General features: G+C 70.3%; 60 protein-coding genes (1 of these 60 cut by a window edge). 5 read left to right on the forward strand and 55 right to left on the reverse strand.

Features of this window, described 5'->3' with window-relative positions; all coding sequences use genetic code 11:
- Together C4U44_RS18150 and C4U44_RS18155 are read right to left on the reverse strand one after the other, a co-directional pair.
- Window positions 1-467, reverse strand: partial view of an NAD(P)H-hydrate dehydratase gene (locus tag C4U44_RS18150; protein WP_103886881.1) — the 5' portion only. It extends 976 nt beyond the left edge of the window; only the first 467 of its 1,443 coding nucleotides appear in the window; it begins with the start codon at window positions 465-467; the stop codon falls past the left edge of the window.
- 156 nt (window positions 468-623) lie between these two features.
- Window positions 624-992: a holo-ACP synthase gene (locus C4U44_RS18155; RefSeq protein WP_103886882.1), complete on the reverse strand. Its 369-nt coding sequence runs from the start codon at window positions 990-992 to the stop codon at window positions 624-626.
- 228 nt (window positions 993-1,220) lie between these two features.
- On the opposite strand from C4U44_RS18155, the gene coaA reads away from it, so the two are divergent.
- Window positions 1,221-2,198 (forward strand): type I pantothenate kinase, encoded by a 978-nt coding sequence (gene coaA / locus C4U44_RS18160; RefSeq protein ID WP_103886883.1) that lies wholly within the window; start codon window positions 1,221-1,223, stop codon window positions 2,196-2,198.
- A gap of 98 nt (window positions 2,199-2,296) precedes the next feature.
- On the opposite strand, the gene glmM is transcribed toward coaA, so the two are convergent.
- The 10 genes from glmM to C4U44_RS18210 form a co-directional block, all read right to left on the reverse strand.
- Window positions 2,297-3,655: a phosphoglucosamine mutase gene (gene glmM, locus C4U44_RS18165; protein ID WP_103886884.1), complete on the reverse strand. Its 1,359-nt coding sequence runs from the start codon at window positions 3,653-3,655 to the stop codon at window positions 2,297-2,299.
- Window positions 3,656-3,861: 206 nt separating this feature from the next.
- A complete protein-coding gene (rpsI, locus tag C4U44_RS18170) occupies window positions 3,862-4,377 on the reverse strand; it encodes a 30S ribosomal protein S9 (protein WP_103886885.1) in 516 nt (171 codons plus the stop codon).
- A gap of 39 nt (window positions 4,378-4,416) precedes the next feature.
- Complete coding sequence (gene rplM, locus C4U44_RS18175; RefSeq protein WP_103886886.1) at window positions 4,417-4,860, reverse strand: 50S ribosomal protein L13; 444 nt, start codon at window positions 4,858-4,860, stop codon at window positions 4,417-4,419.
- A 15-nt stretch (window positions 4,861-4,875) separates the two neighbouring features.
- Window positions 4,876-6,315, reverse strand: coding sequence for a vWA domain-containing protein (locus C4U44_RS18180; RefSeq protein ID WP_200823304.1), 1,440 nt, complete (start codon window positions 6,313-6,315; stop codon window positions 4,876-4,878).
- Entirely contained in the window at window positions 6,312-7,247 is a 936-nt protein-coding gene (locus tag C4U44_RS18185; RefSeq protein WP_103886887.1) for an SRPBCC family protein, read from the reverse strand. Before C4U44_RS18185 ends, C4U44_RS18180 begins: the two co-directional genes overlap by 4 nt.
- A gap of 76 nt (window positions 7,248-7,323) precedes the next feature.
- Window positions 7,324-8,217, reverse strand: coding sequence for an AAA family ATPase (locus C4U44_RS18190; protein ID WP_103886888.1), 894 nt, complete (start codon window positions 8,215-8,217; stop codon window positions 7,324-7,326).
- Window positions 8,218-8,234: 17 nt separating this feature from the next.
- On the reverse strand, window positions 8,235-9,125 hold the full coding sequence (locus tag C4U44_RS18195; protein WP_103886889.1) for an XdhC family protein: 891 nt from the start codon (window positions 9,123-9,125) through the stop codon (window positions 8,235-8,237).
- An 81-nt stretch (window positions 9,126-9,206) separates the two neighbouring features.
- Entirely contained in the window at window positions 9,207-11,594 is a 2,388-nt protein-coding gene (locus tag C4U44_RS18200) for an aerobic carbon-monoxide dehydrogenase large subunit (RefSeq protein ID WP_103886890.1), read from the reverse strand.
- Window positions 11,591-12,133 (reverse strand): (2Fe-2S)-binding protein, encoded by a 543-nt coding sequence (locus C4U44_RS18205; protein ID WP_103886891.1) that lies wholly within the window; start codon window positions 12,131-12,133, stop codon window positions 11,591-11,593. The genes C4U44_RS18200 and C4U44_RS18205 overlap by 4 nt, the downstream gene beginning before the upstream one ends.
- A gap of 3 nt (window positions 12,134-12,136) precedes the next feature.
- Window positions 12,137-13,192 carry an FAD binding domain-containing protein gene (locus C4U44_RS18210; protein ID WP_235032169.1) on the reverse strand — a complete coding sequence of 352 codons (1,056 nt, stop codon included), beginning with the start codon at window positions 13,190-13,192 and terminating at the stop codon, window positions 12,137-12,139.
- Between the two features lie 379 nt (window positions 13,193-13,571).
- Here C4U44_RS18210 and C4U44_RS18215 point away from each other — a divergent pair, with 379 nt between their 5' ends.
- Window positions 13,572-14,708: an XdhC family protein gene (locus C4U44_RS18215; protein WP_103886893.1), complete on the forward strand. Its 1,137-nt coding sequence runs from the start codon at window positions 13,572-13,574 to the stop codon at window positions 14,706-14,708.
- Between the two features lie 48 nt (window positions 14,709-14,756).
- Here the strand turns inward: C4U44_RS18215 and C4U44_RS18220 are convergent, their stop codons facing one another.
- Window positions 14,757-16,379 carry an ABC-F family ATP-binding cassette domain-containing protein gene (locus C4U44_RS18220; protein ID WP_103886894.1) on the reverse strand — a complete coding sequence of 541 codons (1,623 nt, stop codon included), beginning with the start codon at window positions 16,377-16,379 and terminating at the stop codon, window positions 14,757-14,759.
- Window positions 16,380-16,455: 76 nt separating this feature from the next.
- On the opposite strand from C4U44_RS18220, the gene C4U44_RS18225 reads away from it, so the two are divergent.
- Window positions 16,456-17,904: a hypothetical protein gene (locus tag C4U44_RS18225; protein WP_103886895.1), complete on the forward strand. Its 1,449-nt coding sequence runs from the start codon at window positions 16,456-16,458 to the stop codon at window positions 17,902-17,904.
- Between the two features lie 37 nt (window positions 17,905-17,941).
- Here the strand turns inward: C4U44_RS18225 and truA are convergent, their stop codons facing one another.
- The 32 genes from truA to rpsJ all read right to left on the reverse strand — a co-directional run bounded on the left by truA (window position 17,942) and on the right by rpsJ (window position 35,898).
- Entirely contained in the window at window positions 17,942-18,787 is an 846-nt protein-coding gene (gene truA / locus C4U44_RS18230) for a tRNA pseudouridine(38-40) synthase TruA (protein ID WP_103886896.1), read from the reverse strand.
- 79 nt (window positions 18,788-18,866) lie between these two features.
- Window positions 18,867-19,400: a 50S ribosomal protein L17 gene (rplQ, locus tag C4U44_RS18235; protein WP_103886897.1), complete on the reverse strand. Its 534-nt coding sequence runs from the start codon at window positions 19,398-19,400 to the stop codon at window positions 18,867-18,869.
- A 291-nt stretch (window positions 19,401-19,691) separates the two neighbouring features.
- A complete protein-coding gene (locus tag C4U44_RS18240; RefSeq protein WP_103886898.1) occupies window positions 19,692-20,714 on the reverse strand; it encodes a DNA-directed RNA polymerase subunit alpha in 1,023 nt (340 codons plus the stop codon).
- 130 nt (window positions 20,715-20,844) lie between these two features.
- On the reverse strand, window positions 20,845-21,471 hold the full coding sequence (gene rpsD, locus C4U44_RS18245; RefSeq protein ID WP_103886899.1) for a 30S ribosomal protein S4: 627 nt from the start codon (window positions 21,469-21,471) through the stop codon (window positions 20,845-20,847).
- 26 nt (window positions 21,472-21,497) lie between these two features.
- The gene (gene rpsK, locus C4U44_RS18250) at window positions 21,498-21,902 is read right to left on the reverse strand and encodes a 30S ribosomal protein S11 (RefSeq protein ID WP_006376016.1); all 405 of its coding nucleotides are present in this window, start codon (window positions 21,900-21,902) and stop codon (window positions 21,498-21,500) included.
- 68 nt (window positions 21,903-21,970) lie between these two features.
- Window positions 21,971-22,351 carry a 30S ribosomal protein S13 gene (rpsM, locus tag C4U44_RS18255; protein ID WP_103886900.1) on the reverse strand — a complete coding sequence of 127 codons (381 nt, stop codon included), beginning with the start codon at window positions 22,349-22,351 and terminating at the stop codon, window positions 21,971-21,973.
- A 185-nt stretch (window positions 22,352-22,536) separates the two neighbouring features.
- Window positions 22,537-22,650, reverse strand: a complete 114-nt coding sequence (gene rpmJ / locus C4U44_RS18260; protein WP_003956441.1) for a 50S ribosomal protein L36 — start codon at window positions 22,648-22,650, stop codon at window positions 22,537-22,539.
- 43 nt (window positions 22,651-22,693) lie between these two features.
- Window positions 22,694-22,915 carry a translation initiation factor IF-1 gene (infA, locus tag C4U44_RS18265; protein WP_003956442.1) on the reverse strand — a complete coding sequence of 74 codons (222 nt, stop codon included), beginning with the start codon at window positions 22,913-22,915 and terminating at the stop codon, window positions 22,694-22,696.
- A gap of 162 nt (window positions 22,916-23,077) precedes the next feature.
- Complete coding sequence (gene map, locus C4U44_RS18270; RefSeq protein WP_103886901.1) at window positions 23,078-23,914, reverse strand: type I methionyl aminopeptidase; 837 nt, start codon at window positions 23,912-23,914, stop codon at window positions 23,078-23,080.
- A gap of 115 nt (window positions 23,915-24,029) precedes the next feature.
- Complete coding sequence (locus tag C4U44_RS18275; RefSeq protein WP_103886902.1) at window positions 24,030-24,701, reverse strand: adenylate kinase; 672 nt, start codon at window positions 24,699-24,701, stop codon at window positions 24,030-24,032.
- Complete coding sequence (gene secY / locus C4U44_RS18280; protein ID WP_103886903.1) at window positions 24,701-26,017, reverse strand: preprotein translocase subunit SecY; 1,317 nt, start codon at window positions 26,015-26,017, stop codon at window positions 24,701-24,703. The genes C4U44_RS18275 and secY overlap by 1 nt, the downstream gene beginning before the upstream one ends.
- A 195-nt stretch (window positions 26,018-26,212) precedes the next feature.
- The gene (rplO, locus tag C4U44_RS18285) at window positions 26,213-26,665 is read right to left on the reverse strand and encodes a 50S ribosomal protein L15 (protein WP_407642859.1); all 453 of its coding nucleotides are present in this window, start codon (window positions 26,663-26,665) and stop codon (window positions 26,213-26,215) included.
- Between the two features lie 2 nt (window positions 26,666-26,667).
- A complete protein-coding gene (rpmD, locus tag C4U44_RS18290; protein WP_103886905.1) occupies window positions 26,668-26,850 on the reverse strand; it encodes a 50S ribosomal protein L30 in 183 nt (60 codons plus the stop codon).
- Complete coding sequence (rpsE, locus tag C4U44_RS18295) at window positions 26,850-27,455, reverse strand: 30S ribosomal protein S5 (RefSeq protein ID WP_031524774.1); 606 nt, start codon at window positions 27,453-27,455, stop codon at window positions 26,850-26,852. The genes rpmD and rpsE overlap by 1 nt, the downstream gene beginning before the upstream one ends.
- A 53-nt stretch (window positions 27,456-27,508) precedes the next feature.
- Window positions 27,509-27,892, reverse strand: coding sequence for a 50S ribosomal protein L18 (rplR, locus tag C4U44_RS18300; RefSeq protein ID WP_103886906.1), 384 nt, complete (start codon window positions 27,890-27,892; stop codon window positions 27,509-27,511).
- 2 nt (window positions 27,893-27,894) lie between these two features.
- A complete protein-coding gene (rplF, locus tag C4U44_RS18305) occupies window positions 27,895-28,434 on the reverse strand; it encodes a 50S ribosomal protein L6 (RefSeq protein WP_103886907.1) in 540 nt (179 codons plus the stop codon).
- A 21-nt stretch (window positions 28,435-28,455) separates the two neighbouring features.
- Window positions 28,456-28,854: a 30S ribosomal protein S8 gene (gene rpsH, locus C4U44_RS18310; protein ID WP_103886908.1), complete on the reverse strand. Its 399-nt coding sequence runs from the start codon at window positions 28,852-28,854 to the stop codon at window positions 28,456-28,458.
- Window positions 28,855-28,984: 130 nt separating this feature from the next.
- Window positions 28,985-29,170 (reverse strand): type Z 30S ribosomal protein S14, encoded by a 186-nt coding sequence (locus C4U44_RS18320; protein WP_093713218.1) that lies wholly within the window; start codon window positions 29,168-29,170, stop codon window positions 28,985-28,987.
- 2 nt (window positions 29,171-29,172) lie between these two features.
- Window positions 29,173-29,754 (reverse strand): 50S ribosomal protein L5, encoded by a 582-nt coding sequence (gene rplE, locus C4U44_RS18325; protein WP_103886909.1) that lies wholly within the window; start codon window positions 29,752-29,754, stop codon window positions 29,173-29,175.
- Window position 29,755: 1 nt separating this feature from the next.
- Window positions 29,756-30,079: a 50S ribosomal protein L24 gene (gene rplX, locus C4U44_RS18330; RefSeq protein ID WP_103886910.1), complete on the reverse strand. Its 324-nt coding sequence runs from the start codon at window positions 30,077-30,079 to the stop codon at window positions 29,756-29,758.
- A 3-nt stretch (window positions 30,080-30,082) separates the two neighbouring features.
- Window positions 30,083-30,451: a 50S ribosomal protein L14 gene (rplN, locus tag C4U44_RS18335; RefSeq protein WP_103886911.1), complete on the reverse strand. Its 369-nt coding sequence runs from the start codon at window positions 30,449-30,451 to the stop codon at window positions 30,083-30,085.
- Between the two features lie 107 nt (window positions 30,452-30,558).
- A complete protein-coding gene (rpsQ, locus tag C4U44_RS18340) occupies window positions 30,559-30,843 on the reverse strand; it encodes a 30S ribosomal protein S17 (RefSeq protein WP_103886912.1) in 285 nt (94 codons plus the stop codon).
- Entirely contained in the window at window positions 30,843-31,067 is a 225-nt protein-coding gene (gene rpmC, locus C4U44_RS18345; protein WP_103886913.1) for a 50S ribosomal protein L29, read from the reverse strand. Before rpmC ends, rpsQ begins: the two co-directional genes overlap by 1 nt.
- The gene (gene rplP / locus C4U44_RS18350; RefSeq protein ID WP_103886914.1) at window positions 31,067-31,486 is read right to left on the reverse strand and encodes a 50S ribosomal protein L16; all 420 of its coding nucleotides are present in this window, start codon (window positions 31,484-31,486) and stop codon (window positions 31,067-31,069) included. Before rplP ends, rpmC begins: the two co-directional genes overlap by 1 nt.
- A 5-nt stretch (window positions 31,487-31,491) precedes the next feature.
- Entirely contained in the window at window positions 31,492-32,328 is an 837-nt protein-coding gene (rpsC, locus tag C4U44_RS18355; RefSeq protein ID WP_103886915.1) for a 30S ribosomal protein S3, read from the reverse strand.
- Complete coding sequence (rplV, locus tag C4U44_RS18360; protein ID WP_073492408.1) at window positions 32,328-32,675, reverse strand: 50S ribosomal protein L22; 348 nt, start codon at window positions 32,673-32,675, stop codon at window positions 32,328-32,330. The genes rpsC and rplV overlap by 1 nt, the downstream gene beginning before the upstream one ends.
- A gap of 47 nt (window positions 32,676-32,722) precedes the next feature.
- Complete coding sequence (gene rpsS / locus C4U44_RS18365) at window positions 32,723-33,004, reverse strand: 30S ribosomal protein S19 (protein WP_103886916.1); 282 nt, start codon at window positions 33,002-33,004, stop codon at window positions 32,723-32,725.
- Window positions 33,005-33,016: 12 nt separating this feature from the next.
- Window positions 33,017-33,853 carry a 50S ribosomal protein L2 gene (gene rplB, locus C4U44_RS18370; protein ID WP_103886917.1) on the reverse strand — a complete coding sequence of 279 codons (837 nt, stop codon included), beginning with the start codon at window positions 33,851-33,853 and terminating at the stop codon, window positions 33,017-33,019.
- Window positions 33,854-33,900: 47 nt separating this feature from the next.
- Window positions 33,901-34,263, reverse strand: a complete 363-nt coding sequence (rplW, locus tag C4U44_RS18375) for a 50S ribosomal protein L23 (protein WP_407642860.1) — start codon at window positions 34,261-34,263, stop codon at window positions 33,901-33,903.
- A complete protein-coding gene (rplD, locus tag C4U44_RS18380) occupies window positions 34,263-34,925 on the reverse strand; it encodes a 50S ribosomal protein L4 (RefSeq protein ID WP_103886918.1) in 663 nt (220 codons plus the stop codon). Before rplD ends, rplW begins: the two co-directional genes overlap by 1 nt.
- A 5-nt stretch (window positions 34,926-34,930) precedes the next feature.
- A complete protein-coding gene (rplC, locus tag C4U44_RS18385) occupies window positions 34,931-35,575 on the reverse strand; it encodes a 50S ribosomal protein L3 (RefSeq protein WP_103886919.1) in 645 nt (214 codons plus the stop codon).
- A gap of 14 nt (window positions 35,576-35,589) precedes the next feature.
- Complete coding sequence (gene rpsJ, locus C4U44_RS18390) at window positions 35,590-35,898, reverse strand: 30S ribosomal protein S10 (RefSeq protein ID WP_014144312.1); 309 nt, start codon at window positions 35,896-35,898, stop codon at window positions 35,590-35,592.
- A gap of 885 nt (window positions 35,899-36,783) precedes the next feature.
- Between rpsJ and C4U44_RS18395 the strand changes: the two genes are divergently transcribed.
- Both C4U44_RS18395 and C4U44_RS18400 read left to right on the forward strand, forming a co-directional pair.
- Complete coding sequence (locus C4U44_RS18395) at window positions 36,784-37,488, forward strand: ABC transporter ATP-binding protein (protein ID WP_103886920.1); 705 nt, start codon at window positions 36,784-36,786, stop codon at window positions 37,486-37,488.
- On the forward strand, window positions 37,485-39,200 hold the full coding sequence (locus C4U44_RS18400; protein ID WP_103886921.1) for a DUF6297 family protein: 1,716 nt from the start codon (window positions 37,485-37,487) through the stop codon (window positions 39,198-39,200). Before C4U44_RS18395 ends, C4U44_RS18400 begins: the two co-directional genes overlap by 4 nt.
- A gap of 108 nt (window positions 39,201-39,308) precedes the next feature.
- Here the strand turns inward: C4U44_RS18400 and tuf are convergent, their stop codons facing one another.
- The 10 genes from tuf to rplL all read right to left on the reverse strand — a co-directional run bounded on the left by tuf (window position 39,309) and on the right by rplL (window position 55,514).
- Window positions 39,309-40,502, reverse strand: coding sequence for an elongation factor Tu (tuf, locus tag C4U44_RS18405; RefSeq protein ID WP_103886922.1), 1,194 nt, complete (start codon window positions 40,500-40,502; stop codon window positions 39,309-39,311).
- A gap of 150 nt (window positions 40,503-40,652) precedes the next feature.
- Window positions 40,653-42,782 (reverse strand): elongation factor G, encoded by a 2,130-nt coding sequence (gene fusA, locus C4U44_RS18410; RefSeq protein WP_103886923.1) that lies wholly within the window; start codon window positions 42,780-42,782, stop codon window positions 40,653-40,655.
- Between the two features lie 37 nt (window positions 42,783-42,819).
- Window positions 42,820-43,290 (reverse strand): 30S ribosomal protein S7, encoded by a 471-nt coding sequence (gene rpsG / locus C4U44_RS18415; RefSeq protein ID WP_103886924.1) that lies wholly within the window; start codon window positions 43,288-43,290, stop codon window positions 42,820-42,822.
- A gap of 2 nt (window positions 43,291-43,292) precedes the next feature.
- On the reverse strand, window positions 43,293-43,664 hold the full coding sequence (gene rpsL / locus C4U44_RS18420; RefSeq protein WP_014144289.1) for a 30S ribosomal protein S12: 372 nt from the start codon (window positions 43,662-43,664) through the stop codon (window positions 43,293-43,295).
- 361 nt (window positions 43,665-44,025) lie between these two features.
- Complete coding sequence (locus tag C4U44_RS18425; protein WP_103886925.1) at window positions 44,026-44,502, reverse strand: DUF1707 and DUF4190 domain-containing protein; 477 nt, start codon at window positions 44,500-44,502, stop codon at window positions 44,026-44,028.
- A gap of 100 nt (window positions 44,503-44,602) precedes the next feature.
- On the reverse strand, window positions 44,603-45,289 hold the full coding sequence (locus tag C4U44_RS18430; RefSeq protein ID WP_103886926.1) for a TetR family transcriptional regulator: 687 nt from the start codon (window positions 45,287-45,289) through the stop codon (window positions 44,603-44,605).
- A 10-nt stretch (window positions 45,290-45,299) separates the two neighbouring features.
- Window positions 45,300-46,919 (reverse strand): MFS transporter, encoded by a 1,620-nt coding sequence (locus C4U44_RS18435; RefSeq protein WP_160145056.1) that lies wholly within the window; start codon window positions 46,917-46,919, stop codon window positions 45,300-45,302.
- 179 nt (window positions 46,920-47,098) lie between these two features.
- Window positions 47,099-50,998 carry a DNA-directed RNA polymerase subunit beta' gene (locus C4U44_RS18440; RefSeq protein WP_103886928.1) on the reverse strand — a complete coding sequence of 1,300 codons (3,900 nt, stop codon included), beginning with the start codon at window positions 50,996-50,998 and terminating at the stop codon, window positions 47,099-47,101.
- Window positions 50,999-51,091: 93 nt separating this feature from the next.
- Window positions 51,092-54,577 (reverse strand): DNA-directed RNA polymerase subunit beta, encoded by a 3,486-nt coding sequence (gene rpoB, locus C4U44_RS18445; protein ID WP_103886929.1) that lies wholly within the window; start codon window positions 54,575-54,577, stop codon window positions 51,092-51,094.
- A gap of 550 nt (window positions 54,578-55,127) precedes the next feature.
- Entirely contained in the window at window positions 55,128-55,514 is a 387-nt protein-coding gene (gene rplL, locus C4U44_RS18455) for a 50S ribosomal protein L7/L12 (RefSeq protein ID WP_103886930.1), read from the reverse strand.
- Window positions 55,515-55,526: the final 12 nt, after the last annotated feature.

The raw sequence follows: 55,526 nt of genomic DNA on the forward strand, positions 1-55,526 counted from the left end.
CTGGGCAGGTCGACGGCGACCACTGCCGCGCCCGACTCCCGTGCCGCCCGTGCCAGCGGCTCGGCCTCGGGGCGCAGGCCGCCCTTCCCGCCGATACCGGTGATGCCGTCGAGAACCAGGTCGGCGTGGGCGATCACGCCGGCTCCGCCGTCGGCCCCGGTCACCCGGCCGCCGGCCGCCCGGAACGCGGCCAGTCCCTCGCCGTGCGCCCGCTCGGGGGCCAGCAGCACCGCGGTGCCCGACGCCCCCCGGCGCAGCAGCCGGGCCGCCGCGAAGAGCGCGTCGCCGCCGTTGGAGCCGCTGCCGACCAGCACCACCAGCCGGGCCCCGTAGACCCTCCCGAGCAGGTCGGCCCCCGCCGCCGCCAGCCCGGCCGCGGCACGCTGCATCAGCGCGCCCTCCGGGACTCGCGCCATCAGGGCCCCCTCGGCCCGTCGCACGGCCTCCACACTGTGCCCGTACCTCATGCCCTGCCTCCCGCCGAGCCGCGCGCTGTCCGAACCCCCCCATCCTCCCGCCTGCCCCGGCGGACCACCTTTCGGGGAGCGGACTTCGGGCTTTCGGGACGCGGGCTTCGGGACGCGGGCCGACTCCGGGGACCGGCCGCGGCTCCCGGTCAGGGGTCAGCCCTCCGCGATGACCACGGCCGAGGCGATGCCCGCGTCGTGCGAGAGCGAGACGTGCCAGCTGCGGACGCCGAGGGCCTCGGCGCGCGCGGCGATCGTGCCCTGGACGCTGAGGTGGGGCTGGCCGGCCGGGGACGTGGTGATCTCCGCGTCGAGCCACTGCAGACCCGCGGGCGCGCCGAGCGCCTTGGCGAGCGCCTCCTTGGCGGCGAACCGGGCCGCCAGCGACGCGGAACCGCGGGGCGCACCGGACGGGAGCAGCAACTCGGCGGGCGTGAAGAGGCGTCCGGCCATGCTCGGGGTACGTGCGAGGGCCGCCTCGAAGCGCTCGATCTCGGCCACGTCGATGCCGACGCCGACGATCACGCGCCACCCGCTTCCGTCACAGAGGCCGTCGCCGCCGTCCCGCCGACCGGCCCGACCCGCCGCGTGCTGCCGTCCATGGAGGCCAGCTTAGGGGGCGGGACAGCCGCGCATCCGCACCGGCGACGCGCCCGCCCGCGGCGCCGCACACCCTCCTGCGCGGTCATGCACGGCCCCGGACCCGGCCGACCCTCCTGACGCGCCGCCACCGGCCCACGGGACAATGGCCCGGTGCCGACCAAGCCGCCGCCCGCCACCGCCACGAGCCCCTACGTCGACCTGACGCGCGCCCAGTGGAGCGCGCTGCGCGACCGGACGCCGCTGCCGCTCACCGCCGAGGAGGTGGAGCGGCTGCGCGGGCTCGGCGACGTCGTCGACCTGGAGGAGGTGGTCGACGTCTACCTGCCGCTGTCCCGGCTGCTGAACCTGTACATCGCCGCGCACAGCGGCCTGCGCGGGGCGCTGAACACCTTCCTCGGCGCGGCGGCCGGCCCGGCGGGGGCGCAGCCGGGCACGCCGTTCGTGATCGGCCTGGCCGGCAGCGTCGCGGTCGGCAAGTCGACCACCGCCCGCCTGCTGCGGGCGTTGCTCGCGCGCTGGCCGGAACACCCCCGGGTCGAGCTCGTCACCACCGACGGATTCCTGCTGCCCAATGCCGAGTTGGAGCGGCGCGGCCTGATGTCGCGGAAGGGCTTCCCGGAGTCGTACGACCGCCGGGCGCTGACCCGTTTCGTCGCGGACGTGAAGGCCGGCCGCCCCGAGGTGGGCGCGCCGGTCTACTCGCACCTGAGCTACGACATCGTGCCCGGCGAGCGGTTGACGGTGCGCCGCCCGGACATCCTGATCGTCGAGGGACTCAACGTCCTGCAGCCGGCGCTGCCCGGCCAGGACGGCCGCACCCGGATCGGCCTGGCCGACCACTTCGACTTCAGCGTGTACGTCGACGCGCGCACCGAGGACATCGAGCAGTGGTACCTCGCCCGGTTCCGCAAGCTGCGCGAGACCGCCTTCCAGAACCCGGACTCGTACTTCCGCAAGTACACCCAGGTGCCCGAGGAGGAGGCGCTGGATTACGCCCGGCTGATGTGGCGGACCGTCAACCAGCCGAACCTGGAGCAGAACGTGCTGCCCACCCGCAGCCGCGCCACCCTGGTGCTGCGCAAGGGCGAGGGCCACAAGGTCCAACGGCTCAGCCTGCGCAAGCTCTAGGCCCACCCGGCGGGCGGCGCGGGGACGGTACGGAGCGGTGCGACCGGCGGCATCCGCCCGCCGCACCGCGCCCGTTCGCCGGCCCGCGCCGGCCGGCGTCAGCCCAGCGTCGCCTTGACCAGGTCGGCCAGCCGTCCGGCCACGGTGCGGGCGTGGTCGATGTCGGCGGCCTCCACCATCACCCGGACCAGCGGCTCGGTTCCGGAGGGACGCAGCAACACCCGCCCGGTGGTACCCAGTTCGGCCTCGGCCTCGGTGACGGCGGCGGCCAGTTCGGGCGCGCGCGACATCCGGCCCCGGTCGACGTCGGGGACGTTGACGAGCACCTGGGGCAGCCGCTGCATCACGCCCGCGAGGTCCGCGAGCGTGCGGCCGGTGGCCGCGACCCGGGCGGCCAGCAGCAGCCCGGTCAGGGTGCCGTCGCCGGTCGTGGCGTGGTCCAGCACGATGACGTGGCCGGACTGCTCGCCGCCGAGCGCGTAGCCGTGCTCCTTCATCTCCTCCAGCACATAGCGGTCGCCGACCGCGGTCTGCACGAAGGTGATGCCCTCACGTTCCATGGCGAGCTTGAAGCCGAGGTTGGACATCACGGTGGCGACCACGGTGTCCTCCCGCAGCGTGCCCTGCTCGCGCATCGCCAGCGCCAGGACGGCCAGGATCTGGTCGCCGTCGACCTCCTCGCCCACCGCGTCGACGGCCAGGCAGCGGTCGGCGTCGCCGTCGTGGGCGATGCCCAGGTCCGCCCCGTGCTCGACCACCGCGGCCTTGAGCAGTTCGAGGTGGGTGGAGCCGCAGCCGTCGTTGATGTTGAGGCCGTCGGGCTGGGTGCCGATGGTGACCACCTCGGCGCCGGCCCGGGAGAACGCCTCGGGCGACACCTTGGAGGCCGCGCCGTGCGCCTCGTCCAGGACGATCTTCAGGCCGTCGAGCCGGTTCGGCAGTACCGCGACGAGGTGGGCGACGTAGCGGTCGAAGCCCTCGTCGTAGTCGCGGACCCGGCCGACGCCGGCGCCGGTCGGGCGCTGCCAGGGGGCACCGGTGCGGTGCTCCTGGTAGATCGCCTCGATCCGGTCCTCCAGCGCGTCGTCGAGTTTGTGGCCGCCGCGCGCCAGGAACTTGACGCCGTTGTCCGGCATGGCGTTGTGGCTGGCGGAGAGCATCACGCCGAGGTCGGCGCCCAGCGCGCCGGTGAGATACGCCACCGCGGGAGTGGGCAGCACACCGACGCGCAGGACGTCCACGCCCGCGCTGGCCAGGCCCGCCACCACGGCGGCCTCCAGGAACTCGCCCGAGGCGCGCGGATCGCGCCCGACCACGGCCACCGGCCGGTGCCCGGCGAAACTGCCCGCCTCGGCCAGCACGTGTGCCGCCGCGACCGACAGGCCGAGCGCCAGCTCCGCGGTCAGGTCGGCGTTGGCGATGCCCCGCACCCCGTCGGTGCCGAAGAGTCGTCCCACAGTGTTTCCTCCGATGCGATGCGGCGGCTCTGCCTTGCTGTGTCTCGCGGTCCTGCTGGGTCCCAGGGTCCTACTGGGTCGTACAAGCACACATATACGCCCCTAGCTCATCATGCGAACGCCCCGGAGGCACCGATGTGCCTCCGGGGCGTTGCGTCGCGTGCCGGACCGGGAGAAGCGGCATGCCGCGCCCCCCGCCCGAACGACTAGCGCTTGCTGAACTGCGGCGCCTTGCGGGCCTTCTTCAGACCGGCCTTCTTCCGCTCGACCGCGCGGTCGTCACGGGTGAGGAAGCCGGCCTTCTTGAGCGCGCCGCGGTTGTTGTCGACGTCCGCCTCGTTGAGCGCACGGGCGACGCCCAGGCGCAGCGCACCGGCCTGGCCGGAGATGCCGCCGCCGGAGATGCGGGCGACGACGTCATAACGACCGTCGAGCTCGAGCACCTTGAACGGCTCGTTGACTTCCTGCTGGTGCACCTTGTTGGGGAAGTAGCCCTCGAGGGTGCGGCCGTTGATCTTCCACTTGCCGCTGCCGGGGATGATCCGGACGCGGGCGATGGAACGCTTGCGGCGGCCGGTGCCGGCGGCCGGCTGCGGGTCGCCGAAGCGGGAGGCCATCGACTCGGAGGTGTACTCCCCCTCGACGGCCTCGGACTCGAAGGTCGTGATCTCGTCGTAGGACTCTTCGCCCTCGACGACGGTCTCGGCGGTGGTCTCAGCCACGATTCTCCTCAGATTCTTTCTGGTAGCAGGTGGCCGGGACTACTGCGCGACCTGAGTGATCTCGAACGGCACCGGCTGCTGGGCAGCGTGCGGGTGCTGGTCGCCCGAGTACACCTTCAGCTTGGTGAGCATCTGGCGGCCCAGGGTGTTCTTCGGGAGCATGCCCTTGACGGCCTTCTCGACGGCCTTCTCGGGGCTCTTGGCCAGCAGCTCGTCATAGCGCACCGAACGCAGACCGCCGGGGTACCCGGAGTGGCGGTAGGCCATCTTCTGGGTCTTCTTGTTCCCGGACAGGTGCACCTTGTCGGCGTTGATGATGATGACGAAGTCACCGGTGTCGACGTGGGGCGCGTAGATGGGCTTGTGCTTGCCCCGCAGGAGGGTCGCGGCCTGGGTGGCCAGGCGACCCAGGACGACGTCCTGCGCGTCGATGACATGCCACTGGCGCTGAACGTCGCCGGGCTTGGGGCTGTACGTACGCACGGTCGTTGGCCTTCGCTATCTTCGGTGAATTGGTCCTGACAAGGCCACCCGGCGATCACGACAGCCTCGGTGACACACGGGGACGCAACCCGTGGGCCAGCCGCTGGTCATCTGCCCGGTGGACCGGCGTAAGGGCCTCTCACGTGAGATAGAGCAAGCCAATACGCATAACGACATCGCAGAATACCCGTGGGCACCCGGGCGGGTCAAAACGCCTCCGCGAGGGTGACGGGAAGCGCGCGCGATCGCGGCGGGGACGCGCAGCAAGGAGGCGAAGTCCGCCGCGGGCAGGAGGGCGTCGCAGTAGGGCAGGGCCGCCGCCATGGTGGCCGTGCCGGGGGTGAAGCCGGGGGCGGCGGCACGGGGGTTGAGCCAGATCACCGTATGGGCGCGGCGGCGTACCCGGGCCATCGCGGCGGCGAGCTGCGCGGGCGGGTCGCCGTCCCAGCCGTCGGAGCCGATGACGACGACCGCGCCGCGGAGCAGGCCGCCGTGGTGCGAGGCGAGCAGCGCGCGCAGGCTGGCGGCGATGCGGGTGCCGCCGAAGCGGTCCGCGACCCTGGCCTCGGCCTCGGCCACCGCGGCGCGCGCCGAGCGGTGCGCCAGCACCGGGGTCAGCCGGGTGACGGTCGTGGCGAAGGCGAACACCTCGGCGTCGGCGGACAGCGCGAGCGCCCGCATCAGATGCAGGTAGGCGACCGCCTGCGGCTGCATCGACCTGCTGACGTCGCACAGCACGACCACCCGCCGCGGCCTGCTGACCGGCCCGGCCCGCACCAGCCGTACGGGCTCCCAGCCGGTACGGCGGGCCCGCGCCACGGTCGCCCTCAGCTCGATCCGCGTCCCGCCGGCGCCGACCGCGTACCGGCGGGAGCGCCGGGTCGGCCACACCGGCAGCGACCGCTCCAGCCACTGCCCGAGCAGCGCGGTGTCCCGGGGGCTCAGCTCGCCGAAGGGGGTGTCGGCCAGCCCCGCCAGCGCGCTGGGCAGGCGCTCCGGCAGGGCGACGCGCTCGTCGCCCTCCGGCCCGCCGGCCCCGGTGACGGCGGCGGGCAGGGTCACCCAGGGCAGGCCGTCCCCGTCCTGCCCGCCGGCCGAGTGGCCGGGCGCCGGCTCGTGGCTCCCCTGCTCGGCGGGCGGCGTGTCCAGCCCCTTGCGGCGCGCGTGGGGGTCGGCGGGCAGCACCGCGTCCCCGAAGACCGCGTCGAACACCGTGTCGTAGGCGGCCAGCCCGTCCCGGTCGCGCACCAGGCACACCCGTCCCGTCCAGTACAGCTGCGTCCGGGTCGGCGCGGGCGCGGCGCCGAGGGCGCGGACGAGGTCCTGCACGGGGGTCAGACCGACCGGCACGCCGTGCTCGCGCAGGCGGACCGCGAGCGCCACCGCGAAGGCGGCGCGGTCCACCGCGGGCAGCAGCGCGGAGCCGGGCCCCGGGGCGCCGGCCCCCGGGGTCACCTCAGCACCCGCCGGAGCACCACGACGGCCAGGGCGAGCCCGGCGAGCAGCGCCGCCGCGGGCAGCAGTCGTTTGTAGAGCATCGGCCCCGCGAGCTCCATCAGGTCGAGAGCTTCGTCGTCGCCGTCGTCGCCGTCGAAGCTGGAGGGGACGGCGGTGGCCGCGGGCACGACGGGGGCGACGGGAGGCGGCGCCTCCGGACGCGGGGCGGAGGGCTGCGCGGAGGAGGCGGGCGAGGTGGGGGCAGCGGCGGGCGGCGCGGGCGCGGGTCGGGCAGGTGTCGGCGGGGTTGCCGCGGGCGGGGAGGGCTCCGCCGCTCCCGGTTCCGGCTTCTCCGCGGCGGGCTTCTTCGGCGCGGGCTTCTGGGCCGCGGACTTCGCAACGGGCTTCTTCGGGGCGGGCTTCTCCGCTGCCGCCTCCGGCGCCGGTTTCACCGGCGGCTCCGCCGACGACTTCCTCGCCGCGGACTTCGCCGCCTTCGGGGGGCCGCCGTTATGGAGCTGCGTCTCCAGGTTGTCCACGAACTGCGCGAGCAGCTTCTCCGAGATCTCCTTGATCATGCCGCTGCCGAACTGGGCGAGCTTCCCGCTGATGGTGAGATCGGTGGAGACGCTGACGCGGGTGCCGTCCTTCTCGGGGCGGAGCCGGACGTCGATCCTGGCGGAGGCGTTCCCGCCGCCCCGGGCGTCCTTGCCCGCGGCTGCGACCACCGCGTGGCGGGCGTCGTCGTCCTTCTCCTCGAAGTGCGCGGACCCGGTGAACCGGCTGATCACCGGGCCGACCTTCACCTTCACCCGGCCCTTGTACACCTCCCCGTCGACCCCGGTGAGCTGTGCGCCCGGCATGCAGGGGGCCAGGCTCTCCAGGTCGGTCAGCGCCTCCCAGGCGCGCGGGACGGACACGTCGACGCCGAACTCGTTCTCGATCTTCATGGCTTCCACTGCCTCCTCAGGTCGGGGCGCGCAGGTCGCGGCGCGCGGTCAGGACGCACGGGTCCGGGCGCGCAGGTCAGGGCGCGGCCTCCCGCGCGTGTTCCAGGTCGTCGAGCGCGTCCGCGACGGCGACCCGGTCGTCCGGGCTCTTGGCGAGGGTGCTGAGGGTGCGCAGCACGTCGCGCCGGGCCAGCCGGGAGACGTCCAGCGCGGACAGCGCCGCGACCCAGTCGATCGCCTCGGCCATGCCGGGCGGCTTGTCCAGTTCCAGCGCGCGGACGCGTCCGACGAAGTCCGCGGCGGAGGCGATCAGCGGCTCGCCCGCCGAGGGCACCGAGCGGCGCAGGATCTCCACGGCCCGCTCCGGGGTGGGGAAGTCGATCCAGTGGTAGAGGCAGCGGCGGCGCAGCGCGTCGTGCAGTTCGCGGCTGCGGTTGGAGGTCAGCACCACCAGGGGCGGGCGCGGCGCGGTGAAGGTGCCCAGCTCCGGCACGGTGATCGCGGCCTCGCCCAGGAACTCCAGCAGCAGCGCCTCGAACTCGTCGTCCGCCCGGTCGATCTCGTCGATCAGGAGCACCGGCGGGAGCGGGCCGCGATGGCGCACGGCACGCAGCAGGGGCCGGTCCTGGAGGAACTCCTCGGTGAACAGGTCGGCGTCGGTGAGCCTGCGCTCGGTGGTCTCGGTGAGGCGGATCGCCAGGAGCTGCCGCTGGTAGTTCCACTCGTACAGGGCCTCGCCCGCGGACAGCCCCTCGTAGCACTGCAGCCGGATCAGCGGGGTGGCCAGCGCCTCGGCGAGGGCCTTGGCCGCGGAGGTCTTGCCGACGCCGGGTTCGCCCTCCAGCAGCAGCGGGCGGTGCAGCACCGCGGACAGGTACAGGGCGGTCGCGGTGCCCTCGTCGACGAGGTAGCCGACCGTGTCCAGCCGCCGGCGCACCTCGGCGGCGTCCGCGAACAGCGTGCTCACCATCTGTTGCCGCCCACCGGCTACCCCACCAGTCCCGCCGCGTAGCGGTCGCGGCAGCCCGGGCCGCAGAACCAGAACTCCCCGGCCCCCGCGGTCAGGTGCGGGGTGTCGGGCAGCACCGTGACCTTCATGCCGCACACCGGGTCCTCCACCACCATGGGTGCCTGGCCGGGTGCGGGTACCGGCACCCGGGTCTCGCCGGAGCGGACCGCCTCGACGAGTTCGGCGAGGATGGACAGCCCCACCTCGGGGGCGGTACGGGCGCCGATGTCCAGTCCGGCCGGGGTGTGGATCCGGGCCCGCTCCTGCGGGTCGAGCCCCATCCCGTCCAGCAGCGCGTCGCCCCTGCGGTGGCTGGCGACCAGCGCGACGCGGCCCACGCCCGCGGCCAGTGCGGCGCGGATGGACTCCTCCTCGTCGCGCCCGTGGCCCGCGACGACGACGGCCGCGGTCCGTTCCGGCAGCGGGCCGGCCGGCAGGGTGCGGGAGGTGTCCCAGCCGAGGAGCCCGGCGAAGGCGACCACCGCGTCGGCGACCGGGGTGCGCCCGACCACCTCGACCAGCGGCGGTGGCAGCACCGGTTCGAGGAAGATCTCCAGCGCGCCGCCGGACAGGCACGGGTTGACCACGACCCGGGCGCCCGGCGTCTCGGGGAAGCCGGTCTCCCCCTCGGGAAGGATGCGCAGCAGCAGCGGGCCGCCGCCGTCCAGCGCTTCGAGGGCGGCGGTGCGGACCGAGCCCTCGGCGCACACGCCGCCGACGAAGCCCTCGACGGTGCCGTCGCCGTGGACGATCGCCTCGTCACCCGCGTGCGCCGACGCGGGCGCCTGGGCGCGTACGACCCTGGCGTGTACGAACGGCACGCGCTGGGCGGCGAGTTCGAGCGCGCGGGCGCTCACCGCCTTCGGCACCTGACGCCACCTCCTTCGCCTCGTCGGTTCGCCGGCCGGCTCGCACACGGCCGGCCGGACCGTCCTTCGTTCCCGGACCGGCTAGTTCGGCGGCGTCGCCCGCCCCTGCATCGCCTCCCACACCCGGGACGGGGTCAGCGGCATGTCGGCGTGCCGCACGCCGAACGGCCTGAGCGCGTCCACCACCGCGTTGACCAGGGCCGGCGGGGAGCCGACCGTCGCGGACTCGCCGATGCCCTTCGCGCCGATCGGGTGGTGCGGGGACGGGGTGACGGTGAACCCGGTCTCCCAGTCGGGCACTTCCAGGGCGGTGGGGAGGAGGTAGTCCATCAGCGAGCCGCTGAGGCAGTTGCCGTCCTCGTCGAAGGAGACCATCTCCATCAGCGCCATGCCGACGCCGTCGGTGAGCCCGCCGTGCACCTGCCCCTCGATGATCATCGGGTTGATCCGGGTGCCGCAGTCGTCGACCGCGACGAAGCGCCGTACCGTCACCTTCGCGGTGCCCGGGTCGATGTCGACCACGCAGATGTAGGCGCCGTGCGGGTAGGTGAGGTTCTCCGGGTTGTAGCAGATCTGCGCCTCCAGGCCGCCCTCGACGCCCTCGGGCAGGTCGCCGGCGCCGTGCGCGCGCATCGCGACGTCCTGGATGGTGACCGACGCCGACGGGTCGCCCTTCACATGGAAGGCGCCCTTGCTCCACTCCAGGTCGGCGACGGACACCTCCAGCATCCCGGAGGCGATCAGCTTCGCCTTGTCGCGGACCTTGCGGGCCACCAGCGCGGCCGCCGCACCCGACACCGGGGTGGAGCGGCTGCCGTAGGTGCCCAGGCCGAAGGGCGTCTGGTCGGTGTCCCCGTGCACCACCTCGATGTCCTGCGGCGGGATACCGATCTCCTCGGCGACGATCTGCGCGAACGTCGTCTCGTGGCCCTGCCCCTGGGTCTGCACCGACAGCCGCACCACCGCCTTGCCGGTGGGGTGCACCCGCAGCTCGCAGCCGTCGGCCATGCCCAGGCCCAGGATGTCCATGTCCTTGCGCGGGCCGGCGCCGACCGCCTCGGTGAAGAACGACACCCCGATGCCCATGAGTTCGCCGCGCTCGCGCTTGGCGGCCTGCTCGGCGCGCAGTTCGTCGTACCCGGCGATCCGGGTGGCCAGCTCCATCGTCGGGGCGTAGTTCCCCGAGTCGTAGACCCAGCCGGTCCTGGTCCGGTACGGGAACTGATCCGGGCGGATGAAGTTCTTGCGGCGCAGCGCGACCGGGTCCGCCTTCAGCTCGTACGCCAGGCAGTCCACCATCCGCTCGACCAGGTAGACCGCCTCGGTGACGCGGAACGAGCAGGCGTACGCGACGCCGCCGGGCGCCTTGTTGGTGTAGACGGCCGTCATCTTGCAGGAGGCCGCCTCGATGTCGTAGCTGCCGGTGAAGACGCCGAAGAAGCCCGCCGGGTACTTCAGCGGGGCGGCGGTGCCGTTGAACGCGCCATGGTCGGCGAGCACATGGGTGCGCAGGGCGAGGATCCGGCCGTCGGCGGTGGCCGCGATCTCGCCGCGCATCACGTAGTCGCGGGCGAACCCGGTGCTGGTCAGGTTCTCGGAGCGGTCCTCCACCCACTTCACCGGCTTGCCGGTGAGCAGCGACCCGACGATCGCGCACACGTAGCCGGGGTAGATGGGCACCTTGTTGCCGAAGCCGCCGCCGATGTCCGGCGCGACCACCCTGATCTTGTGCTCGGGCAGCCCGGCGACGATCGCGTACAGGGTGCGGTGCGCGTGCGGCGCCTGGGTGGTGGACCACAGGGTGAGCCGGCCGTCGACCGCGTCGTAGTCGGCGACCGCGCCGCAGGTCTCCATCGGCGCCGGGTGCACCCGCGGGTAGACGATGTCCTCGCTGACCACCACGTCGGCCCTGGCGAAGACCGCGTCGGTCGCGGCCGCGTCACCGGTCTCCCAGTCGAAGCAGTGGTTGTCGGTCTTGCCCTCCAGGTCGTCGCGGATCACCGGCGCGTCGGCGGACAGCGCCGTGCGCACGTCCACCACCGGGTCCAGCGGCTCGTACTCGACGTCGATCAGCTCCAGGGCGTCCCGGGCCGCGTAGCGGTCCTCGGCGACGACGAACGCCACCTCCTGCCCCTGGAAGCGGACCTTGTCGGTGGCGAGCACGGCCTGCACGTCGTTGGAGAGGGTCGGCATCCACGCCAGGCCCTTCTCGGCGAGCATCGCGCCGGTCACCACCAGCCGTACCTTCGGGTGCTCCTCGGCGAGGCCGGTGTCGACCGACACCACCTTGGCGTGCGCGAACGGCGAGCGCAGCACCGCCAGATGCAGCATGCCCGGCAGTTGCAGGTCGTCGATGTAGCGGCCCTTGCCGCGGATGAAGCGCGGGTCCTCCTTGCGCAGCATCCGGCCGTGGCCGACCGGCTTGTGGTCGTTGTCCTCGAAGGCGGTACGGGCCGGGGCGGTGGTCATGACGCGCTCCCCGTGGTGGTGGCGGTGGCATCGGTCCCGCCGAGGGCGGCCGCGTCGTCCGGGACGGCGGTGCGTGTGCCGGCCTGCTCGGCGGCGGCCCAGCGGACGGAGCGCACGATGGTGGCGTAGCCCGTGCAGCGGCAGATCTGCCCGGAGATCGCCTCGCGGATCTCGGCCTCGGACGGGTCGGGGTTGCGGTCCAGCAGCGCCCTGGCGGTCATCATCATGCCCGGGGTGCAGAACCCGCACTGGAGGCCGTGGCACTCCATGAAGCCGCGCTGCACGGGATCGAGTTCGCCGTCCTGCTCCAGGTCCTCCACGGTGCGCACCTCGCGCCCGCCGGCCATCGCGGCGAGCACCGTGCAGGACTTGACGGGTTCGCCGTCCATCCACACCACGCAGGTGCCGCAGTTGCTGGTGTCGCACCCCCAGTGGGTGCCGGTCAGCGCGAGGTGGTCGCGCAGGAAGTGCACCAGCAGCAGCCGGCCCTCGATGTCCCGGGTGATCTCTTCACCGTTGACGGTCATGGTGACCTGCATGACTCACACCCCTTGCCGGTTGATGTCGCCGTCGCCCGCCGCCGGCGGGGCGCCGATGCGGGCGACCGCGGTGCGCAGCACGCGCACGGTCAGCTCGCGGGCCAGGTACCGCTTGTACTCCGCGCTGCCGCGCCGGTCGGTGACCGGGTCGCAACCCGCCGCGGCGAGATCGCCGGCCTGCTCGTACAGCTCCTGGGACGGCGGCCGGCCGCGCAGCGCGTCGGCGATGCCCGGGATGCCCGCGGTGTTGGGGCCGACCGCGGCGAGGCCGACCCGGGCGTCGGCGATCAGCCCTTCGTCGTCGAGCCGCACGGCGGCGCCCGCCGAGACCACCGCCCAGTCCCCGGCCCGGAGTTCCACCTTCTCGTAGGCGCTGGAGCCGTTCGGGTGGACCGGGAGGCGGATCTCGGTGAGGATCTCGGCGTCGCCCACCGCCGTCTCGTACGGGCCCTGGTGGAAGTCGGCCATCGGGACGACGCGCTCGCCGTCCGCGCCCCGGATCACGCAGCGCGCGTCGAGCGTCGTGCACACCGCGGACAGGTCCTCCGACGGGTCGGCCTGGCACAGCGAACCGCCCAGGGTGCCGCGGTTGCGCACCACCGGGTCGGCGATGACCCGCTCGGCGTCCCGGAAGATCGGGAACGCGGCGGCCAGCGGATCGGACTCCAGCAGCTCGCGGTGCCGGGTCATCGCGCCGATCCGGATCCACCCGGGTTCGACGGCGACGAAGCCCAGTTCGCCGTGCAGGTCGTTGATGTCGATCAGGTACTCGAAGTTGGCCAGCCGCAGCTTCATCATCGGCAGCAGGCTGTGCCCGCCGGCCACCAGGCGCGCGGTGTCCCCCAGGCGGTCGAGCAGCCCGATCGCCTCACCGACCGTGCCGGCCCGCCGGTACTCGAACGGCGCGGGAACCTGCATGGAGAACGCCCCTTTCAAGACGGCCCGATGCCCCACGCGGCCCAGGCCCTTGCTTCTGCGACCCTGCTCGGGGACATGGCGTGGCATCTGCAACGCGGCGGCGTCCACGGCGAGTTCGGCGAGTTCGACTGAGTGCTCCACTGCGCTGCTCCACCGGGCGGCGGACGGGCGACAACCGCCGCCGGGCCGGCCCGAGCGAACCGTTAGCACCAGTTGACACCCGCGTCAGGGGGTTCGCATCCGCAGCACGGAGGGGCGGTCACGGCGCCCACGCGGCTCGCTGACGGCCGCGGGACCGGCCCTGCGGCCGACCCGCCGACCCGGCCGCCCCCGCCCCGCAGAACGCCGCACACGGGCGCGCGCCGACCGTACGGGTGGCCCCGCCGCCGTCACCGCCCGAACCCCGCGGCGGCAGCCGTGCGAGCGGCGCGGAAGGCCGCCGCGCGGGACCATGGAAGCGGGGCGGCACACGGCGCTCGGGTGCGTGGCACCCGTGCCCGGTCTGCGGAGAGGAGTGCGCGTGCGGGACATCGCCGAGGGCATCGCGTCCTGGCAGGCGGCCGGGACCCGGTTCGCCGTGGCCACCGTCGTGCGGACCTGGAAGTCGGCGCCGCGCCGCCCGGGCGCCTCGATGGCGGTCGCGGAGAACGGCGACGCCCTCGGCAGCGTCTCCGGTGGATGCGTGGAGGGCGCGGTCTACGAGCTGGCCCGCGAGGTCATCAGCAGCGGGCAGCCGGCCACCACCGCGTACGGCGTCAGCGACGACGACGCGTTCGAGGTGGGACTGACCTGCGGCGGCACCATCGAGCTGCTGGTACGCCCGGCGGGCGGCGGCCACTTCCCGCAACTGCCCGCCGTGCTCGACGCCATCGCCGCCACCCGACCGGTCGCCGTCGCCACCCTGCTGGACGAGCACGCCGCCCCCTCCGGCGACGCCCCTCCCGCCCTCCCGGGCTCGCCGCCCGAGCGCGACCTCGTGGTCACCCCGGAGTCCGCGGTCGGCGGCCTCGGCGACCCCGGGCTGGACGCGGCCGTCACCGTGCAGGCCCGCGGGCTGCTCGCCCAGGGCGCCACCACGGTGATCCGGGTCGGGCGCTCCGGGGAGCAGCGCCGCGACGACCTCGCCGTCTTCGTCCAGTCGTTCGCACCGCCCCCCAGGCTGCTGGTGTTCGGCGCGATCGACTTCGCCGGAGCGGTGGCCCGGATCGGCAAGTTCCTCGGCTACCACGTGACGGTCTGCGACGCCCGGCCGGTCTTCGCGACCCGCAAGCGCTTCCCCGACGCCGACGAGCTGGTCGTCTCCTGGCCGCACCGCTTCCTCGACCGGGTGCCGATCGACGAGAACACCGTGATCTGCGTGCTGACGCACGACCCGAAGTTCGACATCCCCCTGCTGGAGCGGGCGTTGCGCTCACCCGCGCGCTACATCGGGGCCATGGGCAGCCGCCGCACCCACGAGGACCGGCTGCGCCGGCTGCGCGAGGCGGGCGTGCCCGAGTCGGCGCTGGCCCGGCTCGCCTCGCCGATCGGCCTGGACCTCGGCGCCCGCACCCCGGAGGAGACCGCCGTGGCGATCATGGCGGAGGTGATCGCCCTGCACTGGGGCGGCTCCGGGCAGCGGCTCATCGCGACCACGCCGCAGCCCATCCACCACTGACGCGCACCCGGCCGGCCACCGGGGAGCCCCGACGGCCGGCGGAAACGGTCAGCGCGGCCGGTCCACCCGGCGTTCGTCCCAGACCGGCTCGGCGGTCTCGCGGACCAGGCCGTCGGAGCCGAACACCAGGTAGCGGTCGAAGGAGCGGGCGAACCAGCGGTCGTGGGTGACCGCCAGGACGGTGCCGTCGTAGGCCCCCAGGCCGTCCTGGAGGGCTTCCGCGCTCTCCAGGTCGAGGTTGTCCGTCGGCTCGTCGAGGAGCAGCGCCGTGGTGCCCTGGAGCTCCATCAGGAGGATCTGGAAACGGGCCTGTTGTCCCCCCGACAACCGGTCGAAGGTCTGGTCGCCCTGCCGTTCCAGCTCGTAGCGGCGCAGCACGGACATCGCGCGGCCGCGGTCGCGGGCGTGCTCGGTCCACAGGATGTCCACCAGGGGCCGGCCGGCCAGTTCGGGGTGGGCGTGGGTCTGCGCGAAGTGCCCGGGCACCACCCGGGCGCCCAGCTTCCAGGTGCCGCTGTGCGCGACCGACGTGTCCCCGGCCAGCAGGCGCAGGAAGTGCGACTTGCCCGAGCCGTTGGAGCCCAGCACCGCGACCCGCTCGCCGTAGAACACCTCCAGGTCGAACGGCCGCATCAGGCTGGTCAGTTCGAGCTGGGCGCAGGTGACCGCGCGCACCCCGGTACGGCCACCCTGCAGCCGCATCCGGATGTCCTGCTTGCGCGGCGGCTCCGGCGGCGGTCCGGCCTCCTCGAACTTGCGCAGCCGCGTCTTCGCCGCCTGGTAGCGGGAGGCCATCTCGTCGCTGCGCGCCGCGTACTGCTGCATGTCCAGCACCAGCTTCTTCAGCTGGGCGTGCTTCTCGTCCCAGCGCCTGCGCAGCTCCTCGAACCGCTCGAACCGCTCGGCGCGCGCCTCGTGGTAGGTGGCGAAGCCGCCGCCGTGCACCCACACGTCGCTGCCGCCGGGACTCGGCTCGACGCTGACGATCTTCTCCGCGCTGCGCGCCAGCAGTTCACGGTCGTGGCTGACGAACAGCACGGTCTTGCGGGTCTGCGCGAGCTGCTCCTCGAGCCAGCGCTTGCCCGGCACGTCCAGGTAGTTGTCCGGCTCGTCGAGCAGCAGCACCTCGTCGGGGCCGCGCAGCAGGGCCTCCAGGACCAGCCGCTTCTGCTCCCCGCCGGACAGCGTCTTCACCTCGCGCCACTGCGCCCGGTCGTACGGCACCCCGAGCGCGGCCATGGTGCACATGTCCCACAGCGTCTCCGCCTCGTAGCCGCGCGCCTCCGCCCACTCGCTCAGCGCCGTCGCGTACGCCATCTGGGCGGGCTCGTCGTCCTGCGCCATGATCGCCAGTTCGGCGGCGTCGACGGCCTTGGCGGCGGCCTGGATACGGGGGTGCGCGACGGACACCAGGAGGTCCCGGACCGTGCGGTCGTCGCGGACGCTGCCCACGAACTGGCGCATCACGCCGAGGCCGCCGCTGACGGTGACGGTGCCGCCGTGCGGTTTCAGCTCGCCGGAGATCAGCCGCAGCAAAGTGGTCTTGCCCGCGCCGTTGGCGCCCACCAGGGCCACCGCCGCCCCGTCGCCCACCCGGAAGGAGACATCACCGAGCAGCGCCCGACCGTCCGGGAGGTAGTACTCGATGTGCGCGGCTTCCACGTGACCCATGGCCCGGATTCTCCCTGCCGCCACGGACCCGCCCCAAGTCCTTTTCCGGGGCCGCGACGGCAATATGATGCGCCACATGAGTGAAGGGCCGGGGCAGCAGCCCCCGCAGGAACCCCGTAACCAGGCCTCCGACGGTCCTCGCGAGGTCCTGGAGGGACGTGTCATTCCCTCCCGCACGTCGGAGGCCGACCCCCGGCGCGGCTTCGCGGCCCCGCCGCAGCACGCGCGGCCCCGGCCGGAGGCCGACCCGGGTCCCGAGGACCCGGCCGCCGCGCCGCCCGAGGGCGCGTTCCCCGACGGCCCCTACGCCTTCCGCCCGGGCCAGCCCGGCGTGCCCGGCCCCCGGGGCAGGCGTACCCCCACGCAGGCCGCACCCTCCGCGCAGGGCCCCTCGGCGCCCGGACCGGCCCAGGGCCAGGATCCCGCCCAGGGCGGCCGGCCGGGGCAGCAGGCAGGCGGGTACGGCTTCCCGCAGCAGCAGCAACAGCCACCGCCCGGACCCGCAGTACCCGGCACCCCGGGCGGCGCCGCGGCCCCCGGTGCGCCCGGCCCCGGCCCGGCACAGGGCGGATACGGCTTCCCGCGCCAGGAGGCACCCGGCGCGGGGACCGGCCGCGGACCGGGCGGACCCGGCGCACCCGGCGGTCCCACCGGCCCGAGCGGGCCGGCCGGACCCGCTGGCAGGGGGCCGGGCACGCCCGGTCCCGCCGCCGCGCGTGGCGCCTCCCCCGTGCCCGGGACGCCCGACTGGAGCGCCCTGGCGGAGGAGCAGGCCAGCGGGGCCCGGCGCCGCCGGATCATGATGCTGGTCGGCGGCGGCGTCGCCGTCGCGGTGATAGCCGGCGGTGTGGCCACGGCCGTGGTGATGTCCGGCAGGAGCTCGGACCACACCATCGCCGACCCGACCGCGTCGAGCAGTTCCACCGCCAGCGAGAAGCCGCTGCCGCCCGAGCCGTCCTTCTCCTCGGTGGCCCCGCCGCCGCCCGCGAACCCGCTGGACTTCATCTCCAGCGCGGCCAAGGACACCGCGCCCCTGACCCCGGCGTCGCTCTTCCCGGGCAAGCAGTTCGTCCTGCAGGGCCGCACCTACACCAAGACCAACAGCGCCGTCACCACGACGTGCTCGGCCGCGGCCGGCGCCCCGCTGTCCGGTGCCCTCGCCTCCAACGGGTGCACCAAGCTGGTGCGGGTCACGTACACCAACGGCAAGATCGCCGTCACCGTCGGCGTCGCGGTCTTCGCCGACAAGGCCCACGCCGCCAAGCTGCACAACGTCGCGCAGTACATCGCCCCGCTCAACGGCGGTGGCGTGGCCGACTTCTGCCATGCCGTGGCCTGCCAGATGACCTCGAACTCGGTCGGGCGGTACGCCTACTTCGCGATCTCCGGCTTCAAGAACGGCCAGACCCTCAAGCAGGGCAACACCACGGGCGAGCAGGCCGCCAACGACGCGTCGGACTTCGCCTTCCAGCGGATCGTCCAGCGCGGGCGCGACGCCGCCCAGGCCCAGGCGAACAGCCAGTAAGGACGCGGGTAAGGGCCGTCCGCCTGGAGGAGGGCCCTTACAGGCAGCCGGGGAGCGTCCGCATGTTGCGGGCCTCCCGGCTGCGCGCGGCCAGCAGCTCGTCGGCCGGGTAGCCGACCTCCTCCAGCGTCAGCCCGTGCGGGCGCACCACGTTGACCGCCGAGTGCCGCTCCCTGCCGGCCAGCACCTCGGCCGGGAAACCGACCGGCCGGTGCCCGTCGCCGACCAGGATCATCGCGCCGACCAGCGCCCGCACCATGTTGTGGCAGAAGGCGTCGGCCCGCACCGTCGCCACCGCCAGCCCGTCGGCGCCCCGCTCCCACGACAGGTCGAGCAGCGTACGGATGGTGGTCGCGCCCTCCCGCTTCTTGCAGTACGCCGCGAAGTCGTGCTCCCCCAGCATCAGGGCCGCGGCCTCGTTCATCAGGTCCACGTCCACCGGCCGGTCGTGCCACAGCACGTGGCCGCGCAGCAGCGGGTCCACGCCCCCCGGGTGGTCGCCGATCCGGTAGGCGTACCGCCGCCACACCGCCGAGAACCGCGCGTCGAACCCGGGCGGCGCCTCCGCCACCCCCCACACCCGCACATCCCACGGCAGCCGCCCGGCCAGCCGCCGCCGCAGCTTCCCGCTCTCCCGCTCCCACACCTCGGCCGGCAGGTCCACGTGCGCCACCTGCCCGCGCGCGTGCACCCCCGCGTCGGTGCGCCCCGCCACGGTCAGCTCCACCGGATCGGGTAGCCGCAGCACCGTGGCGATCGCCGACTCCAGTTCGCCCTGCACCGTCCGCCGGCTGCGCTGCTTCGCCCACCCGGAGAAGTCCGCTCCGTCATAGCCCAGATCCAGCCGCACCCGCACGAATCCGGCCGCCGGCCCCTCGCTCACCCGTCGCTCCTCCGTGTCACATACGTCGGCGGGCCCGCACCCCTTGGGGTACGGGCCCGCCCGTGGGTCGTCAGGACGCTCAGGCGTCCTTGGACTCCTCGTCCGCCGGAGCGGCGTCCTCGGCCTCGGCCGCCGGCTCGGCGTCCTCGACCGCGTCGTCCTTCTTGACCTCGGCCAGAGCCTCGTCACCGGCGCGGTCCTTGGCGGAGCGCTTGGTGGCGGCCTCGGCCTCGCCGACCGCGTTCTGCTGAACGGTCAGGGCCTCCACCAGCTCGATGACCGCCATCGGGGCGTTGTCGCCCCGGCGGCTGCCGATCTTGGTGATGCGGGTGTAGCCACCCGGGCGGTTCTCGTACCGCGGCGCGATCTCGGTGAAGAGGGTGTGCACCACCGACTTGTCGGTGATCTGCTGCAGCACCTGGCGACGGTTGTGGATGTCGCCCTTCTTCGCCTTCGTGATCAGCCGCTCCGCGACCGGGCGCAGCCGACGCGCCTTGGCCTCGGTGGTGGTGATCCGGCCGTGCTCGAAGAGCGACTTCGCGAGGTTCGCGAGCAGCAGCTTCTCGTGCGCGGCACTCCCGCCCAGACGGGCACCCTTAGCGGGCTGGGGCATGGTCCTTCTCCTTCTTCGCTGCACCGGCCGTGTCAGGTACCGATGTCAGTGCGAACCGGCGGCTGCCGGCTCGTGGGTCTCCGGGCTCCGCCCGGAGGAGGGCGCCCCTCGGGGGCGCGGGGAACGGCGCGAGCGACCACCACCGGACCGGTGGTCCGGAGACTCGCCGCGGGGGCTGGGCCCGCAGGCCCGGCGCGCCGCGACGACGGCTGGTCGCGCAGTTCCCCGCGCCCCTTGCGGGGCACGGTCGTACGCGGCGGACGCGAAGATCCCGCTGTCCGCCGGTGGCACTCAGTACTGCTCGGTCTCCACGAAGCCCGCGTCGACGTCGTCATCGGCGCCGAAGGCGTCGGCGGCGGCGGTCGGGTCGAATCCGGGCGGGCTGTCCTTGAGGGCCAGGCCCATCCCGGCGAGCTTCGCCTTGACCTCGTCGATCGACTTCGCACCGAAGTTGCGGATGTCGAGCAGGTCCGCCTCGGAGCGGGCCACCAGCTCGCCCACCGAGTGGATGCCCTCGCGCTTGAGGCAGTTGTAGGAGCGGACGGTGAGTTCCAGCTCCTCGATCGGCAGCGCGAGGTCCGCGGCCAGGGCGGCGTCCGTCGGGGACGGGCCCATGTCGATGCCCTCGGCGTCGACGTTCAGCTCGCGGGCCAGACCGAACAGCTCGACCAGGGTCTTGCCGGCCGACGCCATGGCGTCACGCGGCCGCATGGCCTGCTTGGTCTCGACGTCGACGATCAGCTTGTCGAAGTCGGTGCGCTGCTCGACACGGGTCGCCTCGACCTTGTAGGTGACCTTGAGCACCGGGCTGTAGATGGAGTCGACCGGGATACGGCCGATCTCCTGGCCCTGCTGCTTGTTCTGCACCGCGGAGACGTAGCCGCGACCGCGCTCGACGGTCAGCTCCATCTCCAGCTTGCCCTTGGCGTTGAGCGTGGACAGCACCAGGTCGGGGTTGTGCACCTCGACACCGGCCGGCGGCGCGATGTCGGCGGCGGTGACCACACCCGGGCCCTGCTTGCGCAGGTACATCACGACCGGCTCGTCGTGCTCCGAGGAGACGACGAGCTGCTTGATGTTGAGGATGAGGTCGGTGACGTCCTCCTTGACGCCCGGCACGGTGGTGAACTCGTGCAGGACCCCGTCGATCCGGATCGAGGTGACAGCCGCACCCGGGATCGAGGAGAGGAGCGTACGACGCAGGGAGTTGCCGAGGGTGTAGCCGAATCCCGGCTCCAGCGGCTCGATCACGAACCGGGAGCGGAACTCGTCGACGACCTCTTCGGTCAACGAGGGACGCTGAGCGATCAGCATGTGTTCGGTCCTTCAGTCGTGGGCGCCCGCTATTTGACGCCCCCTGTACTACGAGGGTACGGGTGGCGCGGCCGAACCGTCCGAAAACGGCGGCCGCACCACCCTCCACCTGCGAACTTCTACCCGACTACTACTTCGAGTAGAGCTCGACGATGAGCTGCTCCTGCACCTGGGTGTCGATCACCTGGCGCTCGGGCAGGCTGTGCACGAGGATCCGCAGCTTGCCGGCGTTGGCCTCGAGCCACGCGGGCACGGTCTTGTCGCCGGCCTCGCCCTGCGCCACCGCGAACGGGGTCAGGTTACGGGACCGCTCGCGGACCTCGACGATGTCGTTCACGGACACGCGGGCCGACGGGATGTCGGTCTTGCGGCCGTTGACGGTGATGTGTCCGTGCCGGACCAGCTGACGGGCGTGGTCACGGGACTTGGCGAAGCCGGCCCGGTACACCACGTTGTCGAGGCGGGTCTCGAGGATGCGCAGAAGGTTCTCACCGGTCTTGCCGGTCTTCTGGTTCGCTTCCTTGTAGTAGTTCACGAACTGCTTCTCGAGGACACCGTAGATCCGCGCGCACTTCTGCTTCTCACGAAGCTGGAGAAGGTACTCGCTGTCCTTGGTGCGCCCGCGCCCGTGCTCACCCGGGGGGTAAGGACGGATCTCGATCGGGCACTTCGCGCTCTCGCACTTAGCTCCCTTGAGGAAGAGCTTCTGCTTCTCCCGACGGCAACGCTTGCAGTCGGCCCCGGTGTAACGCGCCATTGTCTCAGTTCTCCTGTATCAGCTGGTCAGACGCGGCGGCGCTTCGGCGGGCGGCAGCCGTTGTGGGGGGTCGGGGTGACGTCCTGGATCGAGCCGACCTCGAGGCCCGTGGCCTGGAGGGAGCGGATCGCGGTCTCACGGCCGGAGCCGGGGCCCTTCACGAAGACGTCCACCTTGCGCATGCCGTGCTCCTGCGCGCGGCGGGCAGCCGACTCGGCGGCCATCTGCGCGGCGAAGGGGGTGGACTTGCGCGAGCCCTTGAAGCCGACGTGCCCGGCGGAGGCCCAGGAGATCACGTTCCCGGCAGGGTCGGTGATCGAGACGATGGTGTTGTTGAACGTGCTCTTGATGTGGGCGTGCCCGTGAGCGACGTTCTTCTTTTCCTTGCGGCGCACCTTCTTGGCTGCGCCCTGACGGCCCTTAGGAGGCATGTGTCGGTTCTCCCGGTGGAGGTGGTCGGTCCTACAGCGAAGACCGCTGATGGGGTCTGGCTGTCGGACTACTTCTTGCCCGGCTTCTTCTTACCGGCGATCGCGCGACGCGGGCCCTTGCGGGTGCGGGCGTTGGTGTGAGTGCGCTGGCCGTGGACCGGCAGGCCCCGACGGTGGCGCAGACCCTGGTAACAGCCGATCTCGACCTTGCGGCGGATGTCGGCCTGGACTTCACGGCGGAGGTCACCCTCGGTCGTGTAGTTCTCGTCGACCCACTTGCCGATCTTGACGAGGTCTTCCTCGGCAAGGTCGCGGACGCGGATGTCGGGGTTCACACCGGTGTTCTTCAGGATCTCCTGGGCGCGCGAGCGCCCGATGCCGAAGACATAGGTGAGGGCGATCTCCACGCGCTTCTCGCGCGGGAGGTCAACGCCTGAGAGGCGTGCCATGTGTGTGGCTCCTGATGTTTGCGGAGGTCTTCCGCAGCTCCGGTTCCCGTCCGCCGTACCAGGTACGAAACGGGTCCCCGGCCTCCACCGGGGGTGTCATCCCCGTACCGGACGGGGATGGGAGATGCGTATGAACGCGTGTGCGTCGCGCGAAGTTCTGCTGGTGCAGGGGTGGTCGGCGGGCGTCAGCCCTGGCGCTGCTTGTGGCGCAGGTTGTCGCAGATGACCATGACCCGGCCGTGGCGGCGGATCACCTTGCACTTGTCGCAGATCTTCTTGACGCTCGGCTTGACCTTCATGGGGCTGAGGTTCTCCGGGTCGTGTGTGAGATCTACAAGCGGGTTACTTGTATCGGTAGACAATCCGTCCGCGCGTCAGGTCGTACGGAGACAGCTCCACAACGACCCGGTCATCCGGGAGGATCCGGATGTAGTGCATCCGCATCTTGCCGCTGATGTGCGCGAGGACCTTGTGACCGTTCTGCAGCTCCACCTTGAACATCGCGTTCGGCAGAGACTCGATCACGGTGCCCTCGATCTCGATGGCGCCTTGCTTTTTGGCCATGTCCTGCTTTCGGGATCGGCTACCGGGGTCGGCTCCGGACATGCCGGAAGACACGCGGGGCCGACATATGATTCTACGGCAAGGCCCCCGGAAACACGAATCGGGAGTATGCCCACCGTGCGTGATCGTTATGCACGGCGGTGGCCCGGAGGCGGGCCGGGTCTAGGAAAGCGGGTCCGGGGCCGTGGTGACGCCGTACTCCGCGAGCTTCGCCTTGCCGCCGTCGGGGGCGGTGAGGACCAGGGGGCCCTGCTCGGTGAGGGCGATGGTGTGCTCCCAGTGCGCCGACCACGAACCGTCGTCGGACTTCACGGTCCACTCGTCCTCGAGCACGTGCGTGTGCGGAGTGCCCAAAGTCACCATCGGCTCGATCGCCAGGCACAGCCCGGGCACCAGCCGGATGCCGCGGCCGCGCTTCTTGGTGACGTAGTTGAGCACGTGCGGGTCCATGTGCATCTGGGTGCCGATGCCGTGGCCGCCGTACCCCTCCACGATGCCGTACTTGCCCGAGGCCGGGCGCGGCTGGCGGCGGATGTAGGACTCGACCGCGTGCGAGATGTCGTCCAGCCGGGCGCCCTTACGGAAGGCGGCGATCCCGGCCCACATGGACTCCTCGGTGACCCGGCTCAGCTCCGCCAGCTCCGGCGCGTGCCCGGTGCCCACCAGGCAGGTGAACGCCGCGTCGCCGTGCCAGCCGTCGACGATCGCGCCGGCGTCGATGGCGATGATGTCGCCGTCCTTCAGCACCGTCACGGAGTCCGGGATGCCGTGCACCACCACGTCGTTGACCGACGTGCAGATGTTGCCGGGGAAACCGCCGTACCCCAGGAAGTTGGGCTTGGCGCCGTGGTCGGCGATCACCTTCGCGGCGACCTCGTCGAGATCCTTGGTGCTGGCGCCCGGCACGGCCGCGGCACGGGTCGCCTCGTGGATCGCCGCGACGACCAGACCGGCCTCCCGCATCTTCGCGATCTGCTCCGCGGTCTTCAGCTCCACCATCGCGGCTGATGCCTTCCTGCTGCCGTCATCCTTGCTCTTACCTGCCGTCACCAACCATACGGCCGTGGTGCCCGTCGGGGCACCACGGCCGTATGACGCATCACACACCGCTGGGCTAGGCGCTCTTCTCGCTGTCCGCGCCCGCGTGCAGCGCCGCCATCGCCCGTCCGGTGACCTCGGCCACCGGGCCGAGCGCCGAGATCGTCACCACAAGGCCCTGCTTCTTGTAGTAGTCGATGATCGGCTCGGTCTCGCGGTGGTAGATCTCCAGCCGGTTGCGCACCTTGTCCGGCGCGTCGTCGTCACGCCGGTACAGCTCACCGCCGCACTCGTCGCAGACGCCTTCGGTCTTCGGCTGCTTGTACTCGACGTGGAAGACGTGCGCGCTGTCGTTGCGGCAGATCCGGCGGCCGGCGATCCGCTTGACCACCTCGTCCTCGGGGACCTCCAGGTCCAGCACGCCGTCGAGCGCGATCTCGTGCCGGGCCAGGTAGGCGTCCAGCGCCCGCGCCTGGTGCTCGTTGCGCGGGAAGCCGTCCAGCAGGAAGCCCTCGGAGGCGTCGGGACGGTCCAGCCGGTCCTCGGCCATCCCGATGGTGACCTCGTCGGGCACCAGGTCACCGGCGTCCATGTATGCCTTCGCGCGCTTGCCCAGGTCGGTGCCGCGGTTGATGTTGGCCCGGAACAGGTCGCCCGTGGAGATGTGCGGGATCGACAGGTTCTTGGCCAGGAACGCGGCCTGCGTTCCCTTGCCTGCGCCGGGCGGCCCGACCAGGACGATACGCATCAGCGGAGGAACCCTTCGTAGTTACGCTGCTGGAGCTGGCTCTCGATCTGCTTCACGGTCTCCAGGCCCACACCGACGATGATGAGGATGCTGGTGCCGCCCAGCGGGAAGTTGCCGTTGCTCCCGTTGAAGATCGCGATGGCGACCGTCGGTACGAGCGCGATCAGACCCAGGTACAGCGAACCGGGCCAGGTGATCCGGTTGAGCACGTAACTCAGGTATTCAGCGGTGGGACGACCGGCCCGGATACCCGGGATGAACCCACCATACTTCTTCATATTGTCGGCTACTTCTTCGGGGTTGAAGGAGATCGCGACGTAGAAGAAGGCGAAGAAGACGATCAGCAGGAAGTACGCGGCCATGTACGCCGGGTGGTCGCCCTTGGTGAAGTTGCGCTCGATCCACTGTGCCCAGCCGGCCGTCGACCCGGAGAACTGCACGATCAGCGCCGGGATGTAGAGCAGCGACGAGGCGAAGATGACCGGGATCACACCGGCCTGGTTGACCTTGAGCGGGATGTAGGTCGAGGTGCCGCCGTACGACCTGCGGCCGATCATGCGTTTCGCGTACTGCACCGGGATACGGCGCTGGGCCTGCTCGACGAAGACCACCAGGCCGACCATGGCCAGGCCGATCAGGATCACCGCGAGGAACTCGACCCAGCCGCCCGCGATGGTGCCGGACACCTTGATGCCCCACAGCGAACCGGGGAAGCCGGCGGCGATGGAGACGAACATCAGGATCGACATGCCGTTGCCGATGCCGCGGTCGGTGATCAGCTCGCCCAGCCACATGATCATCACGGTGCCCGCGGTCATGCAGGTCACCATCGTGACGGTCGTGAAGATCGACTGGTTCGGGACGATGTCGTTGCCCTTGGTGCAGGTCGAGAAGAGGTTCCCGGACCGGGCGGTCGCCACCAGACCGGTGCCCTGCAGGATCGCCAGCGCGACCGTCAGGTACCGGGTGTACTGGGTGATCTTGGTGGTACCGGCCTGGCCCTCCTTCTTCAGGGCCTCCAGCCGCGGGATCACCACGGTCAGCAGCTGCAGGATGATGCTCGCCGTGATGTACGGCATGATCCCGAGCGCGAAGATCGTGAGCTGGAGCAGGGCTCCGCCACTGAACATGTTGACCAGACCGAAGAGGCTGTTGTTGCCCTTCGTCTGCTTCACACAGTCGTTGACGACGCCGAAGTCGATACCGGGCACCGGGACGTGCGCGCCCAGCCGGTACACCACGATGATGGCCAGCGTGAAGAGCAGCTTCTTGCGCAGGTCGGGCGTCCTGAACGCCCGGGCGAACGCGGTGAGCACGGTGCCTCCTGCACCCCCCGCGCCACGGCGGAAGGACGGTCTCTGGTGAGATTTCTGACGGATAGGGGCCACGCCACCTTACCGGCGAGGTGCCCCCGGTAGGAATGACCCATCGGCCAGGGAAAATTCACAGAAATGAACGACCGGGGACGCCCTGAGGTACTGGGCGTCCCCGGTCGGGTTGCACATCCGGGCTCAGACGAGCTCGGTGACGGTGCCACCGGCAGCGGTGATCTTCTCCTTGGCGGAGCCGGAGACCGCGTCCACGGTCACCTGCAGCGCCACGGAGACGTCGCCGGAGCCGAGCACCTTGACGAGCTGGTTCTTGCGCACGGCACCCTTGGCGACCAGGTCGGCAACGGTGACCTCCCCACCCTCGGGGTAGAGGGCGGCGAGCTTGTCCAGGTTCACGACCTGGTACTCGGTGCGGAACGGGTTCTTGAAGCCCTTGAGCTTCGGGAGCCGCATGTGGAGGGGCATCTGCCCGCCCTCGAAGCGCTCCGGAACCTGGTAACGGGCCTTGGTGCCCTTGGTGCCACGACCGGCCGTCTTGCCCTTGGACGCCTCGCCGCGACCCACACGGGTCTTGGCGGTCTTGGCGCCCGGAGCCGGACGGAGGTTGTGCACCTTGATCGGGTTGTCACCCATGATCAGTCGACCTCCTCGACCGTGACGAGGTGGCGGACGGTCTGGACCATGCCGCGGATCTCCGGGCGGTCCTCCTTGACCACGACGTCGTGCAGGCGCTTGAGCCCGAGCGAACGCAGGGTGTCACGGTGGTTCTGCTTGCTACCGATGTAGGACTTGGTCTGCGTGACCTTGAGACGCGCCATCACACACCGACCCCGGCTCGGGCGCGCAGCAGCGCGGCCGGCGCGACATCCTCGATCGGCAGACCGCGGCGGGCGGCGATCTCCTCGGGCCGCTGAAGGCCCTGGAGCGCGGCCACCGTGGCGTGCACGATGTTGATCGCGTTGTCCGAGCCGAGGCTCTTGGACAGCACGTCGTGGATGCCCGCGCACTCCAGCACGGCACGCACCGGGCCACCGGCGATCACACCGGTACCGGGGGAAGCCGGCTTGAGCAGGACGACGCCCGCGGCCTTCTCGCCCTGGATCGGGTGCGGGATGGTGCCCTGGATACGGGGGACCTTGAAGAAGTGCTTCTTGGCCTCCTCCACACCCTTGGCGATGGCGGCCGGCACCTCCTTGGCCTTGCCGTAACCGACACCGACGGTGCCGTCACCGTCGCCCACCACGACCAGCGCGGTGAAGCTGAAGCGACGACCACCCTTCACAACCTTGGCGACGCGATTGATCGCGACGACCCGCTCGACATAGGCGGTCTTCTCGGCCTGCTGGCCGCCGTCCCGCCGGTCCTTACGGTCCCGTCGCTCGCCGCCACCGGCACCGCTTCCGCGGCGCTGGGGTCCAGCCATTGGAATTACCTCTCGATCTCTTCGGCGTTTCTCCGCTAGCTAACGGAACCGGGTCAGAACTTCAGACCGGCTTCGCGGGCGGCATCCGCCAGGGCGGCGATCCGCCCAGCGTACTGGTTGCCGCCACGGTCGAAGACGACAGCTTCGACGCCCTTGGCCTTCGCACGCTCGGCCACGAGCTGGCCGACCTGCTTCGCCTTGGCGCTCTTGTCGCCTTCACCGCCACGGATGGACGCGTCGAGGGTCGACGCCGACGCGAGCGTGTGGCCCGCGAGGTCGTCGATGACCTGCGCCACGATGCCGCGGTTGGACCGCGTCACCACCAGGCGCGGACGCTCGGACGTACCGTTGACCCGCTTGCGGACCCGGATGTGACGGCGCTTGAGCGCCGCACCCTTGTACGCCTTGCCCTTGGCAATCTTGACACCGTATGCCATGGCTACTTACCAGCCTTTCCGACCTTGCGGCGGATGACCTCGCCGGCGTACTTGACGCCCTTCGCCTTGTACGGGTCAGGCTTCCGCAGCTTGCGGATGTTGGCGGCCACTTCGCCGACCTTCTGCTTGTCGATGCCCTCGACGGAGAACTTCACCGGGGACTCGACCTTGAAGGAGATGCCCTCGGGGGCTTCCACGACGATCGGGTGGCTGTAGCCCAGCGCGAACTCCAGGTTGGAGCCCTTCGCCTGGACGCGGTACCCGACGCCGCTGATCTCAAGGGACTTGCTGTAGCCCGCGGTCACGCCGGTGATCATGTTCGCCACCAGCGTGCGGGACAGGCCGTGCAGGGCCTTCGAGACACGCTCGTCGTTGGGGCGGGTGACCAGCAGCACGCCGTCCTCGCCCTTCGCGATCTCGATCGGCGCGGCGACGGTGTGGGTGAGCGAGCCCTTGGGGCCCTTCACCGCAACCGTGCGGCCGTCGATGGTGACGTCCACTCCGGCGGGAACCGAGATGGGCAGCTTGCCGATACGCGACATTGCTCTACCTCTCTTTCCCGGTTACCAGACGTAGGCGAGGACTTCCCCACCCACGCCCTTCTTCTGCGCCTGCTGGCCGGTGAGCAGACCGTGCGACGTGGAGATGATCGCCACGCCGAGGCCGCCCAGCACCCGAGGCAGGTTGGTGGACTTTGCGTAGACCCGCAGACCCGGCTTGCTGATCCGCTTGATGCCGGCGATCGAGCGCTCGCGGTTCGGGCCGAACTTCAGCTCGAGGACGAGGTTCTTGCCGACCTCGGCTTCCTCGACCTTCCAGCCGGTGATGTAGCCCTCCTGCTGGAGGATCTCCGCGATGTGCGACTTGATCTTGCTGAACGGCATCCCGACTTCGTCGTGGTACGCCGAGTTCGCGTTCCGCAGACGGGTCAGCATGTCTGCGATGGGGTCGGTCATGGTCATGAGTTGGCCCTGGGCCTCTCTCGCCGGGGTTTCCTGTCTGCTCCGTCCCTCTCCCCCGGCCGGAGCCGGGAGCGGGTGTGGAGCGGGGACCTACGGCGTAGTGGATCGGGTCCTGATGTCCGGGAGAGGACTACCAGGAGCTCTTGGTCACGCCCGGCAGCTCACCACGGTGCGCCATCTCACGAAGGCACACGCGGCACAGGCCGAACTTGCGGTAGACGGAGTGCGGCCGGCCACAGCGCTGGCAGCGGTTGTACGCGCGCACAGCGAACTTGGGCTTGCGAGCCGACTTAGCGATCAGAGCCTTCTTCGCCACGGTCAGTTCTCCTTGAACGGGAAGCCGAGGTGACGAAGCAGGGCACGACCCTCGTCGTCGTTGGTCGCCGTGGTGACCACGGTGATGTCCATGCCCCGGACCCGGTCGATCTTGTCCTGGTCGATCTCGTGGAACATGACCTGCTCCGTGAGACCGAAGGTGTAGTTGCCCCGGCCGTCGAACTGCTTGGGCGACAGGCCGCGGAAGTCGCGGATACGCGGCAGCGCCAGCGACAGCAGGCGGTCCAGGAACTCCCACATCCGGTCACCGCGAAGGGTGACGTGGGCACCGATCGGCTGACCCTCCCGCAGCTTGAACTGCGCGATGGACTTGCGAGCCTTGGTGACCTGCGGCTTCTGGCCGGTGATCGTGGCGAGGTCGCGGATGGCGCCCTCGATCAGCTTGGAGTCGCGGGCGGCGTCGCCCACACCCATGTTGACCACGATCTTGGTGAGACCGGGGATCTGCATGACGTTCTCGTAGGAGAACTGGTCACGCAGCTTGCCCGCGATCTCCTCGCGGTAGCGCGTCTTGAGACGCGGAGTGGTGCTGGTGGTAGCGGCACCTGAAGTAGCAGTAGTCATCTCAGATGTCCTCACCGGTCCGCTTGGCAACGCGGATCTTGGTGCCCTCGTCGTCGAAGCGGTAGCCGACGCGGGTCACGACCTTCTTACCGTCCTTCTCAACAACCAGCTGCACGTTGCTGATGTGGATCGGCGCCTCGGTGGTGATGATCCCGCCGGTCTTGGAACCGCGGTCGGTCTGGCCGGCCTTGGTGTGCTTCTTGACCCGGTTGACACCCTCGACCAGGACCCGGTCCTCGCGGGGGTAGGCCACGATGACCTTGCCCTGCTTGCCCTTGTCCTTACCGGTGATGACCTGGACCAGGTCGCCCTTCTTGATCTTCATCGGTTACAGCACCTCCGGCGCGAGCGAGACGATCTTCATGAACTTCTTCTCGCGCAGCTCGCGGCCCACCGGGCCGAAGATGCGGGTGCCGCGGGGGTCACCGTCGTTCTTCAGAAGGACGGCGGCGTTCTCGTCGAAGCGGATGTACGAGCCGTCCGCGCGACGGCGCTCCTTGACGGTACGGACGATGACGGCCTTGACGACCTCGCCCTTCTTCACGTTGCCACCGGGGATCGCGTCCTTGACGGTGGCGACGATGACGTCACCGATACCCGCGTAGCGGCGACCCGAGCCTCCGAGAACACGGATGCAAAGGATCTCCTTGGCACCAGTGTTGTCGGCGACACGAAGTCGCGACTCCTGCTGGATCACGTCTATCTCCTGTTTGTCTGCCGGTTCCCGGCGGCGCCGCGCGTACTGCGCGGCGCCACCGAGCCTGGCGGAACCGTCCTGCGGGGGATCCCGCAGGAATTACTGGGCTACTTGGCCTTCTCGAGAATCTCGACGACGCGCCACCGCTTGGTGGCGGACTGCGGCCGGGTCTCCATCAGGAGGACGCGGTCGCCGATGCCGGCGGCGTTCTGCTCGTCGTGGGCCTTGAGCTTGTTGGTACGGCGGATGACCTTGCCGTAGAGCGCGTGCTTCACACGGTCCTCGACAGCGACCACTACGGTCTTGTCCATCTTGTCGCTGACCACCAGACCCTCACGGGTCTTGCGGAAGCCGCGCTGCTCTGCAGTTTCAGTCACATTCTTCTCGCTCATCAGGCGCTCTCCACCGTCTCGATGCCGAGCTCACGCTCACGCATGAGGGTGTAGATCCGGGCGATGTCCTTGCGGACGGTCTTGAGCCGGGTGTTGTTCTCAAGCTGTCCGGTGGCCGCCTGGAAGCGGAGGTTGAACAGCTCCTCCTTGGCCTCGCGCAGCTTGTCGAGGAGGTCCTCGTCGCCAAGCTGACGCAGCTCGGTCGCCTTGGTACCGGCCGCCATCACGACTCACCTGCCTCGCGCCGCACGATGCGGCACTTCATCGGAAGCTTGTGCGCGGCGCGGGTGAGCGCTTCGCGGGCAATCTTCTCATTCGGGAAGGACAGCTCGAACATCACCCGACCGGGCTTGACGTTCGCGATCCACCACTCCGGCGAACCCTTACCGGAACCCATGCGGGTCTCGGCCGGCTTCTTCGTCAGCGGACGGTCCGGGTAGATGTTGATCCAGACCTTGCCGCCGCGCTTGATGTGGCGGGTGATGGAGATACGAGCGGACTCGATCTGCCGGTTGGTCACGTAGGCGGGGCTGACGGCCTGCAGGCCGTACTCGCCGAACGCCAGCTCCGTGCCGCCCTTGGCCATACCGCGCCGGGTGGGGTGGTGCTGCTTGCGGTGCTTGACCCTACGGGGGATCAGCATGGTACTTAGCCTTCCGTTCCGGGGGTCTCAGCAGCCGGAGCCGCCTCGACGGGAGCGGGCGCCTCGGCCTTGGCGGCCGTGGGAGCTCCGTCCGTCTGGGGACGACGGCCGCGGCCACCGCGCTCGCCACCGCGGCGCTGCGGACGCTCGTTGCCACCGCCGCGGGCCGGGCGGTTACCCGCGCGGGCAGCGGCGTTGTCGGCGCGGACCTCGGCGATGTTCTTCACGTCGCCCTTGTAGATCCACACCTTCACACCGATCCGGCCGAAGGTGGTCTTGGCCTCGAAGAAGCCGTAGTCCACGTTCGCGCGCAGGGTGTGCAGGGGCACACGGCCCTCGCGGTAGAACTCCGAGCGGGACATCTCGGCGCCGCCGAGACGGCCACCGCACTGGATCTTGATGCCCTTGGCGCCGGCCTTCAGCGTGCCCTGCATGCTCTTGCGCATGGCACGGCGGAAGGAGACGCGGGAGGACAGCTGCTCGGCGACCGCCTGGGCCACCAGCTGCGCGTCCATCTCGGGGTTCTTGACCTCGAGGATGTTCAGCTGGACCTGCTTGCCGGTCAGCTTCTCGAGGTCACCGCGGATGCGGTCGGCCTCCGCGCCGCGACGGCCGATGACGATGCCCGGCCGGGCGGTGTGGATGTCGACGCGGACGCGGTCGCGGGTGCGCTCGATCTCCACCTTGGAGATGCCGGCCCGCTCCATGCCCTGCGTCATCATCCGGCGGATGGCGACGTCTTCCTTGACGTAGTCCTTGTACAGCTTGTCGGCGTACCACCGGGACTTGAAGTCCGTGGTGATGCCGAGCCGGAACCCGTAAGGGTTAACCTTCTGGCCCATTACCGGGTCCCTTCCTTGCTGGCAACGACCACGGTGATGTGACTCGTCCGCTTGCGGATGCGGTAGGCGCGGCCCTGGGCGCGCGGCCGGAACCGCTTCAGGGTCGGACCCTCGTCCACGTACGCCTCGCTGATGTACAGCGACTCGGCGTCCGTGTGGTCGTAGTTGTGCGCGGCGTTGGCGATGGCGCTGTCCAGCACCTTGCCCACGGGCTCACTCGCGGCCTGCGGCGTGAAACGCAGGACCGCCTGAGCCTCCGTGGCGTTCATGCCACGGATGAGGTCCACCACGCGGCGGGCCTTCATGGGCGTGACGCGGATATACCGCGCCTGGGCCCTGGCTTCCATGGTTGTCCCTTCAGTGTCTGTCATGGTCGGTCGCTTCTCGCCGCTGGTCAGCGACGCCGCGCCTTGCGGTCGTCCTTCTCGTGACCGCGGAAGGTGCGGGTCGGCGCGAACTCGCCGAGCTTGTGGCCGACCATCGACTCAGTGACAAACACCGGGACGTGCTTACGGCCGTCGTGCACCGCGATCGTGTGGCCCAGCATGGCCGGGACGATCATCGAGCGGCGGGACCAGGTCTTGATGACGTTCTTGGTGCCTGCTTCGTTCTGGACGTCCACCTTCTTGCTCAGGTGGTCGTCGACGAAGGGCCCCTTCTTGAGACTGCGCGGCATCTAAACCCGCTCCTAGCGCTTCTTGTTCGTCTTGCGGCGGCGGACGATGTACTTGCTGCTCGCCTTCTTGGGAGAGCGCGTACGACCCTCCTTCTGACCCCAGGGCGAGACCGGGTGGCGACCACCGGAGGTCTTGCCCTCACCACCACCGTGCGGGTGGTCCACCGGGTTCATGGCGACACCGCGGACGGTCGGGCGAACGCCCTTCCACCGCATACGGCCGGCCTTGCCCCAGTTGATGTTCGACTGCTCGGCGTTGCCGACCTCACCGATGGTGGCGCGGCAGCGGACGTCGACCATCCGGACCTCGCCGGACGGCATGCGAAGGGTGGCCATGTTGCCTTCCTTCGCCAGCAGCTGCACCGAGGCGCCCGCGGAGCGGGAGATCTTGGCGCCGCCACCGGGCCGCAGCTCGATCGCGTGGATCGTGGTACCGACCGGGATGTTGCGCAGCGGGAGGTTGTTGCCCGGCTTGATGTCGGCGCTGGGGCCGTTCTCGATCCGGTCGCCCTGCTGCAGGCGGGCGGGGGCGAGGATGTAGCGCTTCTCGCCGTCCGCGTAGTGCAGCAGCGCGATGCGCGCGGTGCGGTTGGGGTCGTACTCGATGTGCGCGACCTTGGCGGGCACGCCGTCCTTGTCGTGCCGACGGAAGTCGATCACTCGGTAGGCGCGCTTGTGGCCACCGCCCTGGTGGCGAACGGTCACACGACCGGCGTTGTTACGGCCGCCCTTGCTGTGCAGCGGGCGGACCAGCGACTTCTCCGGCGTGGACCGCGTGATCTCGACGAAGTCGGCGACGCTGGAGCCACGACGGCCCGGAGTCGTCGGCTTGTACTTGCGGATACCCATTTCTCAGTCCTCGGAATATTCCGGACTTCGACTCGATCCGATCCCCGTTAGGAGACCGGACCGCCGAAGATGTCGATGCGGTCGCCCTCGGCAAGGGTCACGATGGCGCGCTTGGTGTTCGCGCGCTTTCCGAAACCGGTGCGGGTGCGCTTGCGCTTGCCCTGCCGGTTGATCGTGTTGACCCCGGTGACCTTGACCTGGAAGACCGCCTCGACGGCCTGCTTGATCTGGGTCTTGTTGGCGCGCGGGTCGACGACGAAGGTGTACTTGTTGTCGTCCAGCAGCGCGTAGCTCTTCTCGGAGACGACCGGCTTGATCAGCAGGTCGCGCGGGTCCGTGAAGGTCTTGCTGGTGATCTCGGCGACCGCCACCTGCTCGGTGGCCTCGGTCAGTTCGGTCTGCTCGGCCATCAGGCGTCGCTCCCTTCGGTCTCGGCGGCGCCGTTACCGGGGACACTGACGAACCGGTCGAAGGCGGCCTTGGTGAAGACCACGTCGTCGGAGACGAGCACGTCGTACGTGTTCAGCTGGCCCGCCTCGAGGATGTGCACCTGGGGCAGGTTGCGGGCGGACAGCCACCCGGCCTCGTCGGCGCGCTCGACCACGAGCAGCAGGTTCTTGCGCTCGCTGATCTTGCCCAGCAGGGTCTTCGCGGCCTTCGTCGACGGCGCGTCGCCCTCGACCAGGTCGGTCACGACGTGGATCCGGCTGTGCCGGGCGCGGTCGGTCAGGGCACCACGCAGGGCGGCCTTGATCATCTTCTTGGGCGTGCGCTGCGAGTAGTCGCGCGGCACGGGGCCGTGCACGACGCCACCGCCGGCGAACTGCGGTGCGCGGGTCGAGCCCTGACGGGCGCGGCCGGTGCCCTTCTGGCGGTACGGCTTCTTGCCACCACCGCGGACCTCGCCACGCGTCTTGACCTTGTGCGTGCCCTGGCGGGCCGCGGCAAGCTGCGCGACGACGACCTGGTGGATCAGCGGGATGCTGACCTTGGCGTCGAAGATCTCGGCCGGGAGCTCTACGGTCCCGGCAGTGTCGCCCGCGGGCGACAGGATGTCGATGCTGGTGCTCATATCCTTCAGGCCCCCTTGGCCGCGCTGCGGACCAGGACGAGGCCGCCGTTCGGACCGGGAACCGCGCCCTTGATGAGCAGCAGGCCCTTCTCCGCGTCAACGGCGTGAACGGTCAGGTTCTGGGTGGTGACCCGCTCGTTGCCCATGCGGCCCGCCATGCGCAGACCCTTGAACACGCGGCCCGGGGTGGCGCAGCCACCGATGGAGCCGGGAGAGCGGTGCTTGCGCTGGACGCCGTGGCCGGCGCCGAGGCCCTTGAAGTTGTGACGCTTCATGACACCGGCGAAGCCCTTGCCCTTGCTCTTGCCGGTCACGTCGACCTTGACACCGGCCTCGAACACCTCGGCGGTGATCTCCTGGCCGAGGGTGTACTCGGCGGCGTCGGCGGTGCGCAGCTCCACGAGGTGGCGGCGCGGGGTGACGTCGGCCTTGGCGAAGTGGCCCTTGAGGGGCTTGTTCACCTTGCGCGGGTCGATCTCGCCGAAGGCGAGCTGGACCGACTCGTAGCCGTCGGCGTCGTTGGTACGCACCTGGGTCACGACGTTCGGGCCGGCCTTGACCACGGTCACCGGGACGACACGGTTGTTCTCGTCCCAGACCTGGGTCATGCCGAGCTTCTCGCCCAGGATGCCCTTGATCTGCTTGGTCATCTTCTCCGTGCCTCTCAGAGCTTGATCTCGATGTCGACGCCGGCCGGCAGGTCCAGGCGCATCAACGAGTCAACGGTCTTGGGCGTCGGGTCGAGGATGTCGATCAGGCGCTTGTGCGTGCGCATCTCGAAGTGCTCGCGCGAGTCCTTGTACTTGTGCGGCGACTTGATGACGCAGTACACGTTCTTCTCAGTGGGCAGCGGCACCGGGCCCGCGACCTGCGCACCAGTACGCGTCACCGTCTCGACGATCTTCTTCGCCGAGGAGTCGATGACCTCGTGGTCGTAGGCCTTGAGCCGAATGCGGATCTTCTGTCCCGCCATGGCTACTCCGTAGTCCTTGTCTCTGTCTTCCGCTCTGGCATCCGCTTGCCCGACCCACGCGGTCGGGCGTGTCGCGTCTCTCGCACATGGCTTTCCGCATGCGGAAAGGCCCTGCACCAGGGATGTGCGTGGGAGATCTCACCCACCGGATGCCTGGCCGGAGCCGCGCTGACACTTCCCGGGAGATTCCCGTACGTCCGCCCCAGTGCTGCCCCGGGGGGCAGATAAGGCGACGAGTACTGTGGGACTCGCTTCCGGTCCTCCCGACGGGAGGCGTGCAACATCGGCGCTCGACCGAGCAACTTGAGCAGTCTGCCATACCGGACGCACCGGACGCCAATCGAGCCGGGTAGCTTACCCGCGGCCCCGCCCCCGCCAAACCCGCCCTCCCCCCGTGACGGCGAGCGGCCGGCGCGGAGGGCCCCCCGCGCCGCCGCGGAGGGCCCCGCCCGCCCGGGTCTCAGCCGGCCGTGATCCCCGGCGCCGGCTTTACGACGTAGTCGGCCGAGTAGGTGATCGGGTCCCCGTTGTTCCACCAGGCCCAGGCAGAGCCCGGTGACCCCGTACACGTGCAGCGCGCCCCCGGTGGCCGCCGCGGCGCGCACCCGCCTGGTGGTGTTCCGCATCCGCGCCCTCTCCCTCTGCGGTCCCCTCCCCCGGGATTCGGGGCGACCGGTGCGGAGCGGAGGAAGGGTCCGCGCGGGACCGCAATGGGCGTGCGCACGCGCGTGGCAGGGGCGCGGAATCCGGCCGTTTTCCTGTCAGGCGCCGCGCACGGCGGGCGGCGCGATCGTGCCCGCGATGAGCGCGAGGGCGGCGGCCCCGACCCGACGCGCACGGGGTTAGGGTCTCGGGAGCATCCCACCGGAGTTCGGAGGCGGCCGTATGAAGGCCAGTACCGGCGGCAGCGCCCTGCTGCGGCTGCGGAAGGTCAGCAGGACCTACGGCAAGCGGCAGGCCCTGCATCCGATGGACCTGGACGTGACCGCCGGCACCTGCACCGCGCTGTTCGGGCACAACGGTTCGGGCAAGTCCACGCTGCTGCGGATCGCCTCCGGCCGCGACACCCCCAGCGGCGGCCAGGCGCTCTTCGCCGGGCGGCAGATCAGCGAGGACGACCCGGAGGTACGCGCCCGGGTCGCCGTGGTCGGCGACACCGTGGCCTGCTACCCCGACCTCACCGTGCGCGAGCACCTGGAGCTGGTGACGGTCGCGCACGCGGTGGACGACGCGGCGGGGTGGATCGACCAGGTGCTCGCGGACCGGCGGCTGTCCGACCACGCCGACGCGCTGCCGGGCGCACTGTCCTCGGGCCAGATGCAGTCCCTGCTGCTGGCCGCCGCCTTGGTCCGGCCGCGCGACCTGCTGGTGCTCGACGAGCCCGAGCAGCGGCTCGACCCCGACGCCCGGCAGCGGCTCGCCGCTCTGCTGGTCGCCGAGAAGGAGAGCGGCGTCGCGGTGCTGCTGGCCACCCACCAGGCCGAGTTGGCGGAGGCGGTGGCCGACCATCTGGTCGCCCTGGAGGACGGCCGGGTCGCCGCCCAGGGCCCGCCCGCGGACGTGCTGCGGCAACTCGGCGCGGGCGCATGAGCCGCCCCGCCGCGAGCCCGTTCCCCGCGGCCGGAGAACCCACCGACAGCGCGGACCCGACCGACGGCGACGGCGCGTACGCCTCCGGTGGCTGGAGCGAGGCCGACGACGACCGCACCGCCGAGACACTGGCCTGGCTGAAGAGGAAACGCAAGGCCCATCGCCGGCAGCAGGGCCGCGACCTCGCGCTGCTCCTCTACTCCCTGCTGCTCGCCGTCGTCGGCTACGGCAGCGGCCTGGCCGTCCACTTCCTGCGCGGCCTCGACGAGGGCGCGGACTACGGCGGCTTCGGCGCCGGGCTGACCCGCGGCCTGCCCGCCGTGTTCCCCGCGCTGACCCTGCTGCTGTGCCTGGTGTCGGCCCGCGACGCGCTGTGGCGCGGGCCGGTGGTGCTGCCCGGCCCGGCCGTGGGCTGGCTGCTGGGCCAGCCGGTGCGGCGCGCGGCGGTGCTGCGGCCGTGGTTCCGGCTGTCCGCCGGGCTGGCGCTGATACCCGGCGTGCTCGGCGGGATCGCGGGCGCGGTCCTGCTGCGCGTCACCGGCCAGGCGTCGATCGGATCCGCGCTGCCGGCCGTGCTGCCCGCTGCGCTGTGCCTGCCGCTGCTGGCGGTCGCCCTCGGCATGGCCGTGGAGCGACGCCCGGACCGCGCCGCGACGGTGCGCCGCTGGACCGCGCCCGCCGTCCTGCTGCTCGCCGCACTCGGCGCGCAGACCGGGCTGGCCGGCACCGGGCACCGCGTGCGGCCGCTGGAGTGGGTCGAGTTGTGGTCGGGGCCGTGGGGCTGGGCGGCCCAGCCGGTGGTCCGCGCCTGCGGCGGCAGCGCGCCGGGCTGGCCGGCCGCCGTCGTCCTGCTGCTGGCCGCCACCGCGGCCGCCGTGCTGCTCGCCCACCGCGAGGCCGGCGCCGTACCGACCGCCCAGCTGCGGGCCAGGGCGGCCACCGCCACCACCGTGGCCTCCGTGCTGTGGTCGCTCGAACTGCGTGCCGCCAAACTCGCCCTGCTGGACGCCGCCGGCGGCGACGCCACCCGCATGGTCCGGCTGCCGCCGCCGCGCGGCCGGGCGGCCCGGCACCTCGCGGTCGTCTGGCGCGACACCCTGACCCTGCTGCGCGCGCCCGGCCGGCTCGGCCGCTCCGTGCTGTGGACGGCCGCCGCGGCGACCGCCGCCGGGCTCGGCGCCGACCTCGGCGGGGAGCGGCGCCCGGTGGGCCTGGTCGTCGGCCTGGTCTGCGGCTACCTCGCGGTCGGCGCCCTCGCCGAGTCCGCGCGGGTGGAGACGGACGACCTGCGGCGCTCCGCCTGGTCCCCGTACCGGCTGCGCGGCCTCATGCTGCAGCACGGGGTGGTGCCCGCGGTGGTCGGCGCGGCCCTCGGCCTGCTGGCCGCGGTCCCGCTCGCGCTGCACGGCTCCCCCGCGGCCCTCCTCGACATGCCGTTGTGCGCCTTCCCGTTCACCGCCGCCGCCCTCTACGGCGCCTGCCGCGGCCCCGCCCGCACCCAGCTGATGTTCCTCGGCGGCGGCTCCCCCATCGGCTCCCCCGGCCCCCTCATCTACCTCGCCTGGTACGCGGCCGGCCCTCTGGTCGCGGTGACCGTGCTGGCCCTCACCCTCTCCTACGGCGCCCCCGCCACCGTCGTGACGGTGAGCGTGCTCCTCACCGCCCTCATCGCCTCGGTGGCGGCCAGGTCCGCCACGAAGCTGCTCACCTAGCCGGTCGGGAGCGCCCCACGGGCGCGCGGAAGAACCCCGGCAACGCGAAGGTGCCCCACTCCCGGAGGAGTGGGGCACCTTCTCTACGGCTCAACGAGCCCGCAGGACCTACTTGTTGATCTTGGTGACCTGGCCGGCGCCCACCGTACGACCACCCTCACGGATGGCGAACTTCAGGCCCTCCTCCATGGCGACCGGCTGAATCAGCGAGACCGTCATGGCGGTGTTGTCGCCCGGCATGACCATCTCGGTGCCCTCGGGGAGGGTCACCACGCCGGTCACGTCCGTGGTACGGAAGTAGAACTGCGGGCGGTAGTTGTTGAAGAACGGCGTGTGACGGCCGCCCTCGTCCTTGGACAGGATGTACGCCTGCGCCTCGAACTCGGTGTGCGGGGTGACCGTGCCCGGCTTGATGATGACCTGGCCGCGCTCGACGTCCTCGCGCTTGATGCCGCGAAGCAGCAGACCGACGTTCTCACCGGCCTGGCCCTCGTCGAGCAGCTTGCGGAACATCTCGATGCCCGTGACCGTGGTGGTGGTCTTCTCGGTCTTGATGCCGATGATGTCCACGGTCTCGTTGACCTTGAGCACACCGCGCTCGATACGACCGGTGACGACGGTGCCACGACCGGTGATCGTGAAGACGTCCTCGATCGGCATCAGGAACGGCTTCTCGACGTCACGCTCGGGGGTGGGGATCGACTCGTCGACGGCCGCCATGAGGCCGAGCAGCTTCTCGCCCCACTCCTTGTCGCCCTCGAGCGCCTTGAGCGCGGAGACACGCACGACCGGCAGGTCGTCGCCCGGGAACTCGTACTCGGAGAGCAGCTCGCGCACCTCGAGCTCGACGAGCTCCAGGATCTCCTCGTCGTCCACCATGTCGGCCTTGTTCAGGGCCACCACGATGTAGGGGACGCCGACCTGGCGGGCCAGGAGCACGTGCTCCTTGGTCTGCGGCATCGGGCCGTCGGTCGCGGCGACCACCAGGATCGCGCCGTCCATCTGCGCGGCACCGGTGATCATGTTCTTGATGTAGTCCGCGTGACCGGGGCAGTCGACGTGGGCGTAGTGACGCGACTCGGTCTGGTACTCGACGTGCGCGATGGAGATGGTGATACCGCGCTGGCGCTCCTCAGGAGCCTTGTCGATCTGGTCGAAGGCCGAAGCCTCGTTGAGTTCCGGGTACGCGTCGTGCAGCACCTTGGTGATCGCCGCGGTAAGCGTGGTCTTACCGTGGTCGATGTGACCGATGGTGCCGATGTTGACGTGCGGCTTAGTCCGCTCGAACTTCGCCTTCGCCACTGGGGTCCTCCTGGGAGTGGATCTGTACGCCTTGCTTCATCGGCGCCAGGTGATCTTTGCTGGAATGCCGACCCCGGGGTACTTCCGGCACATAGTGCGGGAAATACCCCGAAAGCCTGCTGTCAAGCCTAAACGAGGCAGTACGAGGAACTACTCGCCCTTGGCCTTCGCGATGATCTCCTCTGCGACGTTCCGCGGAACCTCGGCGTAGGAGTCGAACTGCATGGAGTAGCTGGCCCGGCCCGAGGTCTTGGACCGCAGGTCACCGACGTAGCCGAACATCTCCGACAGCGGAACCAGGCCCTTGACGACCCGGGCACTGCTGCGCTCCTCCATGGCCTGGATCTGGCCACGGCGGGAGTTGAGGTCGCCGATGACGTCGCCCATGTAGTCCTCGGGGGTGGTGACCTCGACGGCCATCATCGGTTCGAGAAGCACGGGGCTCGCCTTGCGGGCACCCTCCTTGAACGCCTGCGAACCGGCGATCTTGAACGCCAGCTCGGAGGAGTCGACCTCGTGATAGCCGCCGTCGAGCAGGGTGACGCGGACGCCCACCATCTCGTAGCCGGCCAGGATGCCGAACTTCATGGCCTCCTGTGCACCCGCGTCCACCGAGGGGATGTACTCGCGGGGGATGCGACCGCCGGTGACCTTGTTGACGAACTCGTAGGTCGCGTCGCCGTCGCCCATCGGCTCCAGCATGATCTGCACCTTGGCGAACTGACCGGTACCACCGGTCTGCTTCTTGTGGGTGTAGTCCACGCGCTCGACCGTCTTGCGGATGGTCTCGCGGTACGCGACCTGCGGCTTGCCGACGTTGGCCTCGACCCGGAACTCGCGCCGCATCCGGTCGACCAGCACCTCGAGGTGCAGTTCGCCCATGCCGCCGATGATGGTCTGGCCGGTCTCCTCGTCCGAGTGGACCTGGAAGGAGGGGTCCTCCTCCGAGAGCCGCTGGATGGCGACACCCAGCTTCTCCTGGTCACCCTTGGACTTGGGCTCGATCGCGACCTCGATCACCGGCGCCGGGAAGTCCATCGACTCCAGGATCACCGGGTTCTTGTCGTCGCACAGCGTCTCACCGGTGGTGGTCTGCTTCAGGCCCATCACGGCGATGATGTCGCCGGCGCCCACCGACTCGATCTCCTCACGCTTGTTCGCGTGCATGCGGTAGATCTTGCCGATGCGCTCCTTCTTGCCCTTGACCGAGTTCAGCACTGCCGAACCCGACACCAGGCGGCCCGAGTAGACCCGGACGAAGGTGAGCTTGCCCAGGTGCGGGTCGCTCATGATCTTGAACGCGAGACCGGAGAACGGCTCGTCGTCCGAGGGCTTGCGCTTGATGATCTCGTCCGCGCTGCCGACGGCGTGGCCCTCGATGGCCTCGACGTCCAGCGGCGACGGGAGGTAGCGCACGACCGCGTCGAGCAGGGGCTGAACGCCCTTGTTCTTGAACGCGGTGCCACAGAACACGGGAGTGACGGTGACCGAGCCGGCGCCACCCTTGGAGGCGAGCGTGATCCGGCGAATGGCCGCCATGAGCTGCTCCTGGGTGGGCTCCTGGCCCTCCAGGTACAGCTCCATCATCTCGTCGTCGTGCTCGGCGACGGCCTCGAGCAGCTTGCCGTGCCACTCCTCGGCGGCCTCGACATGCGTGTCCGGGATGTCGACGACGTCGTACATCTCGCCCTTGGTCGCTTCGAGCGACCAGACCAGCGCCTTCATCTGGACGAGGTCGACGACACCCTTGAAGTCGGCCTCGGCACCGATCGGCAGCTGCATGACCAGCGGCACCGCACCGAGGCGGTCCACGATCATGTCGACGCAGCGGTGGAACTCCGCGCCGGTGCGGTCGAGCTTGTTGACGAAGCAGATGCGGGGCACGCCGTAGCGGTCGGCCTGACGCCAGACCGTCTCGGACTGCGGCTCCACACCGGCGACACCGTCGAACACCGTCACGGCGCCGTCGAGGACGCGCAGCGAGCGCTCCACCTCGACGGTGAAGTCGACGTGGCCGGGCGTGTCGATGATGTTGATGGTGTGGTCGACATCGTCGAGCGGCCAGTGACAGGTCGTCGCGGCGGACGTGATGGTGATGCCGCGCTCCTGCTCCTGCTCCATCCAGTCCATGGTGGCTGCGCCGTCGTGGACTTCACCGATCTTGTAGGAGACACCGGTGTAGAACAGGATCCGCTCGGTGGTCGTCGTCTTGCCCGCGTCGATGTGGGCCATGATCCCGATGTTGCGGACCCTGGCCAGGTCAAGCGAAGTGGTGGCCATGTGGCTCAGTCTTCTCTCGGTTCGATGGGGGTGGTGACTACCAGCGGTAGTGCGCGAAGGCCTTGTTGGACTCGGCCATCTTGTGCGTGTCCTCGCGGCGCTTCACGGAGGCACCGAGGCCATTGCTGGCGTCGAGGATCTCGTTCATCAGCCGCTCGGTCATGGTCTTCTCGCGGCGGGCACGGGAGTACCCGACCAGCCAGCGCAGCGCCAGCGTGTTCTGACGGCCCGGACGGACCTCGACCGGCACCTGGTAGGTCGCACCGCCGACGCGGCGGGACTTGACCTCCAGGGTCGGCTTGATGTTCTCCAGCGCGCGCTTGAGGGTGATCACCGGATCGGCGCCACCCTTCTCGCGCAGGCCCTCCAGGGCGCCGTAGACGATGCGTTCGGCGGTGGAGCGCTTGCCGTGCAGGAGGATCTTGTTGACCAGCGAGGTCACCAGCGGGGAGCCGTAAACCGGGTCGATGATGACCGGGCGCTTCGGGGCGGGGCCCTTACGAGGCATGCTTACTTCTCCTTCTTGGCGCCGTAGCGGCTGCGGGCCTGCTTACGGTTCTTCACGCCCTGCGTGTCGAGCGAACCGCGGATGATCTTGTAGCGAACACCCGGCAGGTCCTTCACACGGCCGCCGCGGACGAGCACGATAGAGTGCTCCTGAAGGTTGTGGCCCTCGCCCGGGATGTAGGCGGTGACCTCGATACCGCTGGTCAGACGGACACGCGCGACCTTACGGAGCGCCGAGTTCGGCTTCTTCGGGGTGGTCGTGTAGACGCGCGTGCAGACGCCGCGACGCTGGGGCGAGCCCTTCAGCGCGGGCGTCTTGTTCTTCTCGACCTTGTCCTGCCGGCCCTTTCGGACCAACTGCTGGATCGTAGGCACCGTTTCTCCGGTTTCTGTGTGCCGATCTCGATACATCTAACCTGGGGACCGACCCACGCGGTCGGGTGTGTCGCGGACCCCGCACGTCTCCGAAGCAACGGAAAGTGCGTCTTGTCGGGCGCCGCGGCCTCGGTGTCCTTGTCCGGTCACATGGCACGCACAAGGACCCGGGCACACCCCAGGCACAAGATGAGAGCGTACCTACCGCACCGGCTGCGGTCAAAACAAATGCATACGGGCACCACGTGGCCGCAAATCCCACCCCGATCCGGCCGTCCTCCCTGGCCTTGGCGGGGCCGTGGCGGGGCCTTGGCCAGGCCGCCCTCCGGACCCGGCGGTCCCGGAACGGGTGCTCCCGGGCTCAGTGGCCAGTGGCCGAGATCACTCCGGCGACCGCCGCGATGAAGACGACGTAGCCGATGATCACCAGGTAGCCCAGGACCAGGCCCGCGGTGGCCTGGCCGCCGCCGTCCTGGCCGGTGCGGCGGATCTGGCTCCGGGCGACGTGCCCGAGGATGACCGCCGGGATCGAGGTGACGCCCAGGGTGCAGACACCGATGATGCCGCAGACCAGGGAGCCGGTCGCCGCGCTGTTGGTGCCGGTGAGCCGGGCGGGGGTGAGGGAGGCCGGGTGGGCCACCGGCGCGGGCGCGAAGGTCGCGGGCGCGGCCGGCGGGCCGGGGATGTCCGCGGTGAGGAGGTCGAGATCGGCGTAGGTACGGGCCTGGTACGCCCGGCCGACCCGCTCGTCGTACTCCTCGGGTCTCAACCGGCCCTCGGTGTACGCCTCCTTGAGGACCTCCACCGCCCGCTCACGATCCGCGTCGCCCGCCAGCATGGTTCCAGCATGCCCCAGGGGCGCGCGGCGCCGCGGGAACGACCGGCGTGTGTAGAGAAGTTGTGACATCGACCGGCTCGCCCGGAGCCGGCGGGCCGGGCTATCCGGCGCCGGTGCCCGCCTCACCGGTCTCCCCCGCACCGCCGGCATCCCCCGGCGGCAGGGTGAGCGTGGTGAGCGCTTCGGTGACCAGGGCGACCAGTTCGGCCCTGGGCACGGACCGGATCTCCTCGAACCAGCCGAGCGAGCGGCCGAGGGTGATGCCGTAGAGCGCGGAGACCGCGATCTCCGCGCGGAGCCGGGCCCGGTCGACGTGCTGGGCGGCCATGTCCTCCGCGAGCGGCTCGACGATGCGCCCGGCGATACGGTCACGCGCGGCCACCCGGATCTCCGGGGAGGTGTCGGACCGGATCAGCGCCTGGATGATCGGGCCGGGCCCGCGCTCGTCGGACCTGCCGACCAGGGTGTCCGTGATCTGCGCCAGCCCCCGGAACTCGGCGGGCCCGCGCGCCGCGTTGTCCTCCGCGACCACCGCGGCGACGTAGAGCTCCGCCTTGTTGCCGAAGTAGCGGGCGATCAGGGCCGCGTCCACGCCGGCCCGTTCGCCGATCTCCCGGATCGTGGTGCGCTCGAAGCCCTTCTGCCCGAAGAGTTCCTGTGCGGCGCGCAGCAGTGCCTGCTTGCTCGCGGCGGCGTCCCGGGCCCGGCCCGCCCGCGGCCGCGCCCCGTCCTCGCGCGCCGCCGCTTCCGGTCCCGCGTGCTCGGGACCCGCGTACTCGGCGCTCACGTGGACCTCCTCAGCGCGTGCCCGACGCCTTGTCGTCGACGGTCATGAGACCGGAACCGGCGAGTTCGGCCTCTTCCTCCCCCGCCTCCGTCCCCATCATAGGGACGGTCTCCGACCCGCCCTTCACGCTCGACCCGGCCCGGCCGCGCGGTGCCAGCCCGGGCAGCACGAAGCTGATGACGGCGGTGGCCACGCCCAGTCCGGACGCGATGATCAACGCGGTCCGGAATCCCGACACCTCCGGCAGCGCGCTGCCGGCCGGGGTGTGCGCCATCAGCACCGCCGCGGACAGCGCGCTGCCCAACGTCAGGCCGATGCTGCGGAGCACCTGGTAGAAGCCGGTGGCGCTGCCGGTCTCGCTGTGCGGCACCGCGCGGACGATGAAGCCGGGCATCGCCGCGTAGGTGAAGCCCATGCCGAAGCCGGCGATGCCGGTGGTCACGAACGCCTCCCACAGGTGCGCGTGCTCCAGCGCGAAGAAGCCGGTGGAGAGCGCGAAGATCAGCGAGCCGAGCGGGATCATGCTCCGTGCGCCGAACCGCCGTTCGTACACCCCGAGGAAGCGGCTGGCCACGAAGTTCGCGACCGCGTACGGCACCAGCACCAGGCCCGAGACGACGAGCGACGCCCCGAACCCGTAGCCCTTGGCCGCCGGGACCTGGACGAACTCCACCACGACCGGCAGCAGCAGGTACATCGCGACGCTGATCAGGAGCCCGCCGGTGTCGGCGGTGAGCACCGAGCGGTTCCTGACCTGCCGCAGGTCGATCAGCGGGTCGGTGGTGCGCAGTTCGTACGGGATCCACAGCGCGAGGACCACCAGGCTGGCGGCGAACAGCCCCAGCGTGCGGGCCGACGTCCACCCCCAGCCGTCGGCCTCGCTGAGCACCACCGACAGGCCGACGACGGCCAGGCTGATCAGGGTCGCGCCCACGGTGTCGAACCGCCGCGAGGGGACCTGGGCCCGGCCGGGCAGCACGAACGCGGCGAGCAGGAAGGCGCAGCCGACGGTGATCGCGCCGAACCAGTACGCGCCCCGGAAGTCGAAGGTCTCCGCGATCAGCGCGGTCAGCGGATAACCGAGCCCGGCGCCGATCGCCGTGGTGATCGAGAGGGTGGCGATGGCCTGCCGTGACTTCTCCGGCGTGAGGTTGCGCCGGGCGACGGCCATCGCCACCGGCAGCAGCCCGAGCCCGACCCCCTGCAGGCCGCGCCCGACGATCAGCATCGCGAAGCCGTTGGACAGCGCGGCCACCACGCAGCCGGCCACCACCGAGCCGAGGGCGGCGAGGATCACGTCCCGCTGCCGGGGTCCGTCGGCGAGCCGGCCCATCAGCGGGGTGGCCAGCGCGCCGGTCATCAGCGTGATGGTGAGCAGCCACTCGGCGGTGCTCAGCGAGACACCGTCGGCGTCGGCGATGGTCGGGATGAGCGGGGCGCCGAGGCTGGAGACGACCGCCATCAGCGAGCCGACGATCACCAGCGTCGGCCCGAGCAGGCGCAACCGCAGCCCGCGGGGTACGGCGGCTCCGGGCCCGGTGGACCCGCTTGCTATGTCTCCGCTGATCGACACGATGCCGCCGTTCTCCTCCGGTCGTCCGTCCGACCGGTTGTCACCGGTCGATGTCATCAGATGATGACAACCGGAGATAACGGTAACACGCATCTATCTCGCCGCTGCCGGCGCCCATGAGAGCCCGTGGGCGCCCGTGCGTGCCCCGTCGCCCTCGCCCGCATGCGCGCGCATGCGGAAGGGCGGCCACCCCGGAACCCCGGGATGGCCGCCCTTCAGGCGATGAGTGCTACCGCTCAGCCGTTGTACGGGCCGTAGTCGTAGTCCTCCAGCGGCACCGCCTGGCCGGAGCCGGTGCCGAACGGGCTGTAGTCGATGTCGTCGTAGCCGACGGCCGAGTACATCGCGGCCTTGGCCTCCTCGGTCGGCTCCACCCGGATGTTGCGGTAGCGGGACAGGCCCGTACCGGCCGGGATGAGCTTGCCGATGATGACGTTCTCCTTCAGACCCAGCAGCGAGTCCGACTTCGCGTGGATCGCCGCGTCCGTCAGCACCCGGGTCGTCTCCTGGAAGGAGGCAGCCGACAGCCAGGACTCGGTGGCCAGCGAGGCCTTGGTGATACCCATCAGCTGCGGACGACCCGAGGCCGGGTGACCGCCCTCGGACACCACGCGGCGGTTCTCGGTCTCGAACCGGCCGCGCTCGACCAGCTCGCCCGGCAGCAGCTCCGCGTCGCCGGACTCGATGATCGTCACCCGGCGCAGCATCTGCCGGATGATGATCTCGATGTGCTTGTCGTGGATCGACACGCCCTGCGAGTTGTAGACCTTCTGCACTTCCTGCACCAGGTGGATCTGGACCTGGCGCTGGCCGAGGATGCGCAGCACGTCGTGCGGGTTGGTCGCGCCGTAGGTGAGCTTCTGGCCCACCTCGACGTGATCGCCCTCGCCGACCTGGAGCTTGACGCGCTTGGAGATCGGGTAGGCGATCTCCTCGGCACCGTCGTCCGGGGTGACGATGATCTTCTTGGTCTTCTCGGTCTCCTCGACCCGGACCCGGCCGGCCGCCTCGGAGATCGGCGCGACACCCTTGGGCACGCGCGCCTCGAAGAGCTCGACCACACGCGGCAGACCCTGCGTGATGTCGTCACCGGCCACACCACCGGTGTGGAAGGTACGCATCGTCAGCTGGGTGCCGGGCTCACCGATCGACTGGGCGGCGATGATGCCGACCGCCTCGCCGATGTCCACCAGCTTGCCGGTGGCCAGCGAGCGCCCGTAGCAGTAGGCGCAGGTGCCGACGGCCGACTCGCAGGTGAGGATCGAGCGGGTCTTGACCTCTTCGACCCCGTGCCGCACGAGCTGGTCGATCAGCACGTCGCCCAGGTCGACGTTGGCGGGGGCGATGACCTTGCCGTCCACCACGACGTCCTCGGCGAGCATCCGCGCGTACACGCTGGTCTCGACGTCGTCCGTCTTGCGCAGCGTGCCGTCCTCGGCCCGCTCGGCGATCCGCAGCTTCAGACCGCGCTCGGTGCCGCAGTCCTCCTCACGGATGATCACGTCCTGCGAGACGTCCACCAGACGACGGGTCAGGTAACCCGAGTCGGCGGTACGCAGCGCGGTGTCGGCCAGACCCTTACGGGCACCGTGGGTGGAGATGAAGTACTCCAGCACGGACAGGCCCTCACGGAAGGACGCCTTGATCGGACGCGGGATGGTCTCGTTCTTGGCGTTCGAGACCAGGCCGCGCATACCCGCGATCTGACGCATCTGCATCATGTTTCCGCGGGCGCCCGAGTCGACCATCATGAAGATCGGGTTCGTCTTCGGGAAGTTGGCGTTCATCGCCGTGGCAACCTCGTTGGTCGCCTTGGTCCAGATGTTGATCAGCTCGTCCGAGCGCTCCTGCTTGGTGATCAGGCCGCGCTCGTACTGCTTCTGGACCTTCTCGTCCTGCGCCTCGTAGGAGGCGATGATCGCCTTCTTGGCCTCGGGCACGACGATGTCGGTGACCGCCACGGTGACGCCGGAACGGGTCGCCCAGTGGAAGCCGGACGCCTTCAGGTTGTCGAGCGTCGCCGCCACGATGACCTTCGGGTACCGCTCGGCGAGGTCGTTGACGATCTCGGAGAGCTGCTTCTTGCCGACCGCGTAGTCCACGAACGGGTAGTCCTCGGGCAGGAGCTCGTTGAAGAGCGCCCGGCCCAGGGTGGTACGCAGCCGGAAGGTGTCACCGACCTGGTACGGCTCCTCGCCCTCGGTGGGCTCCGGCGGGGTCCAGCCGCGCGGCGGGACGGTGCCCACCGGGAAGCGGATGTCGACCCGTGCCTGCATCGACAGCTCGCCGCTGTCGAACGCCATGATCGCCTCGGCGGTGGCGCCGAACGCCCGTCCCTCGCCCCTGACCTCGCGCTCCTCGGAGTCCGTGGTCAGGAAGAACAGGCCGAGCACCATGTCCTGGGTCGGCATGGTGACCGGGCGGCCGTCGGCGGGCTTCAGGATGTTGTTCGAGGACAGCATCAGGATGCGGGCCTCGGCCTGCGCCTCCGCGGACAGCGGAAGGTGCACGGCCATCTGGTCGCCGTCGAAGTCCGCGTTGAACGCGGTGCACACCAGCGGGTGGATCTGGATCGCCTTGCCCTCGACCAGCTGCGGCTCGAAGGCCTGGATGCCCAGGCGGTGCAGGGTCGGCGCACGGTTGAGCAGCACCGGGTGCTCGGCGATGACCTCTTCCAGCACGTCGTACACGACCGTGCGGCCGCGCTCGACCATGCGCTTGGCCGACTTGATGTTCTGCGCGTGGTTGAGGTCCACCAGGCGCTTCATCACGAACGGCTTGAAGAGCTCCAGCGCCATGGCCTTGGGCAGGCCGCACTGGTGCAGCTTGAGCTGCGGGCCGACGACGATCACCGAGCGGGCGGAGTAGTCCACGCGCTTGCCGAGCAGGTTCTGGCGGAACCGGCCCTGCTTGCCCTTGAGCATGTCGGAGAGCGACTTCAGCGGACGGTTGCCGGGGCCCGTGACCGGGCGGCCGCGGCGGCCGTTGTCGAAGAGCGCGTCGACGGCCTCCTGGAGCATCCGCTTCTCGTTGTTCACGATGATCTCGGGGGCACCGAGGTCGAGCAGGCGCTTCAGGCGGTTGTTGCGGTTGATCACGCGGCGGTACAGGTCGTTCAGGTCGGAGGTGGCGAACCGGCCACCGTCGAGCTGGACCATCGGACGCAGGTCCGGCGGGATCACCGGGACGCAGTCCAGCACCATGCCGCCGGGCTTGTTGGTGGTCTGCAGGAACGCGGACACCACCTTGAGCCGCTTCAGGGCGCGGGTCTTCTTCTGGCCCTTGCCGGTGCGGATGATCTCGCGGAGGCGCTCGGCCTCCTCGTCCAGGTCGAAGGACTCCAGGCGCTTCTGCAGCGCCGCGGCACCCATCGAGCCCTGGAAGTACGTGCCGAACCGGTCGCGCAGCTCGCGGTAGAGCAGCTCGTCGCCCTCCAGGTCCTGGACCTTGAGGTTCTTGAAGCGGGCCCACACCTCGTCGAGCCGGTCCAGCTCGCGCTGGGCGCGGTCGCGCAGCTGCTTCATCTCGCGCTCGGCGCCCTCACGCACCTTGCGGCGGACGTCGGCCTTGGCGCCTTCGTTCTCCAGCTCGCCGAGGTCGGCTTCCAGCTTCTTCTGCCGGGCCTCGACATCGGCGTCACGCCGCTGCTCGACCTGCTGGCGCTCCACGGAGACCTGGGCCTCCAGGGACGGCAGGTCGCGGGTGCGGCGCTCGTCGTCGACCCAGGTGATCATGTACGCCGCGAAGTAGATGACCTTCTCCAGGTCCTTCGGGGCGAGGTCGAGCAGGTACCCCAGGCGCGAGGGCACGCCCTTGAAGTACCAGATGTGGGTGACCGGCGCGGCCAGCTCGATGTGGCCCATCCGCTCACGGCGCACCTTGGCGCGAGTGACCTCCACGCCGCAGCGCTCGCAGATGATGCCCTTGAAGCGGACACGCTTGTACTTACCGCAGTAGCACTCCCAGTCCCGGGTGGGGCCGAAGATCTTCTCGCAGAAGAGCCCGTCCTTTTCCGGCTTGAGGGTGCGGTAGTTGATGGTCTCGGGCTTCTTGACCTCGCCGTGCGACCAGGTCCGGATGTCGTCCGCGGTGGCCAGGCCGATCCGCAGCTCGTCGAAGAAGTTGACGTCGAGCACTGTGTCGTCAATCCCTCTCAGGGTTGATTCTCAAAATGGTCTGAACGGGTCGCGGGAGAGCCCGTCCGGTTGGAGACCGGACGGGCCGGCCCGTCAGACCTCTTCGACGCTGCTCGGCTCGCGCCGGGACAGGTCGATGCCGAGCTCCTCCGCCGCACGGAACACGTCCTCGTCGGTGTCCCGCATCTCGATGGACATGCCGTCCTTGGACAGCACCTCCACGTTGAGGCAGAGCGACTGCATCTCCTTGATGAGCACCTTGAAGGACTCGGGGATGCCGGGCTCGGGGATGTTCTCGCCCTTGACGATGGCCTCGTAGACCTTCACGCGGCCGAGCACGTCGTCGGACTTGATGGTCAGCAGTTCCTGGAGTGCGTACGCGGCGCCGTAAGCCTCCAGCGCCCACACCTCCATCTCGCCGAATCGCTGCCCGCCGAACTGCGCCTTACCACCGAGCGGCTGCTGGGTGATCATCGAGTACGGTCCGGTGGACCGGGCGTGCAGCTTGTCGTCCACCAGGTGGTGCAGCTTGAGGATGTACATGTAGCCGATGGAGATCGGCTCCGGGAACGGCTCGCCGGAGCGGCCGTCGAAGAGCCGGGCCTTGCCGGAGGACTTCACCATCCGGTCGCCGTCGCGGTTGGGGACCGTGGCCTCGAAGAGACCGACGATCTCGTCCTCGCGGGCGCCGTCGAAGACCGGCGTGGCCACGTTCGTGTCGGGCTCGACCCGGCCGGCGCCGATGGCGTCGAGCCGCTGGGCCCACTCATCGCCGATGCCGGAGACGTCCCAGCCCTGCTTGGCGAGCCAGCCGAGGTGGATCTCCAGCACCTGGCCCGGGTTCATCCGGGACGGGACGCCCAGCGGGTTGAGGATGATGTCGACCGGGGTGCCGTCCTCGGTGAACGGCATGTCCTCGACCGGCAGGATCTTGGAGATGACGCCCTTGTTGCCGTGGCGGCCGGCCAGCTTGTCGCCGTCGGTGATCTTCCGCTTCTGCGCCACGTACACGCGCACCAGCTGGTTGACACCGGGCGGCAGCTCGTCGCCCTCCTCGCGGTCGAAGACGCGCACGCCGATGACCTTGCCGACCTCACCGTGCGGCACCTTCAGCGAGGTGTCGCGGACCTCGCGGGCCTTCTCGCCGAAGATCGCGCGCAGCAGCCGCTCCTCCGGGGTCAGCTCGGTCTCGCCCTTCGGGGTGACCTTGCCGACCAGGATGTCGCCGGCGACCACGTCGGCACCGATCCGGATGATGCCGCGCTCGTCGAGGTCCGCCAGGACCTCCTCGGAGACGTTCGGGATGTCCCGGGTGATCTCCTCGGGGCCCAGCTTGGTGTCGCGGGCGTCGACCTCGTGCTCCTCGATGTGGATCGAGGAGAGGACGTCGTCCTGCACCAGACGCTGGGAGAGGATGATCGCGTCCTCGTAGTTGTGGCCCTCCCACGGCATGAACGCGACCAGCAGGTTCTTGCCGAGAGCCATCTCGCCCTCGTCGGTGGACGGGCCGTCGACCAGCACCTGGCCGACCACCACGCGGGCGCCCTCGTCCACGACGACCTTCTGGTTGAAGGAGGTGCCCTGGTTGGAGCGGGAGAACTTGGCGACCCGGTACGTGGTGTACGTGCCGTCGTCGTTGGTGACCGTGACGTAGTCGGCGGAGACCTCCTGGACCACGCCGTCCTTCTCGGCCTTGATCACGTCGCCGGCGTCGACCGCGCAGCGGTACTCCATGCCGGTGCCGACCAGCGGCGCCTCGGACTTGATCAGCGGTACGGCCTGGCGCATCATGTTCGATCCCATGAGCGCGCGGTTGGCGTCGTCGTGCTCCAGGAACGGGATCATCGCGGTGGCGACCGACACCATCTGGCGCGGCGAGACGTCCATGTAGTCGACGTCGTCGCCGGGGATGTAGTCGATCTCGCCGCCACGACGGCGGACCAGCACGCGGGACTCGGCGAACCGCAGGTCCTCGTCGAGCGGCGCGTTGGCCTGCGCGATGACGAAGCGGTCCTCCTCGTCGGCGGTCAGGTAGTCCACGTCGTCGGTGACGACACCCTCGACGACCTTGCGGTACGGGGTCTCGACGAAGCCGAAGGCGTTGATCCGGCCGTAGGAGGCCAGCGAGCCGATCAGACCGATGTTGGGACCCTCGGGGGTCTCGATCGGGCACATCCGGCCGTAGTGCGACGGGTGCACGTCGCGGACCTCGAAGCCGGCCCGCTCACGGGACAGACCACCGGGGCCCAGCGAGTTCAGCCGGCGCTTGTGGGTGAGGCCGGAGAGCGGGTTCGTCTGGTCCATGAACTGCGACAGCTGGCTGGTGCCGAAGAACTCCTTGATGGAGGCGACGACCGGCCGGATGTTGATCAGGGTCTGCGGCGTGATCGCCTCGACGTCCTGGGTGGTCATCCGCTCGCGCACCACGCGCTCCATCCGGGCCAGGCCGGTACGGACCTGGTTCTGGATGAGCTCGCCGACGTTGCGCAGGCGGCGGTTGCCGAAGTGGTCGATGTCGTCGACCTCGACCACGATCTGCGAGCCGTTCTCACCCGCGGTCTCGGTCTCACCGGCATGCAGCTTCACCAGGTACTTGATCGTGGCGAGGATGTCGTCGGTGGTCAGCACGCCCGCGTCGAGGGGCGCGTCGCTGCCGAGCTTCTTGTTGACCTTGTAGCGGCCGACCTTGGCCAGGTCGTAGCGCTTCGGGTTGAAGTAGAGGTTCTCCAGCAGGGTCTGGGCGGCCTCCTTCGTCGGCGGCTCGCCCGGGCGCAGCTTGCGGTAGATGTCCAGCAGCGCGTCGTCCTGGCCCTGGGTGTGGTCCTTCTCCAGGGTGGCGCGCATCGACTCGTACTCGCCGAACTCCTCGAGGATCTGCTCGGTGGTCCAGCCGAGGGCCTTGAGCAGCACGGTGACCGACTGCTTGCGCTTGCGGTCGACGCGGACGCCGACCATGTCGCGCTTGTCGATCTCCATCTCCAGCCAGGCACCCCGGGACGGGATGATCTTGGCGGAGAAGATGTCCTTGTCGGACGTCTTGTCGATGGAGCTGTCGAAGTAGACACCCGGCGAGCGGACCAGCTGCGAGACCACGACACGCTCGGTGCCGTTGATGCAGAAGGTGCCCTTGCTGGTCATCAGGGGGAAGTCGCCCATGAAGACCGTCTGGGACTTGATCTCACCGGTTTCGTTGTTGGTGAACTCGGCGGTGACGAAGAGCGGGGCGCCGTACGTGAAGTCGCGCTCCTTGCACTCGTCGAGCGAGTTCTTCGGCGGCTCGAAGCGGTGGTCACGGAACGTGAGCGACATCGACCCGGAGAAGTCCTCGATCGGGGAGATCTCCTCGAAGATCTCCTCCAGCCCGGACTTCCTGGGGACGTTCTGCCCACTGTCAAGGGCCGCCTCGACCCGGGCCTTCCACGCGGCGTTGCCGAGCAGCCAGTCAAAGCTCTCGGTCTGGAGCGCGAGGAGGTTCGGAACTTCGAGCGGTTCACGGATCTTCGCGAAGGAGATGCGCAGCGGGGCGGTGCTTGCGCCGTTGTTCGAATTGGTGGTCGAGGCGTTGCGCGAGGCGGCCAAGAGGGGGTCCTTCCGAGGGCTCGGACTCACTACGCGCGTACCGGACCGAACCCGAGCGGAAGAGAAAAGCCCTGATGGCAGGCTTCCTCACGAATGCTCGGACACGGGCATACCCCTGGTGACGGGCCAGGCAGCAGCTAACAGGCAGCGCAAAGGGTCAGTGTAGCCACTTGGCCCACTGATGTCCAGGCTGAGATTCGGAGTACCGAATCGTCGCCCCCTCCGCCTGTCTCGTCCGTGGCGCCCGGCCCTCGGAGCCCGGGTCCACATCCGTCATCCTGCCCTGCTGCGTGCGCCCGGTATCGAACCGGTCACCCAACCACCATCGCATCCATTCCCGCTTCGCCGACGATCCATGCATCCGGCTCCCCAGAAGTGTGGAGCCGATGTGTGCCGGAGCGGGTGGCCGCGTGTGGCAGCGCGTCCTGAGAATTGCGCGATGCGTGCCATCCGTCAAGGCCCAAGCCTCGCGGAGATCGAAAACGACCGAGGGCGGCCACCCGATCGGGTGGCCGCCCTACGGCGGGTGGAGCAGACGCGGTGCGAGGTGTTACTTGACCTCGACCGAGGCGCCGGCAGCCGCGAGGGACTCCTTGGCCTTCTCCGCGGCTTCCTTGGTGGCCTTCTCGAGCACGGGCTTCGGGGCGCCGTCCACGAGGTCCTTGGCCTCCTTCAGGCCCAGCGAGGTCAGCTCACGCACGACCTTGATGACCTGGATCTTCTTGTCGCCGGCGGCGGTGAGGATGACGTCGAACTCGTCCTGCTCCTCAGCGGCCTCGGCCGGGGCGCCCGGGGCACCCGCGGCGGCGGCGGCCGCGACCGGGGCGGCGGCGGTGACGTCGAACTTCTCCTCGAACGCCTTCACGAACTCGGAGAGCTCGATGAGGGTCAGTTCCTCGAACTGGGCGAGCAGTTCGTCCTGGGTGAGCTTCGCCATGATGGCGTCCTT

The organism is Actinacidiphila yanglinensis (assembly GCF_900107965.1).
In the GTDB taxonomy this organism is placed as follows: domain Bacteria; phylum Actinomycetota; class Actinomycetes; order Streptomycetales; family Streptomycetaceae; genus Actinacidiphila; species Actinacidiphila yanglinensis.

Bases quoted from the DNA above. Each gene is read 5' to 3' on its own strand.
- C4U44_RS18185 (WP_103886887.1), bottom strand. From the start codon at position 7,247: ATGAAGATCGAGAACGAGTTCGGCGTCGACGTGTCCGTCCCGCGCGCC.
- C4U44_RS18190 (WP_103886888.1), bottom strand. From the start codon at position 8,217: ATGGTGAGCACGCTGTTCGCGGACGCCGCCGAGGTGCGCCGGCGGCTG.
- C4U44_RS18200 (WP_103886890.1), bottom strand. From the start codon at position 11,594: ATGACCACCGCCCCGGCCCGTACCGCCTTCGAGGACAACGACCACAAG.
- C4U44_RS18205 (WP_103886891.1), bottom strand. From the start codon at position 12,133: ATGCAGGTCACCATGACCGTCAACGGTGAAGAGATCACCCGGGACATC.
- C4U44_RS18220 (WP_103886894.1), bottom strand. From the start codon at position 16,379: ATGGGTCACGTGGAAGCCGCGCACATCGAGTACTACCTCCCGGACGGT.
- C4U44_RS18225 (WP_103886895.1), top strand. From the start codon at position 16,456: ATGAGTGAAGGGCCGGGGCAGCAGCCCCCGCAGGAACCCCGTAACCAG.
- rplQ (WP_103886897.1), bottom strand. From the start codon at position 19,400: ATGCCCCAGCCCGCTAAGGGTGCCCGTCTGGGCGGGAGTGCCGCGCAC.
- C4U44_RS18240 (WP_103886898.1), bottom strand. From the start codon at position 20,714: ATGCTGATCGCTCAGCGTCCCTCGTTGACCGAAGAGGTCGTCGACGAG.
- rpsD (WP_103886899.1), bottom strand. From the start codon at position 21,471: ATGGCGCGTTACACCGGGGCCGACTGCAAGCGTTGCCGTCGGGAGAAG.
- rpsK (WP_006376016.1), bottom strand. From the start codon at position 21,902: ATGCCTCCTAAGGGCCGTCAGGGCGCAGCCAAGAAGGTGCGCCGCAAG.
- rpsM (WP_103886900.1), bottom strand. From the start codon at position 22,351: ATGGCACGCCTCTCAGGCGTTGACCTCCCGCGCGAGAAGCGCGTGGAG.
- rpmJ (WP_003956441.1), bottom strand. From the start codon at position 22,650: ATGAAGGTCAAGCCGAGCGTCAAGAAGATCTGCGACAAGTGCAAGGTG.
- infA (WP_003956442.1), bottom strand. From the start codon at position 22,915: ATGGCCAAAAAGCAAGGCGCCATCGAGATCGAGGGCACCGTGATCGAG.
- map (WP_103886901.1), bottom strand. From the start codon at position 23,914: ATGGTGGAGCTGAAGACCGCGGAGCAGATCGCGAAGATGCGGGAGGCC.
- C4U44_RS18275 (WP_103886902.1), bottom strand. From the start codon at position 24,701: ATGCGTATCGTCCTGGTCGGGCCGCCCGGCGCAGGCAAGGGAACGCAG.
- rplO (WP_407642859.1), bottom strand. From the start codon at position 26,665: ATGGGTGACAACCCGATCAAGGTGCACAACCTCCGTCCGGCTCCGGGC.
- rpmD (WP_103886905.1), bottom strand. From the start codon at position 26,850: ATGGCGCGTCTCAAGGTCACGCAGACCAAGTCCTACATCGGTAGCAAG.
- rpsE (WP_031524774.1), bottom strand. From the start codon at position 27,455: ATGGCTGGACCCCAGCGCCGCGGAAGCGGTGCCGGTGGCGGCGAGCGA.
- rplR (WP_103886906.1), bottom strand. From the start codon at position 27,892: ATGGCATACGGTGTCAAGATTGCCAAGGGCAAGGCGTACAAGGGTGCG.
- rplF (WP_103886907.1), bottom strand. From the start codon at position 28,434: ATGTCGCGTATCGGCAAGCTGCCCATCTCGGTTCCCGCCGGAGTGGAC.
- rpsH (WP_103886908.1), bottom strand. From the start codon at position 28,854: ATGACCATGACCGACCCCATCGCAGACATGCTGACCCGTCTGCGGAAC.
- rplE (WP_103886909.1), bottom strand. From the start codon at position 29,754: ATGACTACTGCTACTTCAGGTGCCGCTACCACCAGCACCACTCCGCGT.
- rplX (WP_103886910.1), bottom strand. From the start codon at position 30,079: ATGAAGATCAAGAAGGGCGACCTGGTCCAGGTCATCACCGGTAAGGAC.
- rpsQ (WP_103886912.1), bottom strand. From the start codon at position 30,843: ATGAGCGAGAAGAATGTGACTGAAACTGCAGAGCAGCGCGGCTTCCGC.
- rpmC (WP_103886913.1), bottom strand. From the start codon at position 31,067: ATGGCGGCCGGTACCAAGGCGACCGAGCTGCGTCAGCTTGGCGACGAG.
- rplP (WP_103886914.1), bottom strand. From the start codon at position 31,486: ATGCTGATCCCCCGTAGGGTCAAGCACCGCAAGCAGCACCACCCCACC.
- rpsC (WP_103886915.1), bottom strand. From the start codon at position 32,328: ATGGGCCAGAAGGTTAACCCTTACGGGTTCCGGCTCGGCATCACCACG.
- rplV (WP_073492408.1), bottom strand. From the start codon at position 32,675: ATGGAAGCCAGGGCCCAGGCGCGGTATATCCGCGTCACGCCCATGAAG.
- rpsS (WP_103886916.1), bottom strand. From the start codon at position 33,004: ATGCCGCGCAGTCTCAAGAAGGGGCCCTTCGTCGACGACCACCTGAGC.
- rplB (WP_103886917.1), bottom strand. From the start codon at position 33,853: ATGGGTATCCGCAAGTACAAGCCGACGACTCCGGGCCGTCGTGGCTCC.
- rplW (WP_407642860.1), bottom strand. From the start codon at position 34,263: ATGGCCGAGCAGACCGAACTGACCGAGGCCACCGAGCAGGTGGCGGTC.
- rplD (WP_103886918.1), bottom strand. From the start codon at position 34,925: ATGAGCACCAGCATCGACATCCTGTCGCCCGCGGGCGACACTGCCGGG.
- rplC (WP_103886919.1), bottom strand. From the start codon at position 35,575: ATGACCAAGCAGATCAAGGGCATCCTGGGCGAGAAGCTCGGCATGACC.
- rpsJ (WP_014144312.1), bottom strand. From the start codon at position 35,898: ATGGCGGGACAGAAGATCCGCATTCGGCTCAAGGCCTACGACCACGAG.
- C4U44_RS18395 (WP_103886920.1), top strand. From the start codon at position 36,784: ATGAAGGCCAGTACCGGCGGCAGCGCCCTGCTGCGGCTGCGGAAGGTC.
- C4U44_RS18400 (WP_103886921.1), top strand. From the start codon at position 37,485: ATGAGCCGCCCCGCCGCGAGCCCGTTCCCCGCGGCCGGAGAACCCACC.
- fusA (WP_103886923.1), bottom strand. From the start codon at position 42,782: ATGGCCACCACTTCGCTTGACCTGGCCAGGGTCCGCAACATCGGGATC.
- rpsG (WP_103886924.1), bottom strand. From the start codon at position 43,290: ATGCCTCGTAAGGGCCCCGCCCCGAAGCGCCCGGTCATCATCGACCCG.
- C4U44_RS18425 (WP_103886925.1), bottom strand. From the start codon at position 44,502: ATGCTGGCGGGCGACGCGGATCGTGAGCGGGCGGTGGAGGTCCTCAAG.
- C4U44_RS18435 (WP_160145056.1), bottom strand. From the start codon at position 46,919: ATGACATCGACCGGTGACAACCGGTCGGACGGACGACCGGAGGAGAAC.
- rplL (WP_103886930.1), bottom strand. From the start codon at position 55,514: ATGGCGAAGCTCACCCAGGACGAACTGCTCGCCCAGTTCGAGGAACTG.